Here is a 54,540-nt window from a genome sequence, read left to right as displayed (position 1 = left end):
CACCGTGGCGCTCTCGCTGCTGGCGTACTCGATCGCCGGGAGCAACGCCTCGGCCGTGCTCGGCACCGCCCTGGCGATCAAGATGGTCGCCTACGTGACCATCGCACCGATCGCCGGAGCCCTCGCCGGGCGCATCCCCCGGCGCACCCTGATGGTCGGCACGGACCTCACCCGGGCGGGCGTCGCCCTCGCCCTGCCGTTCGTCGACCAGGTGTGGCAGATCTACGTCCTGATCTTCCTGCTCCAGGCCGCCTCCGCCGCCTTCACCCCGACCTTCCAGGCCACCGTCCCGGACGTGCTGCCCGCCGAACGCGACTACACCCAGGCGCTGTCGATGTCCCGGCTGGCCTACGACTTCGAGTCCCTGTTCAGCCCGGCCCTGGCCGCACTGCTGCTCTCGGTGGTCCCCTACAACTGGCTGTTCGTCGGCACGACGGCCGGCTTCCTCGCCTCCGCCGCCCTGGTCGTCTCGGCCGTCCTCCCCGCGGGGCCGCCGTCGGACTCCCGCCCGCGGGCCGACGACAGGCCCGCACCCGAGCCGGTCGTACGCCGCGGCGGCCTCTACCGCAGGGCCGCCTTCGGTACCCGGCTGTTCCGGGCCACCCCGCGGCTGCGGGCCCTGCTCGCGCTGGACCTCGCGGTCGCCGCCGCGGGGGCGATCGTCTTCGTCGACACCGTCAACGTCGTCCGCGACCACTTCCACCGCCCGGCCGGAGCCGTGTCGCTGGCCCTCGGCGCGTACGGCGTCGGCTCGATGCTCGCCGCGGTGCTGCTGCCCCGGCTGCTGGCCCGGGTCAGCGACCGGTCCGTCATGCTGCCCGCCGCCTTCGCCCTGCCCTGCGTGCTCGCCGCCGTCACCGCGATCACCGCCGCCCCGGCCGGCACCGGCAGCTGGTTCGCCCTGCTCGCCGCCTGGGCCCTGGTCGGCGCCGCCGGTTCCGCCGTCCTCACCCCCGGCGGCCGGGTCATCCGGCGCTCCGCCGCCGACCCCGACCTGCCCGCCGCCTTCGCCGCCCAGTTCTCGCTGTCGCACGGCTGCTGGCTGCTCACCTACCCGCTGGCCGGCTGGCTCGCCGCCGGCGCCGGCCTCCCGGCCACCGCCGCCGTCCTCGGCGCACTCGCCCTCGCCGCCGCCGTCACCGCCACCACCATCTGGCCCACCAGCGACCCGGACGCCCTCAGCCACCTCCACACCGACCTGCCCGCCGGCCATCCCCACCTCGCCGACGCCCGCCCCGCCGGCGGCGGCTCCTGGCAGCACGGCCACCACTACGTCATCGACCAGCACCACCCCACCTGGCCCCGCCACCGCCCGGCCCTCGGCTGACGCCGCCCCGGGGCCGCGCCGGGCCCCTCGCAGCCCCGGGGGGACTGAACTACCCCCTGGTCACCGGGATCCGGTGCTCGGCCAGCGCCGCGAGCAGCCGCTCCGGGTCGTCGGGGGTGATGACCGGCTTCACCCGCGCCCCGAGGTCGAGGACGAAGGCGACGCTCTTGTCCACCCGCCCCGGGTCGAGGTTGAAGTAGTGCACGAAGTCCCCGGACCCCCAGATCCGCCACCGCCCGCCGACCCTGCTCAGCGGCACCTGCTGAAGCCCGCGGATCCGCCCGTAGGGGATCCGCTTGGCGGAGGCCAGCGGGAAGTAGTACCGGCGAATCACGAGCTCACGTGCGGTGCACGTCACCAGACCGTCGTTGTACATGCGGGCCAGGCTAACCGCGGGCCCTGCCCGACGCCCGGCCATCGGACGTCCGTCCGGACAGGTCCCCCCGTACGCCGCAACGGGCGCCCGCCGCGCGCCCGGCGTGCCGTCCCGTCCGGTCCCTTCCCCCGGTCCCGTCCGGTTCCTTCCCCCGGTCCCGTCCCGTCCCTTCCCCCGGTCCCGTCCCGTCCCTTCCTCCGGTCCCGTCCCGTCCCTTCCTCCGGTCCCGTCCCGTCCGGCCCCCTCCCCTCCCGTCCGGTCAGCCACCGGCCCGCAGGTAGTGCCCCCAGTAGCCCTGCCAGGGCCCGTAGTGGTCGGCCAGCCGACGGAACTCCGCCTCGTCGACCGGGCGCCGGTAGACCCGTTGGAGGGCCCGGCCCATCTCCTTGTCCAGCTCGATCCGCTCCATCCGCCCGAGCCCGCGGATCAGCAGGAAGGAGGCCGACCAGTCACCGATCCCGGGCAGCGTCAGCAACTGTTCGCGCACCTCCTGGTACGGACCGGTGCGCAGGAAGTGCTCGTCCAGCCCGGCCCACAGCCGCACCGAGCGGTACAGGTGGCCCGCCTTGCGCGGGTTGCCGATCAGGGCGAGGAGCTCGCCCTCGTCGAACCGGGCCAGCTGTTCGACGTCCGGGAACGCCCACAGCCGCTCGGTACCCACGTCGATCCGGTTGCCGACCGCCTCGACCAGCGCCCGTTTCATCTCCCGGGCCACCGGCATCGGCGTGCGCTGGCACAGGATCGCCCAGCAGAGCAGCTCGAACGGCGAGGGGAACTTGACCTGGTGGTAGCCGTGCAGCCGCTCCACCACCCGGGCGAAGGGCTCGTCCTGCCCGGCCAGCCGGTAGAACTCGGTCAGGTCGTCGGACAGCCCCAGGTAGCAGTCGAGGCGCTCGGTGACGGCCCGCAGCACCTCCTCGCCGACCGGCCGCTCCGCGGCGACGCGGCCGACCAGCCCGGGCGCCCCCGGTGCGGCGGTGAGCCGCACGCCCACGGTCGCCCCCGCCTCCCGGACGGCCAGGGTGAGCGCGGCCTGCGCGGTGCCCTGCTGCCCGGCCATCGCCGGGAAGGAGCCGATGAACCCGAGCGAGGCGCGGAAGTCGAACGGCTCCCGGGCGGGCAGCCGGATGTCCGTCAGGTACAGGCGCGGTGTCTCCGTGGTCATCACTCGGTCCCCCTCACGGTCGCGCCGGACAGCGCGTCCAGCACGGCGAGCACCTCGCCGCGCGGCACGGGCGCGAAGAACCCGGCATCGGCCTCCTCCACCGCGTACATCGCCCGCTCCCGCAGCGCCTCCCCGGCCTCCGTCACCCGCACCCTCTTCGCCCGGCTGTCCGCCGGATCCGGCACCCGCTCCACCAGCCCCTTCGCCTCCAGCGTGCGCAGTACCTGGCTGGTCATCATCGGGTCCGTCCCGGAGTGCTCCGCCAGCCGCCGCTGGGTCGGCGCCCCCTCCTCCGCCCCGAGCCACCACGCCCCGGCCAGCAGCACGAACTGCACGTGCGTCAGCTCGTACGGCCTGAGCGCGGCCGCCAGCGACCGCTGCCACGCCAAGGTCACCCGCCACAACAGGAACCCCGGACTCTGCCCCGGACTCGCCGCCCGCTCGAACCCGGCCGCCGACACGGACTCCCTCACGAGCCACCCCCGCCCTCCGATTTACTATGCGCATTTACTATATCGGCGGCAAGGCCCCTCGGCACCTCCGTTTCCGGCCCTCGGCCGGCCGGGCAGGGCTTCCGGGGCAGGGTGGCCGAACGGGAGAACCGCTCGGGCCCGGTCCGCACCGCGCGCCGGGCCCGAGCGGTGCTACGCGAGCCGGGCGGGGCGGCCGGGCGGCCGACGGTGGCCGGCGGAGCCCTGGTCATCGCGGCCGGCGGCGGCCCGGGTGTCACCGACGGTGTGGGCGGGGCGGCCGCGGCGGTCGCGGCCCGCGAACGAGCCGCGGCGCGGCCGCTCGACGACGGGGTCCGGGATCACGGTGGGGATGCCGCTGGGCACGCGGGCGCCGGTGATGCGGGCCAGGTCCTCGTCACCGGCGGTCACCCTGATGGCGACGGGTGTGATGCCGGCCGTCGTCATCATGCGGGCCGTCGCACGGCGCTGGTTGGGCAGCACCAGCGTGACGACGGTGCCGGACTCCCCGGCCCTGGCGGTGCGCCCGCCCCGGTGGAGGTAGTCCTTGTGGTCGACCGGCGGGTCCACGTTGACGACCAGGTCGAGCCCGTCGACGTGGATGCCGCGGGCGGCGACGTTGGTCGCGATCAAGGCGGTCACCTCGCCGGTGCGGAACTGCTCCATGGTGCGGGTGCGCTGCGGCTGGGACTTGCCGCCGTGCAGGGCCGCGGCCTTCACACCGTTCGCGAGCAGGTCCTCCACCAGGCGGTCCGCGCCGTGCTTCGTGTCGACGAACATGATCACCCTGCCGTCGCGGGAGGCGATGTGGGCGACCGTGGCGCCCTTGTCGAAGCTCTGCACATGCAGTACGTGATGCTCCATGGCGCCGACCGCTGCCGTGGACGGGTCCACCGAATGGGTGACCGGGTCCTTGAGGAAGCGTCGCACCAGGAGGTCGACGTTGCGGTCCAGGGTGGCGGAGAACAGCATGGTCTGGCCGCCCTCGGCGACCTGGTCGAGCAGCTCGGTGACCTGCGGCAGGAAGCCCATGTCGGCCATCTGGTCCGCCTCGTCGAGCACCGTGACGCCGACCCGCTCCAGCCGGCAGTCACCACGCTGCACCAGGTCCTTCAGCCGGCCCGGCGTGGCCACCACGACCTCCGCCCCGCGGTTCAGCAGCCATGCCTGACGGCTCATCGACGTCCCACCCACCACGGTCGCCATCCGCAGGCGCACGGCGCGGGCGTAGGGGGTGAGTGCCTCGGTGACCTGCTGCGCGAGTTCGCGGGTGGGGACCAGCACCACGGCCAGCGGGCAGCGCGGCTCCGCCCTCCGCCCGGCGGTGCGGGCCAGCACGGCGAGGCCGAACGCGATGGTCTTGCCGGAGCCTGTCCGGCCCCGCCCGAGGAGATCGCGGCCCGCCAGCGAGTTCGGCAGCGTTGCGGCCTGGATCGGGAACGGCTCCGTGACGCCCTGGCCGGTCAGCGCCGACAGCAGCGCCTTCGGCAGGTCCAGCTCGTCGAAGGACCCGACGGCCGGCAGTGCCGGGGTGGTGCTCACCGGCATCGCGAACTCCCCCCGCACCGAGGCGCCTTGAGAGGCACCGCGCCGGGAGGAGGGACGGCCTTCGGCAGGCCGGTCGCCGTACGAGGAGCCGCCACCGGAGCGGAAGCCGGTCGCGGAGCGGGAGTCGGCGTCGTGGTGAGCGGAGCGACTGGAGCGGACCATGCGGAAGACCTTCCTCGGAGCGGCACGTCGCGAGGAAGGCTCCGTGGCACGGGGCGCCGGGCGGAGACCGCGAGGAAACGGGCCGGAAGTGTGACGGGCGGAGCGTGGACGGTGAAATCGTTCGGCACGTCACCCGCGGTCGGCGCTCTCCGCGGCGGGGCGGGAGCGGAGAACCGGGAACCGTGAGCTGTCACGGCAGGGCGCCGATCCGGACGCGGCGCCGGGCGTCTCGCGTGGGGATGGCCGCCGGTGGCGGGGCCAGGGGGCCTGAACGGCCGGAGGGAGGTGCCGTGGCGCGATGACCGAGGGGCCCGCACCGGGCACTTGTGCGCGGTGCGGGCCCCTCGGTGCCGGACAGGACCTCGGCAGGTCCCACGGCAGAAGAACTACAGCGGGCGAATGTTCTCGGCCTGCGGGCCCTTCTGGCCCTGCGTGACGTCGAACTCGACCTTCTGGCCCTCAAGCAGCTCACGGAAGCCGTTGGCGTTGATGTTCGAGTAGTGGGCGAAGACGTCCGGGCCGCCACCCTCCTGCTCGATGAAGCCGAAGCCCTTTTCCGAGTTGAACCACTTCACAGTGCCATTAGCCATCAAAAATCTCCTTCAAGGGACTGTCCGAAACACGCACGGCGCGGGCTTCGAGTCACCGCATGGAGCGCCCGCCGGAAAAAGCCGGAGAACAGAAAGTGCGCCTGCGATACATCAGCAGGCGCACACAAAGTTCATGGGAACCACTACTGCAACTATCACGACTGTAGCAGGCCGCGGCCCTCCGCGGCGGGATGTTCCACCCCGAGTCTGCCGGAGCAGGCGGCCGGCCGAACCGGCGCCGTCGTCGACCCCCGGCCTCAGCGTGCGCGGCCGCGCGGCTTCAGCGGCACCGCGGGGAGTGCCGGGGCGGGGAGGCGGGGGCCCGCGTAGCCGTGGACCTCGCCGAAGCGGTCGCCCGTCGTCCAGGCGGCGCGGGCCTCGGCGATCTCCTCGGTGGTGCGGCCGATGAAGTTCCACCACATGTCACGCCTCTTCTAGCTTCTCCCAGGTCAGAGGCCTGGGGGATCACCTGCGGTCAGCAAAGTGCAAGCACGGGACGGGAGAGAACACCGACCGCGGCCGCTCGCCATCACACTCCCGGCACCGCGCGATGGATGGCGGTGATCGTCGCCGCAGTGTCGAAGCCGAGCACCGGATCGGGCCGACCGGAGAGCAGGCTGGCGTAGAGCGGACGGTAGTGGGCGATCTTCCGTGCGGTCCGGCCGTCGTTGCCGAAGGAACCCAGCAAGTCGCCCTGCCGTGCGGCGAATCCGGTCATGGCAGTGTGGTCGATCCAGACTTCCACGCCGGAGCGGCCGAACACCAAGCTGCTCTCCTTGCTGCTGGAACCGGTCAGCCAGCTACTGCGCAGCCGGGCTGTTCCCACCTCCCCATGAGACCGGAAGTCCACAGTGCACCAGGCACTTGCACCGCCGTCCGTCTGCCGGGCGGACGTGAGTTCGGTGAGGTCGACGAACCGGGTGAGCATGCTGAGCTGGTTCACCCCTGAATCCGTCCAGCTGGAGACGTACGAAGCGAAGGCTTCAGGCCCCCGCAGGACGTAGGGGTCGTAAAAGGCCGAAGTCACGGCTGTGATCGGCCCCCAGCCCGAGTTCACGCCGATCAGCTGCGACGCCCAGTCGACCTCAGGGGAGAAGGCAAAGTGATGGGCAGTGAACACGCGGCCCCGTACATCGACCTTGCCGTCCAACTCGCACAGCTCCATGAGGGAGGCGAGGTCGTGTACGAGCGGCTTCTCCACGAGCACCCGCGCCGTGGAACGGAGAAGGGCCAGGACCGCCAGCTCGGCGTGGGTCTCCGTCGGTGTTGCGAGGACCACCAGGTCCGGCTGGTGCGCGTCGAGCGCCTGGGCGAGCCTGCTGTAGTGGGGCGGTCTGGAACCCCGGAACTCCACCGGTCCGACCGGCCGTGAGTCGACCGTGAACTCCATGACCACGTCGTCTCGTTCGGCCAGGACGGCAAGGTGGGTCTCGGCGATGATGCCGACCCCGACCAGACCGACACGTACCGGCTCGACATGTGCAGGACCGGTCATGAGCTCTCTTCCTCCTGTCCGGCCTCGGGTCCAGTGCCTTCGCGCCTCATCGTCGCGTGGCCACCTCCGCCCACCGGCCCAACGCCACGGCCGCGCCGTCGATCCATTCGACCCGCGGATCGTGCTCCGTGGCCTGCGGAACGCCCTCGATCCAGCTGGTCACGATCGGAACCCAGTAGGTGTTGCCGCCCGACCTGCGGGTTCGCGCGTCGAGCTCGGCCCGCGTGCGGCGGACGCCGTCGTGGTCGCCCCCGAGGACACCGGTCAGGATCTGGGCCACATCGGCCAGGTTGTGGCCGCCGCGGTAGCCGATGCCGTCCGCCAACCGACGGGTTCCGCCAACCGCCTCCACGGCGGCCCCGGCGTCGCCCGCCACCGCGTGCGCGACCGCCTCGGCGGAGCGGATCTTGACCAGCTCCACCGGGTTGGGCACCAGATCGAGCAGGTCCCTCGCGCGGGTCGCCGCATCCGCCACCGCATCGACTTCGCCGGCCCAGCAGGCGGTCTGCGCCAGGTTCGCCAGTGCCTTCGCCTCCGCAGCGGCGAGGCCCTCGCGCCGGGCCAGGTCGATCGCCTCCGCGTACGCGGCCCTCGCCTCGTCGAAACGGGCGTTGACCCGCCAGACGTGTCCGATCAGCCTCAACCGCTCGCCCTCGTCCTCCGGTCCCCGGCTGCGCTGCTTCCGGAGCGAATCCAGCGCCGCGCCGAAACGTCCGTTGAGGTAGTCGTAGTCGCAGAGCCAGTACCTGGCCACCGCGTCGAACTCACCGCCCAGCAGCGCCCGGTAGATCTCCGCCGCCTTGGTGTAGTCACCGTGGTTGCGCAGTGCGTGGGCAAGGTGGATCTGCACCAGCTGCGCCGTCGGACTACCCTGCGGCAGGCCCTCCCCGACCCCGTGGAGCAACCCGACCGCCTCGGCGGCGTGACCGGTCCGACGCAGTTGGACACCCCGCACGGCGGCGAGGACCGCCCGGTACTCCGGCGTCCCCGCCCGTTCGGCGGGAAGTACAGCGCCCAGTTCGGACCACTGTCCGGCCTCGACCAGGCGCTGCGTTGCCCGGGCGATCCAGTCCGCGAAGACGCCGTGTTCTGCTGAGAGTTTGAGCCCCGACTCCAGGACCTGGGCAATGGTCACCCGGTCGGCGGACGATCCGAGCCGTTCGCCCAGCCAGGCGAGCAACCGAGCCGCGACCTCGCTGCGGTCGCGGTCGGACCAACCGTCCGGCAGGCTGCGGTCCGCCTCGCGAATGGCGTGGCGCAGCGCCGCGTGCAGCGCGTACGGCAGGGCATAGGCGTCGTCGTGCGTCAGGAACGGCCGGCGAAGGAATCGGGCCACGCTGCCGTCGGAGACGTTGGGCTGTCCGGCCCGAAGGAGATCAGCACCGACCCGGTCGGTGAGCGCCGCTGTACGGACGAGGTCGCGCTCCTCCCGGGGCAGGTCCCGGATCGACCGGGTGGCCACTGCCGTGAACGTGCCACCGAAGTCGGCCGCCGACGGCTGCCCTCCGCGGGCGAGCAGCGCCACGAAGTGGGACACCGACAGGTCCAGGTACAGTGGCAGGCCCTGGCCGCCCGCGATGATGCGTCGGCGGACTTCGACAGGCATCACGGGCTCGCCGTCCCGGGTGAGTGCATCGCTGAGGTAGCTGTCGGCGTCGGAATCCGAGAGGTAGCCGACGAGGTGCTGGCGGGGTTCGACCGTGTCGTTGCTGAAGTGCAGGTTCGGCCAGCACTCGGGCCGGTGAAGTCCAGTTCGCCGCCTGCGCCCGAGTCGGCCCAGTCGATCCGGTTGCGGCCGGTGATCACGAACAGCACGTTGGGCATCAGGTAGACGCAACGCTGGACCAGTCGCTCCACCATGCGGTCGGCGCCACCGTTGAGCACCTCGAAGGTGTCGAGGAACACGCACACCGTGGGCCGCCGGTCCGACCGGCCCCGGTGGGAAATACGGTCCAGGTCCCAGGCCAGCAGGTACGGGAAGTACGACAGCGTCTCGTAGTCGGCGTCGGCCTCGATCAGTTCGGCGAACAGCTCGCAGTCCGCCAGCAGCCGTCCTTCGCGCACCCGGTCCCGGACGGCACGGTACGTGGCCAGGGCCGCGCGGTGCGCCAGCCCGGTCAGCCCGCCGAGACCCGCGGGGTCGATCTCCCGCACGGTCTCCGCGATCTGCTCGCCCAGACCGATGCTGCGGGAGGCCCTACGGAGGGCCGGTGAGGCGTCGAGGAAGTCCTGGAGGGCCTCCCCGGGGTGGGCGCGGGCCCAGTACGAGGCGAGCGCCAGGTCGAAGGCCGGCCAGCGACTGCCCAACTGCCCCAACCCGGCGCGCAGACGCAGCAGCAAGCCCTCCAGGTCCCGGGCGCCGTCCTCGGAGAGGTCCACCCGGACGGCGACGACGTCGCCCCGTGCCTCGGCCGCAGCCCCGGCGAGCAGTTGGCGCTCCAGCTCGTGCGACAGCGTCGTCTTCCCTATACCGCCGACCCCGTAGAGCGTCAGGACATTGCGGCGCCCCTGCGCCCGGTCCACGACCGGCGAGACATCGGCCTCGTCCAGGGTTCGGCTCAGCCCCTCGACCGACCGGTTGAAGGCAGCCACCTCGTTGACCCGGTCGGTGAAGACCTGTTGTGCCGTGACAGTGGACGACAGCCCGCTCATGAACGCGGCCCGCAGGTTCACCCGTGCCATCTCGTCCCCTCTCCGCGCCTCCCCGACGACGTCCTGTCCGCGATGCGGGGATGCATATCTGAGATCGTGTCAGCTCTCGACAACGTGCCACAAGTCGCCCCGGCAGGACAGGAACGCCCAGTTGCGCATGCCTCGTCCTCACGGCAGCCAGCGGGCTGCCTGCTCCCGGGTGACCCGCGCGGCGTCGACGTGCCAGAGCTTGTTCGGCCCGTCCCACTGGGCCTTGAGGAGCGACTTGGCCTCGTCCTTCTCCCCGAAAGGGACCACGAGGTAGAGCCGTCCGTTGACGGTGTCACCGGGCCTGATGCCCGCCGCACCGGTCGCGCCGAGCGGAGTGGGCGCGGACGAAGCCGGATCTCAACGGTGGTGAGGAGACCCTGGCCGGTTTCCGGTCCGTCCTCAACGGTGCCGCTCCGCGGCTGCACCCCTACGCCGACTGGAATGCGGAGCGGGTGGGCATCGCCGAGCACATCGCGGCCTGGAGCGCCCGCCCTGACGAACGGATCCCCCTCGAACAGATCGCCGTCTGCGTCCCCACCAACCAAATGGCGGGAGAGGTCGCCTACACCCTGGCGCAGCACGGAATTGCCGCTGTGGAGATCGGCCCCGACGGCCCTAGGAACGGCAGCGGTGTCCACATCGGCACTATGTTCAGGTTCAAGGGCCTGGAGTACCAGCGGATGATCATCGCCGGCGTCCGCGACGGGTTGGTGCCGCGCGACAACGTGAACCGCCTCAAGGGGACGGACCTCGCCAGGTACCGTCGGGAGATGCAGCGTGCCCGCTCGCTGCTCTTCGTCGCGGTGACCCGTGCCAGGGACAGCGTCGACATCTTCTGGCACGGCGAGCCGAGTCCCTTCCTGAAGCCCGTTCTCACCTCCTGAGCCGCCTCACGACGCCGGGCGTCCTCGGCATCCAGGGAGCGCTTCTTCCTGCCGGCTGTCCAGTCGGCCAGGTTCATACGCTCCTCCGGCTGCCGGCCGGGAACCGGCAGCCGGAGGAGGCGGCCAGGTGACTAGAGGATCGGCTCGCAGCCGATCGCCTTACCTCCGGCCTTGAGGAACTGCCGTACCAGATCGTCGTTGTCGGGGAACAGGGCAGGTCCTTCGTAGCCGCCGCTGAGACTGAAGAAGACGTCCTTGCCCTGGCAGGTGACGACGAGCGTTCCGCCGGCGACCCAACGGGCCCGCCCGGGCCCGGCCGGGTCCTTGCCGTCCTTCACGGTCAGGGCGGTGATCCGCGGATCGGTCGTGATCGCGAAGCGCTTCGACCAGCCGTCCGGCGTCGGGCCGTTGCCGACGGTGCAGGACCAGATCGGGGCGGACCCGGTGGTGACCTGCTGCCGGTTGCCCGACGGCGCCTCGGGGTTCCTTGCCGGTGCGAACCCGGGCAGGCCGCAGAGGTTGGCCCAGTCCGGTCCCGTCTCGGCCCCCTTCGCCGACAACCCCTTCGGAACCGGCAGTACCCGGTCCCCGCACGAGCGCGCCCTGGCCACCCCGTTGGCGAAGGCCACGGCCAGGCCGGCCCTGACCTCGTCCTTCCCCTCCTCGTTGGTGCGTACTTCGGCACGCACACCCTTCTGGCACCCGGCGGGGAGCACGGCCCACGCGGCGTCAGGAGTCACCGAGCCGGCCGAGTCTCCGGAGAACAGCCGGGCGTCCGACGCAGCCAGGGTACCCGGGCCGTCCTTGGAGTTCAGCACGACGGTGAACTGCACTGTCTTCTCGGAGGTATCGAACAGGCCGGAGCTGACCTTGACGGAACAGCTGTTCCCGGCGGAGTCCTCCGTCGGCGAGTAACCCCTCTTGTCCTCGGAGATCCTCCCTGGCCCCAGCAGATCGTGCACCTGGTCTGCCGTGACAGTCCCATCGCACACGCTGTCCGGCCCCCCGAGGTTCGTCAGCCGGTACAGCGCGAAGCCCGCTCCCCCGACCGGGACGAGGGAGAACGCCAACAGCACCGCCGCCAGCCGCATCCGCAGCCGCCGCGTGGTGAACCCGCGCCGATTCAGTGCCTCACCGACCTTTTCGGCTGACCCGACGTCGTCGGGAGACCCGCTCCTAGATTCAGTCCCCACTGTGCTCACGACCTGCCGAAGACGGTGCGGTAGGTGTTGTCGATCCCGACGTTGTATGCGATACCCGCAGTCGCCTGCAGTTGCTGGGGCACGCCGCCGTCGATGTCCAGTGTCTTGCCGTCGTATCCGGACATGACCATCTTGTAGTTGATCATCGCATCCAGCTGCTGCCGTCCCGCCGAGAAGTGGGAACTCAGATTGTCCTTGAGCCCGGTGTCGATCTTCGACTTGACGCCGTCCGCGTACGCGGCGGTCCCGATGTCGACGTAGCGCTGCGCGACGTCACCCACTCCCGGAATCAGGTTCGCCGGTGTACCGAGCAGGTGGTAGTTCATCTTCGCCTGCCAGTCCGCGGTCGACTTCTCGGCGTCCGCGTGGTCGACGGCGGCGTCGGCGTACACCGCGTCGAGTGCACCGAGGGTCACGGCGGAGTTGTGGGTGAGGGCCTCCAGCTGGGGCTTCGCATGGCCCGTCGCATCGGGCATCATGGCATCCCGGTCCAGACCCTCCAGGCGGCGGGCGATCTCCTGGGTCTCCGCATGCTGGATGACTGCGAAGGACGCCGGGTCCTCGGCGGAGCCCCGGATGAGACGCAGGAGTTGGTCCTGCGTGACGGTGAGACCGCTGGGTTCGGAAGGCCCGTGCAGCGGCTTGCCGAGGATCTCGTGCATGTCCGCCGCGTAGTCGGCGATCATGTCGGCCATCGGCCGGCGAAGTCCGGCCGGAAGGGACGTCTTGTCACCCTGACCACTGCCGGCGAAGGACTTCATCGTCTCGTCCATGATCTGCGACATGACCTTGTCGTGTGGGCGGACGACCGGTTGGTCGCTGTGTGGGTCCCGACCGGTCGTGGCCGCCTCCAGCGCGTAGCCGAAGGCCGTGCGGGAGGGCGTGAAGTCGGCGACGGCGTTCTGCTCGCTGCCCTGGGCCGGCCACTTCCGGTCATGCAGCAGGTAGTCCAGGTTCTTGCCCTTCCCGGGGTCGAAGAAGTCCTTCGACGCCTCGGGGTTGTGGCTGAACGCGTTCATCAGACCGCCCATCGGGTCGGACTGGTTGGCCCCGCCGTTCCACTTCGGGCCCCAGAGGTCTTCACCCTTGGTCTTGCTGGTGCGCTCGAAGTCGACCAGGTCATTGCCGACCTTGAGCAGGAACGCCTTGTCGTAGTTCCCCCCCGCTCCCATCAGCGAGGTGAGCGCCGGGTAGTTGTCGTTCCAGCCCGCCGCCGAACCGCCCGGACGGTGGGCGGCCGCGAGCAGGCGGTCCTCCCAGTCCTTGCCCATGCCGCCGTCGCGGGTGGCCGTGGCGAGGGCCGTCGACAGGCTGCCGTAGACGTCCTGGTAGCCCTTGGCGTTGTGGTTGCCGTGAGCGAGGTCACCGTAGATCTTCGAGTACTCCAGCAGGGCGTCCGGGCCGGTCTTGCCGCCGTAGTTGAGACCGTTGATGAGGGTGGTCGCGAAGTCCTTGTTGCCCGCGTTGGCGGCCATGATGTCCTGCAACTGCTTCAGCTCCGGATCGCTGAGGCTGCCGCCCTTGGACATCAAGTCCTTGGCCCGGTTGGCATCGGCGACCGGGCCGCCCCCGTACGGGGTGGGGTTGAAAGACGTGGTGCTGGTGCCGATGTCGCCCTGGAGCGCGGTGGTGGCTCGCTGGTCCGCTGCCGCGGCCTTCTCGACAGCCTTCGTCAGGCGGGACGCATAGGCATCGGCCTTGGCCTGCAGCCCCTGCGCCAGCTTGCCGCTGTCGGGATCGTTCCTCGCCTCCTTCGGCAGGCTCCAGTTGACGGTGCCGTCGGCGGAGACGGTCATGCCGTCGGCCTGCGCGTCGTGGATCGCCGTGTCGAGGTCGCGGCGGGCGGCGGCGAAGTCCTCGGCGGCGGCCTTCATGATCGCGGCGAGGGCCGTGGCGACGGCAGAGGCCTGCTTGAAGTCGCCGTCGATGCCCTGCAACACCTTGGTCGCGTCGTCGGCGGCCGCACCCTTCCAACCGGCCCGCTGTGCGGTACCGGTGAGGTCCTTGGCGACCCGACCGTCCAGGGATGTGAGGGCCTTGGCGACGCCGGACCATGCCTCGGCGGCATCGTTGATCGCGGCGAAGTCGGCCTCGTGCAGTTCCTTGAAGGACACCATCTGTCTGCTTCCCCCTGTTACCGGCCCGCGCGGAGATCGGCCGCTGTCCTGGCTTCGTTGGTGTGATAGGTCTGCTGGGTCTGGTCGAGATTCCCGGCGGCGTTGTCGAGCCGGTTGTGCAGGGCCTGGCATTGCTGCATCCACCGCTCGGTGCTGCCGGTGAGGGCGCCGCCGAAGGAGAACCCGCGGATCTTGGTCGACGCGGTGCTCGCGTACTCCGTGAGGCTGTGCGCGCCAGGGCCGGCCTTGCCGTTGGCGCTGTCGAGGTCGGTGGCGATCTGCCGGGCTATCCCGGCCGAGGCTGCGAGCTCATGTGGCGTGTCGAGCTGGGTGGTCACCGGCCCGGACGAGGGCGGGTTTCCGGTGCCTGCCAGGACGAGCCTGGCGTGCGGCGACGTCTCGGCTGTGTTCGGCATCGGATCCGGCGCCGGCGCGACCGGCCCCGTAGTGAAGTACGGGCTACCACCCATGTGTGTGCGACTCCTCCCCATGTGGCAAAGGGGCGCTCCCCTCTGCGGCGTTATGACCGTACAGGTTGCCCTGTCAGTACACCGACGCACCCTCTGTGATGCCGGTAGCGCGGGGTGTGCACGGTGTCCGGGGGCGGACGGGGAGGGACAGACGGGTTGTACGGGCCGGTGGGTGGCACGAACACTCCGGCAGGCGCGGCTGCCCGGGGTCGGGCTGCCGACTCACGGCGCCAACTCCGCGCCTCAGCGTGCGCGGCCGCGCGGCTTCAGCGGCACCGCGGGGAGTGCCGGGGCGGGGAGGCGGGGGCCCGCGTAGCCGTGGACCTCGCCGAAGCGGTCGCCCGTCGTCCAGGCGGCGCGGGCCTCGGCGATCTCCTCGGTGGTGCGGCCGATGAAGTTCCACCACATGACGATCTTCTCCTCGAAGGGCTCGCCGCCGAGGAGCAGGACGGCGGCCTCGGAGCGGGCGAGGAGGGGGATTTCGCGGCGGCCGCAGCCGAGGTAGAGCATCGAACCGGGTTCGACCGGGACGCCGTCGACGTCGATCCGGCCGGTCATGGCGAGGACGGCGTACTCGAACTCGGGGACCAGCGGGAGGGCGAGGTTCGTGCCCTCGGCGAGGGCGAGGTCGGCGCCGACCAGCGGGGTGTGGGTGGTGCCGGGCGAGGTGGCGGTGTCCAGGGTGCCGAGGATGACGGTGGCGCGCAGGCCGCGGGCGGTGACCACGGGCAGGTCGGGGTGGTGCTCGAAGGCCGGGTCGGTGTGCCGGTGGGCGTCCGGGAGGGCGACCCAGAGCTGGGCGCCGTGCAGGGAGCGGGCATGCGGGCGGGGGGACTCCTCGGAGTGGGAGATCGCCCGGCCCGAGGTCATCAGCCCCAGTTCGTACGGCCGGACGGTCTGGAGGCTGCCGAGGCTGTCACGGTGCAGCACCTCGCCCTGGTGGAGCCAGCTGACCGTCTGCAGGCCCATGTGGGGGTGCGGCGGGACCTGCATGCCCGGCCCGTCGGCGATGTCGTCCGGGCCGTAGTGGTCCACGAAGCACCAGGCCCCGACCATCCGGCGGCCCAGGCCGGGGAGCAGTCGACGCACCACCGTGCTTTCACCGAGCGGCACTTGACGTCCCGTCAGCAGATCCTTCGCCGGGCCGCCGCTGGCCTCGCGGCCGCAGCTGGTCGGGGTGGGCCTGAGGTCGAGGTTGCTCATCGCGGTTCCACCACCGTACGCAGGGGCCGGGCCGGGCGGGGCCCGGAGGGCGTCGTCACCGATCATCCGCCACGGTGCGGCGTTCCTCCACCCGTGCCCGGCCATCCGGCCGCAGCCCGACGCGCGGGGCCCCGAGGGGCCCTCGGTGTGCGCCTCAGTGCTCGCAGGCCCACCAGGCCTCTGCCGACGCCTTGTCGGCGAGCTCGCGCAGGTCGCGGACGGCCTGGGCCGGGTCCTCGGCGCCGTACACGGCCGAACCGGCCACGAACACGTCCGCGCCGGCCTCGGCGCAGCGCTCGATGGTGCTCGCGGAGACGCCGCCGTCGACCTGCAGCCAGAGCTCCAGGTCGTGCTTGGCGATCAGCTCCCTGGTGCGGCGGATCTTCGGCAGCATGATGTCCAGGAAGGCCTGGCCGCCGAAGCCGGGCTCGACCGTCATGATCAGCAGCATGTCGAGCTCGGGCAGCAGGTCCTCGTAGGGCTCGATCGGGGTGCCCGGCTTGAGCGCCATCGACGCGCGGGCGCCCTTGGCCCGGATCTCGCGGGCCAGTCGGACGGGCGCGGCGGCGGCCTCGACGTGGAAGGTGATGGAGCCGGCCCCGGCCTCGACGTACTGCGGGGCCCAGCGGTCCGGGTCCTCGATCATCAGGTGGCAGTCGAGCGGGATGTCGGTGGCGCGGGCCAGCGACTCGACCACCGGGATGCCCAGGGTCAGGTTCGGCACGAAGTGGTTGTCCATGACGTCCACGTGCAGCCAGTCGGAACCCCGGACGGCCTCGGCCTCGTCGGCGAGCCGGGCGAAGTCCGCGGACAGGATGCTGGGGTTGATCTGGGCCATGACCGACTACCTTCGTACGAGGGCTTGCGAGGGCTGGGCGCCCGGGGGCGGGCACCTCGTCCCATCATCTCGCGCCGCACCACCGCCGGTCGCACCCGGCGAGCTCCGCGTGACCGTGATCACACCCCGGCCGGGGTTGCCGGGGCCTGCGCCGTGGCCATCAGCAGGTGAGCGGCCCGCACTGCCCGTCGGGCCGTCCCCGCCCGGCCGCCCGGCCGCCCGACCGGCCGCCGGCTGCCGACTGCCCCGAGGAGGGTCTCCCGCATGTCCGTTCCCGGCCCCGACGCGTCCGATCCCGGCACCGTCCACCCGGTCCACCCCGTCCACCCCGTCCACCCCGCCCCTCCCGTCCACCCCGCCCGAGCGCTGTGGCGGCTCTTCGAGCCGGTGTACGCGGTCACCTTCCTCCAGCCCGAGAGCCGGGCGGCCTTCGAGGCGGCCGGGCTGGACGGCGGCTGGCGCGGCTACTTCGCCGGGCGCGCGGCCCCGCTGGGCGCGGTGGACGCCCCACAGGTGATCGCCGCGTTCTTCAGCTTCGCCCCCGCACTGGTCGGGAGCGCCCTGCCGCAGGCGTGGACGCGGGCCAGCCCCGAGCGGGTCCTGGCCGCCCGGACCGAGGGCTCGGCGGCCGCGCTGGCCCGGCTGCTGGCGCCGGTGGAGCCGGGGCTGGTCGCGTCGGCGGCGGCCGCGCTGGAGGGGGCGGTGGCCAGGCTGGACTGCGCCGGACGGGTGCTGGCCGCCGCCAACGCCGCGCTCCCCCGGCCCGCGGACGCGCACGGGCGGCTGTGGCAGGCCGCGTCCGTGCTGCGCGAGCACCGCGGGGACGGCCACGTGGCCGCGCTGGTCGCGGCCGGACTGGACGGCTGCGAGGCGCCGGTGCTGCACTGCGCGCTGGACGCCGACCGGGAAGTGCTCCAGCCGATGCGAGGGTGGACGGATGAGGAGTGGGAGGGCGCCGCGGCGCGGCTGGTCGAGCGGGGCTGGCTGACGGCGCGGGGCGCGGTGACCGAGCTCGGCCGGAGCCGGCACCGGTCGGTCGAGGCCGCCACCGACCTGGCCGCGGGCCGCGTCTGGGAGGGGCTGCCGGACGGCGAACTCGACCGCCTGGCGGCCACCCTGAGGCCGATCGCGGCGATCTGCCGCGATCGGATGCCGGTCAACCCGCTCGCGATGCCGCCGGTGGACCACTGACGCCCGGCAGCGTGTGACCTCCGCCACACCGCACCGAGGATTACCGGGGCCTCCTCCGTGGTCATCAGCACGTGAACGGCCCGCGCGCCCGCCCGGGTGGCCCCGGTACCCCGCCGCCCGCGCGACCGTCGTGTGCCGTGCCGACCAGTCGAGCTCCCCGCGCCCGCCCGGAGCCCCGTCCGAGGAAGGTCTCCCAATGGCCGATCTCGTCCATCCCGCCCGCGCGCTCTGGTGGCTCTTCGAGCCGGTGCACGCCGTCACCTACTTCCAGCCCGAGTGTCGCGGCGCCTTCGAGGAGGCCGGGCTGCGCGGCTTCTGGCGCGGCTACTTCGGCGGCCGCTCCGCCCCGCTGGGCGCGGTGGACGCCCCTCCGGTGATCGCCGCCTTCTTCAACTTCGCCCCGGCGATGGTCGAACGCGCCCTGCCGGCGATCTGGTCGCTGGCCGGCCCGGAGGAGGCGCTGGCCGCCCGCGGCAAGGGGGCCGGCGCGGCGCTGGCCCGGCTGCTGGAGCACGTGGACCGGGAGCAGGTCGAGCAGGCGGTCGAGACGCTGGAGCAGGCCACCGCCCGGCTGGACTGCGCCGGCCGGGTGCTCGCCGCCGCCAACGCCGCGCTCCCGGCGCCGACCGGACTGTACGAGCGGCTCTGGCGTGCCGCCACCGTGATGCGCGAACACCGCGGGGACGGCCACGTGGCCGCGCTGGTGGCCGCCGGGCTGGACGGCTGCGAGGCGCTGGTGATCCGCTGCGCGATGGACATGCGGCGCGAGCAGCTCCAGCCGGTGCGCGGCTGGACGGACGCGGAGTGGGACGCGGCCGCGGGACGCCTGCTCGAACGCGGCTGGCTGACGGCGGCCGGCACGGTGACCGAGCTCGGGCGGATCCGCCACCAGTCCCTGGAGGCGGCCACCGACCTGGCCGCGGCCCGGGTCTGGGAGGACTACCCGCGGGCCGAACTCGACCGGCTGGCCGCCGCGTTGAAGCCGATCTCGGCGCTGTGCCGCAGCAGCCTGCCGTTCTACCCGGCGGGGCTGCCGGACAACACCTGACCGCCGCTCCGGCGAGCCGGGCCGCCGTTCGGCGCCGCTCCGGCCGGTCGCGCTAGCTCTCGACGCCGGGCGGCGGGCCCAGCACGATCCCCCGCCCGGCGTAGAACGGCCCGAACGAGCGCCACGGAACGCGCGCGAAGGCCTGCGACTCCCCCGGGAAGCCCGAGGGGTTGTGGATCAGCAGCGCCGTCTCCGTGACGCCGACCGCCAGCACCAGGTGCCCGCCCCGCCGGACCGGCTCCGGCCCGTTCGGCTCCCGGATCGACGGGTGCACCGACAGCATCACCAGCCGGCCGTCCGCCACCTCGGCCGCCACCTCCGCGGGCGCCAACTCCGCGGCGCGGGCGGCGAGCCCCCAGCGCCGCCGGACGTACTCCGCGAACGGCGTGTGGACCAGCCCGCGCAGGCTCTCACCGTCCCGGACGTACGCGCCGGCCGCCACGCACTCGCCCGCCAGTGCCATCGCCGTCGGGGTCACGCCCCACCAGTGCTCCAGCGCCATCCGCAGGCAGGCCACCCCGCACAGGCGCCAGGACCACCATGCGTACTCCTCCGGGGTGGCCGCCCCCGACTGGCCCCAGCGCGGGTCCCGGGCCGCGTCCAGCCGCCCGTCCACGATGTCCCGCACCAGCTCCGCGGACTCCCACTGCGCCCGGTACGGCACCTCGTGCACCACCCGCGCCGGCCGCGCGGCGCCGCCCTGATCGACCATCCCCCGACGCTCCCACACCGGGGGCCGTCCGGTGCCTCACGACACTCCTGGGGCGTCCGCCCGGGCGTCGGCCCCGTCCCCCGCACTCCCCGCCGCGCCCGCGGTCTCCCCTGCGCCCGGGCCCTTCCCCGGGCCCTTCCCCGAGCCCTTCCCCGACTCCGCCTCCGCCTCCGCCTCCGCCCCCGAGCGGAAGGCCAGCCGCTGGGCGGCGTGCCGGCCCCGTTCCTCCACCGGCACCTGCCCGGTCGCACCGGCCAGCCCGAAGGCCGGCATGTCGAAGTAGATCGACTCGTAGCCGCCCTCGGGGACGATGTACGTCTCGTGCCAGAGCCCGACGTGCCCCCGGGTCCGGCCCTCCCGCACCTTCCGGTTGGCGATGCCCCAGACGGTGTGGTGGAACCCGTCCGGTGCGGTGGAGTAGCGGTACAGCGCCTCCTTCGACTCCCAGTACTGGACGACGTAGTAGGTACGCGGCGAGGCGGTGAGCAGGATGCGCCCGCGCAGGCCGCGTTCGGGGCTGCGGCGCAGCTCGCGCAGCATCCGGAACATCGCGAACATCACCGGGCCCCAGTGGTGGACGGCCCAGAAGCGGTTGACCCGCATGCCGATCAGCAGCACCACGGTGTCGCCGGTGGCGGCGGCGGTGGTGTAGCCCCGCCGTGGCCTGGCGAACATCGAGTGGACGAACGTGTTCCCCTTGGACATTCCCGGCCTCCCCGGCACCGACCCGCACCCCCATGTAATCGGCGATTACATCAAGGCCCGGCAGGGCGGTCAAGGCTCGCCGCAGCCACAATTCGACTGGTGCTCAAGCCCGTTGGCGATCCCCCGGCGGAAGGTGTCCAGCACCTGGAGGGCCAGCTGCTCCGCCCGGTCGGCGGGCAGGTAACCGTCCACGATCATCTGCGCCAGCCCGTAGACCAGCGCCTGCCCGGCCAGCAGTACCTGCCCCGGCTCACCGGGCCCCAGCCGCCCCGCCCGCTGGTCCGCCAGGATCAGTTCGGTGAACGCCCGGTCCATGCAGTCCAGTTGTTCCCGCAGCTCCGGATCCCGGGCGGCCGTGAACACCCGCGAGCGCACCAGCTCGTACCGCCGCGGATGGCGCAGCGCGTACCGGACGAACCCCAGCCCCAGCGCCCGCATCGCCGACCCGCCGACCGCCTCCGCGGCCGCCACCTCCGCCTCCTGCCAGTGGTAGAAGTCCGTCAGCACCCGGTCCGCCACGGCCGTCAACAACGCCTGCCGGTCGGCGAAGTGTCGGAACGGTGCCCCCGCCGACACCCCCGCCCGGCGCGCCACCTCCCGCACGCTCACCTTCTCCTGGCCCTGCTCGTCCAGCACCTCGAACGCCGCCGCCACCAGCGCCTCCGGCAACGCCCCGTGGTGGTACGCCCCCCGCTCCCCGATCCGCTCCGTCATGCCTGCCTTGCTACCACAACGCCCCGGCCCGCCGGGGAAGGCCCGCTCGGCCCCGGTCCGGTGGCCGGGGCCGAAGGGTGGTGGGCCTACCAGGCGTAGTCCTCCGGGGCGGGACGGTGGCCCGGGAAGAGTTCGTCGAGGCGGTCCAGGGTCTTCCGGTCGAGTGTGAGGTCGAGCGCCCGGAGGGCGGCGTCGAGGTGGGCGGGGGTGCGGGGGCCGATGATGGGGGCGGTGACGGCCGGGCGGGAGAGCAGCCAGGCGAGGGCGAGGTCGGCGGGGTCGGTGCCGAGTTCGGCGGCGAAGTCCTCGTAGGCCTGGAGGCGTTCGCGGTGCTTCTCCAGCAGTTCGCCCGCGTAGCCCAGGGCGCCGCGCACCCGGGTGCCCTCGCGTTCCTTGCGCAGGACGCCGCCGAGCAGGCCGCTGCGCAGCGGGGACCACGGCAGCAGGCCGAGGCCGTAGTGCTGGAGGGCGGGGATCACCTCCAGTTCGACGGCGCGGTCGAGGAGGTTGTAGAGGGACTGCTCGCTGACCAGGCCGAGGAAGTGCCGGGAGCGGGCGGACTCCTGGGCCTGGGCGATGTGCCAGCCGGCGAAGTTGCTGGATCCCACGTAGATGATCTTGCCCTGGGCGACCAGGACCTCCATCGCCTGCCAGATCTCCTCCCAGGGGGTGTCCCGGTCGATGTGGTGCATCTGGTACAGGTCGATGTGGTCGGTCTGCAGCCGCCGCAGGCTGGCCTCGACGGCCTTGCGGACGGCGAGCGCGGAGAGCCGCCCCTCGTTGGGCCAGTCGCTCATCTCGGCGTAGGCCTTGGTGGCGAGCACGGTCCGCTCGCGGCGGCCACCGCCCCGGGCGAACCACCGGCCGATGATCTCCTCGGTGCGGCCCTTGAGCCTGCCCTCGGGGTCGCGGCCGTAGGAGTTGGCAGTGTCGAAGAAGTTGATGCCGCGCTCGTGGGCGGTGTCCATGAGCCGGTGGGCCTCGTCCTCCTCGGTGTGGGGGCCGAAGTTCATGGTGCCGAGGCAGAGGCGGGAGACGGTCAGGCCGGTGCGGCCGAGGTGGGTGTACTCCATGGCGCCCCACCTAAAGCCACACCGGCCACCGTGTCCAGCACATTCGCCGGACCGGCCGGGTCACCGCCCGTGGGTGGCGAACTTCCGTACGGCCAGCGGCCCGCAGAGCAGGAGCAGCGCGGCGCTCCACAGCAGCGTGGCCAGGACGGCGTGCTGCATCGGCCAGGCGGTGCCGGGCGCGGCCGGGTTGCCGAAGAGCTCGCGGGCGGCCTCGACCGCCGAGCTGATCGGGTTCCAGTCGGCGACCGTCCGCAGCCAGCCGGGCATCCCGCCGGTGGGCACGTACGCGTTGGTCACCATCGCCAACGGGAAGACCACCACGGAGAGTTGACCGGCAGCCTCCTCCTTGCCGACGGCCAGGCCGAGCAGGGTGCCGACCCAGGTCATCACGAACCGGAAGAGCAGCAGCAGCGCGAACGCCTCCAGCGCGTCGGCCGCGCCGTGCCGGGCACGCCAGCCGGCGGCCAGCCCGACCAGGGCCAGCAGCCCCAGCACGACGAGGCTGACCAGCAGGTCGGCGAGGGTCTGCCCGAGCAGCAGTCCGGTGCGGGAGACCGGCATCGAGCGCAGCCGGTCGGTGACCCCGCGGCCGACGTCGCGGGCGGCGCCGACCATGGTCGGCATGATGCCGTTGGTGGCGACCATCGCGAACAGGCCGGGCATCAGGAACTCCCGGTAGTCCCCGCCGCCGGGCACCTGGATGGCGCTGCCGAAGACGTACCCGAAGACCACCACCATGATCACCGGCACGCCCAGGGAGGCGGCCAGCAGGCCGGGCGAGTGGCGGTAGTTGAGCAGGACGCGGAGCATCGAGGTACCGGTGTCGGAGACCAGCCGGACCCCGGCCGACGGACGCGGAGCGGTGTGGAGGACGGCGGACATCAGGCAGCCCTCCCCGGAGCGGCGGACTCACCGGTGAGCGCGAGGAACACGTCGTCGAGCGAGGGCGCCCGGACGGCGACGTCCTCGGCGACGACGCCGACGGCGTCCAACTCCCTTACCAGCGAGGGGAGCAGGATGTTCGACCCGGGCCGGGTGAGCACCGTGACCGCCCGTTCGGCCACGTCCACCTGGGCGTCGCCGCCGGACAGGCTCGACAACACCACGGCGGCCGCGCCGAGTTGGCCCGGATCGGACAGGGTCACGGAGACCTGGCTGCCGATCGCGGCCTTGAGCCGGGCCGGCGGGCCGGTGGCGATCGCGGCGCCGTGGTCGATCACCACGATGTCGTCGGCGAGGCGGTCGGCCTCCTCCAGGTACTGGGTGGTGAGCAGCACCGTGGTGCCACCGTCGGCCAACTCCTTGACGGTGTCCCAGATCTCCTGGCGGCTGCGCGGGTCGAGCCCGGTGGTGGGCTCGTCCAGGAAGAGCACCGGCGGACTGGTGACCAGGCTGGCGATCAGGTCCAGGCGCCGGCGCATGCCGCCGGAGTAGGTGCGGACCAGCCGGTCACCGGCCTCGGCGAGGCCGAAGCGGGTCAGCAGTTCGTCGGCGCGCGCCCGGGCCCGGCGGGCGCCGAGGCGGTGCAGCCGGCCGAACAGGTGGAGGTTGTCGCGGCCGGTGATGCCCTCGTCCAGCGCGGCGTGCTGCCCGGCGAGGCCGATCGCCCGGCGGACCTCCTCGGCGTCGCGGACGGCGTCGTGCCCGGCGACCCGGACGGTGCCCCGGTCGGGGGCGACCAGGGTGGCGAGAACGCGGACGGCGGTGGTCTTGCCGGCGCCGTTCGGGCCGAGCAGGCCGCAGACGGTGCCGGCCTGGACGGTCAGGTCGAGGCCGCGCAGGGCCTCGGTGGTCCCGAATCGTTTCTCCACGCCCGCCATCTCGACGGCGGGCCGGGTGGTACCGGACATGGCTCTGCCCCTTCTCTAGGTACAGCGTACGTAGAAGTGCGTGCGGGCGCCATCGTACTACGTACGCCGTACGTATCTAAGATGGGTGAGCGAGGTGATCTCCCAGTGCCGTCCAGCAACACCCCCAGCAGTCCAGCGGGCCCCACGGAGCCCGAGAGCGCGGAGCCGCCCGGCAAACCGGCGCCGCCCGAGGCCCCCGAACTGATCTGGCTGCGCCCCGAGCGCACCGGGCGCGGCCCCCGGCCGGCCCACAGCCGCGACTCGATCGCCGCGGCCGCCATCGCCATCGCCGACGCCGAGGGCCTGGAAGCCGTCTCGATGCGGCGGGTCGCGGCCGCGCTCGGCGCGGGCACCATGTCGCTCTACAACTACGTGCCGAAGAAGGAGCACCTGCTCGACCTGATGCTCGACGCCGCCTGCGCCGAGTACCGGCTACCGCCCGGGCCGAGCGGCGACGTACGGGCGGACCTCGCGCGCCTCGGGCACGAGCAGCTCACCATCTTCCGCCGCCACCCGTGGCTGCCCGCCCTGGTCGTCGCGCGCCCGGGCATCGGTCCCAACGCGCTGCGCTACACCGACCACTTCCTCGCCGTCACCGCCCCCACCGGCCTGCCCGGCGGCGCGCGGATGGAGGCGATGGCGATGTTCAACGGCTTCATCTGCCAGTTCGCCCAGTACGAGCAGACGGCGGCCGCGGGCGCCAAGTGGCAGGCGGAGCTTGTCGGTTACCTCACCCGGGCGGCGATGAGCGGCGACTACCCCAACCTGGCCCAGGCCTTCGCCACCTCGGGGCCGCCCGCCGACCCGGACCGGGCCTTCGACCGCTCCCTGGACCGGGTCATCCTCGCCGTGCTGGCGCCCACGACCGAGCGTTAGTTCAGGACGTCACACGGCAGCACCCCGGCCGCCCGGCCGTCCACCAGCACGAGCACGGCCGGGTGCCCGCCCGTCAGCGCCGCGCGCGCCTCGGCGACGGGCTGCCCGACTCCCACCCCCGGCAGGGCCGGCCCGAGCAGCGGGCGCACCGGGTCGTCCGGCTTGGCAGCGCCCTCGGCCAGCGCCGCCGCCAGCACCTCCCGGGACACCGAACCGACCACCTCGGAGGCGGCCACCCCGTACGGGCGCGCCGTCCGCGGCAGTACGGCCGGGGCGATCCCGCCCGGCGCGGACCGCAGCAGCTCCAGCGCCTCGCCGACGGTCGCGTCGGCGGCCACCGACACCAGCGGGCCGGCGGCCTCCAGCAACGGCCGCAGGCCCTCCGCGCCTTCCTCCAGGAAGCCCCACTCCCGCATCCACACGTCGCTGTGCACCTTGGACAGGTAGGAGCGCCCGGAGTCCGGCAGCAGCACCACGACCAGGTCCTCCGGCCCCAGCCGGCGCGCCACCCGCAGTGCCGCCGCCACCGCGGTGCCGGAAGACGGTCCGGCCAGGATGCCCTCCTCCCGGGCGAGCCGGCGGGCCGTCAGCAGCGACTCGCGGTCCGGGATCCGCTCGAAGGAGTCGACCACCTCCGAGCGGTAGGCCTGCGGCCAGCGATCCTCGACGGTCTCCGGGTGGAGGAAGTGGCCGATGCTCTCGACGAACCAGGGGCTGCCGTCCCCGCCGCCGTAGGAGGAGGACTCCGGGTCCGCGCCGACCACCGTCACCGCCCCGCCGGACACCTGCTTGAGGTACCCGCCGGTGCCGGTGACGGTGCCGCCGGTACCGACGCCCGCCACGAAGTGGGTCACCCGGCCGCCGGTCTGCTCCCAGACCTCCGGGCCGGTGGTCCGGACATGGGCGTCAGGATTGGCCAGGTTGTCGTACTGATTGGCCAGCCAGGCCCCGGGGATCTCCTCCGTCAGCCGCCGGACCACGTTGAACAGGTGTCGCGGGTCCTCCTGCGGCACCGAGGTCGTCGCGAGCACCACCTCGGCGCCGTACGCGCGCAGGATGTCCGCCTTCTCGGCCGAGGCCTTGTCCGACACCCCGGCGATCACCCGGTACCCGCGCTGCCGCCCGACGATGGCCAGCCCGATCCCGGTGTTCCCGGAGGTCGCCTCCACGATCGTCCCGCCCGGTGCCAGCAGCCCCTCCCGCTCGGCGGCGAGGATCATCGACAGCGCGGCGCGGTCCTTGACGCTGCCGCCGATGTTGAGGAACTCCGCCTTGGCGTAGATCGGCGCGGCGATCCCGGCGCCGAGCCGGGCGAGGCGGAACAGCGGCGTCCCGCCGATCGCGTCGAGTACGGATTCGTGCACCGCGGTCATATCAGCAGCTCCCTGCGTACGTATGTGTCTGACCGAGCCTGCCCAGACCAACCGGCCGCCAGACTCCCCCGGCGGGCGTGGACCGAAGACCCCCGCGCCCGCTGTCGAGGTTGCGGCGCGAGAAGGGGCGCGTGGCGATCCGTATGCGCCCCTCAGTTTGGGCGCACCCCAAGGTGCGCAACGGCACGGCTCGCGCCCGCCCCACCGTTGGAGCTGCGCACGGAGAGTGACCGATTTCTCAGATCAGCGGGCCGAAGAGCCCGCGCTCCCAGTACCCGAGCCAGGAGGCCGTGGCCGACGGAAGCACCTGCCCCTCGGTGGACTCGTCGTACGGGAGCACGGCGGTCGGCGCGAACCAGCCCTCGCCCGGAGAGATCCGGATGCGCAGGACGCTCAACTGCTTCCGCTCACCGAGGTAGAGGCGGAGGTCGTCGGTGTGCGGGCGGTGGATCTCGTAGCGGTCGCGCACCGAGCGGCAGATGGACGTGATGTCGCGGGTCGCGAGCAGGAGGTGGCGGTCGCCGGGGCCGAGGTTGACGCAGAGTCGGCGGCGCGCCAGGTCGCGTTCGGCGCAGGGCAGGTTCTGGTGGTCGTCGATGTGCAGGCCGGGGCGCGGGCCGTGCTCGGCCAAACGGTGGGTGACGGGCTCGCCCGGCGGGTCGTCGGTCACGGGGAGCCGGACGGGGTCGGGGTCGCCCAGGTCGCCGACCAGGGCGGCGAGCAGGTGGCGGCTGGTGACGGTGGCGGGAAGGCGGAAGAACTCGACCAGGCCGCTGTCCTTGGTGAAGATGCTCGGCGCGTACCGCGCGGGGATCTCCTCCGACAGCGGGGCCCAGTCACCGGCCGGGAGCACGGCCCCGTTCTCGTAGCCGGGCTCGTGGTAGAGGCGCCGGACACCGCCGATCTCACAGCGGGCCAGGAGGGCGGCCGGGTCGCGGAAGGCGATCGCGGCGGGGTGCAGGTCGGGCATGGGAGGAATCCCCTCGGATCAATCGTCGTCATCGGTGGGGCCGTTGTGGCGGCTGAAGCCGGTCATCAGGGCGGCGGCCAGGGTGCTCCACCAGACGACATCGGCGGTGGCCGGCTCGCGCGGGGGGACGAGACCCGAGGCGAACCAGGCGAATGCGAGGCCGGCGACGGTGATCGCAGCCGTGGGGGCGAGCTTGATGGGGATCAACTCCCGGGCGGGAAAAGGTCGTCGGCGGGTTCGAGCAGGACGCGGGCCCAGACTCGCTTTCCCGCGCCACGACGGGCGATGACGCCGAAGTCGAAGGCGAGTCGGCGGACGAGTTCGATGCCCCGGCCGCCCTCGCCGAACCGGCGCGGGCGGGGCCGGCCGACCCGGAGGTCACCGCGCGGGTCCCAGACTTCGAGGCGGCAGTCGCCGTCGAACTCCTGGAGAAAGACGCGGATTTCGCCGTTCCCCTGGCAGGCGTGCACGACGGCGTTGGTGACGAGCTCGGAGGCGATGAGTTCGAGGTCGTCGACGGGGTCGCCGGTCCAGCCCCAGGAGGTCAGCTGCTCGCGGATCAGGCGGCGGGCGGTACGGACCGAGGTCGAGTGCTCGGTGAGGGCGGTCTCCCAGGTTCGGAGGACCGGGTTACGCAAGGTGGACATGAGTCACCCCACACCTTCAGTGGCGTGTTCGTGCGGTCACGTTGAGTGTGGGGGATCAAAAATCGAATTTGCAACCCGAACGACGACAAGCAGAAAATAAATTAGTTGATCTTGAGGACCGGCTTGAGCCTCCGCAGCGCGAGCAGGGAGACTGAACGCGGACCATTGGGAGGGACGTGTTGAGCAAGGACCCGTCAGCGATCAGGCAGATCCGCCTCGGAGACGAGCTACGAGCGTGGCGAACGGAGAACAACAAGACGCTTGCCGAGGTGACCGCCGGCCTGAAGGGCTGGAACCCGGCTCGGCTCAGCAAGATCGAGCGCGCGCTGCTACCGGTGACCGCCGCCGAACTGGCCATATTCCTGGACCACTGCGGGGTCACGGGGCCGGAGAGAGCCGAGATCGAGGCCTTCGCCACTGACAGCCCTTCACGGCACTGGTGGCAGGATCACGAGTTCGCCGACACGATCAGCTCTGCGTTCGCCGAGTACCTGAGCCTGGAATCCGACGCGACTCAGATGCTCGACTACTACTTGGCAGCCTTCCCTGGCCTCTTGCAGACCGAGGACTACGCCCGCGAGATCATTGCCACTGGTCTCGACGGTCTCAGCGAAGACCAGACCGAGGCTGCTGCCGAGATCCGTATCCTGCGCCAACACCGCCTCACTCATGCCCCGCTTCTCCAGCTCGACGCCTACTTCGGCGAGGTCACCCTGCTGGTCGGCGGCGACGAAGAAGTCCTCGCTGGTCAGCTCCGGCACGTCATCAAGGTGGCCCAGTACCCGAACGTCACGGTTCGCATGGTTCCGCTGAGCGCCGGACGGCCTGGGATTCTGGCGTCTGGCCTGACACTTCTCCGGTTCCCAGGAGAGCCGGGTGAGGGCTTCTCATTCGTCGAAGCGGTCGGCGGTATGCTCCCGCGTAAATCGGGACGCGAGGTCCGGCGCGCCGAGCGCGCCTTCGCCCGACTGAAGCGGTGCGCCCTTTCACCGGACGCCACCCTTGCCGCCCTTGAACGCAAGTTGGAAGAGATCACGTGAGCGAGCAGCACGACCCCTACGACCACGACCCCACCGTCGCCGCCTGGGTCAAGTCCCCCTTCTCGGGCGAGTCCAATGGCAACTGCGTGATCGTCGCTCGCTTCGACAACGGTGACGTCTGGGTGGGCGACGACAAGGACCCCAACCGCCCCCACCTCGCCTTCGACCAGGCCGAATGGACCGCCTTCGTCCGGGCCATCGAAGCCCGCGACCCCCGCTTCACCGCCTGACCAACACCGCCACCACACCGGAGGGGGGGGGGGGGCCCGCCCCCCCCCCCCCCCGCGGCGCCCCCCCCCCCGGGTGGCCCCCCCCCCCCCCAAACCCCCGCCCCCCCCCCCCCCCCGCCCCGCGCCCCGCCCGGTGGATCACCACCGACCGAAGGAGCGGACATGACCACCCACCCCCGCGCCGTCGCCCTGGCCGCCGGTCTCGCCCTGCCCTACATCGCGCTGAAGTCCTACTGGGCGGCAGGCGGCCGGGCGGGGATGGCCGACGGCTTCGACATGGCGGACGAGTTCCGGCACAACGGCGCGCCCACCGCCCTCATCTGGCTGGAGCGGCACGGCATCGACTTCACCGCCGTCCTGGCCGTGACCGGCGTGGCGCTGGCCCTGTTCCTCGCCCACCGCCCGCCGGCCCGCCCCCTCCCCCGTCGCCTGCTGCTCACCCCCGCCCGGGCGGGCATTCTGCTGATCCCCTACGGCCTGCTCACCGCCCTGTTCGGGGCGCTCGGCAGCGGTTCCGACCCCGCCCCGTTGACCGGTTGGGTGGCCCCGGCCGGTGCGGCGGCCTTCGTCGGCATCGGCAGCGCCCTCGCGCTCGCCGCCTGGCCGCACCGCCGTGTCCCCGTGTCCGCCGTGTCCGCGGAACCGTGACGGCCGGTTAGCGTGCCGGCGCGACGCTGCGGCCGTCACACCGGCCCCACCTGTCCCGGACCAGCCAAAACCCTTCGTCAGGGCCGCCCGGACCCCGTACCGTGGTCCGGTCGATGATCTTGGCGGACGCCGTGCGCGGACGCCGTGCGAGCAGAACGGGGCAGCACCCATGCAGCAGTACCAGGGCTGGGCCGACGACCGCTACGGCGCCGTCGCGGACGCCTTCGCCGGCAACTTCGCCGACTTCCCCGAACTCGGCGCCGCCGTCACGGTGTTCGTCGACGGCCGCAAGGTGGTCGAGCTGTGGGGCGGCACCGCCGACCAGCGCACCGGCCGGGCCTGGACCCAGGACACCCTGGTGCCGGTGTTCTCCTGCGCCAAGGGCGCGGTCAGCATCAGCGCCCTGCTGCTCGCCCAGCGCGGCCTGCTCGACCTGGACGCCCCGATCGCCCGCTACTGGCCCGAGTTCGCCCGCAACGGCAAGCAGGCCGTCACCACCCGGATGATCCTCGGCCACCGGGCCGGTCTCCCGGCCCTGGACGCGGTGCTCTCCTTCGAGGAGATCGCCGCCTGGCAGCCGGTGGTCCGCGCGATCGAGGAGCAGCAGCCGCTCTGGGAGCCCGGGACGACCTACGAGTACCACGGCCATGTGCTCGGCTTCGCGGTCGGCGAGGTGATCCGCCGGATCACCGGCCTGACTCCGGGCGCGTTCCTGCGCAAGGAGATCGCCGAGCCGCTCGGCCTGCCGCTGTGGATCGGCCTGCCGGAGAGCGAACTCCCGCAGCTGGCCCGGCTGGTGGAGGCCGAGGGCCGCCGCCCGATGCCCGGGCCGGAGCACCTGCTCACCCGGATCGTCACCATGAACGGCGCCCTGGTCTTCCCCGGCCTGGACGTGCCGCACGGCTGGAACGACCCGGCCCTGCACGCGATCGAGCTGCCCGGCGCGGGCGCCGTCGCCTCCGCCACCGGACTGGCCGGCCTCTACGCGGCCGCGGCCACCGGCCTGGACGGCAGGCCCAGCCTGCTCTCGCACGACACCGTGACCGACGCGGTACGCGAACTCTCCGCCGGCCAGGGCTTCCTGGGCTTCGACATGGGCGCCCGCTGGGGTTCCGGCCTGCTGCTGGACTCCCCCCGGTTCCGCCCGCTGCTCGGCGCGCGCAGCTTCGGCAACGACGGCGCCGGGGGCCAGTTCGCCTTCGGGGACGACGAGTTCGGCGTCGGGTTCGCGTACGTGGGGAACCGGATGATCGGGCACGGCGACGCCCGCGCCAACCGGCTGATCGAGGCGGTGCGCGGGTGCCTGGGGTGACGGACCCGACGGACTTCCTGGCCCGGCTCACCGAGTTCTTCGCCACCGGCTCCCTCGGTGAACTGCGCTACGGCGCCGCCCTGCCGGAACTCGCCGCCCACTACGGCGATCCGTGGGACGGCGGCCGCATCCACCGCCAGAACCGCTGGCCGCACGCCTTCGGCTTCGGCGACGTGCTGACGGTGTTCTGCCGCTGCCGACAGCTCCGTTCGGTGTCCCTGCCGACCTGGCAGGGCGAACTCGAACTTCCCGCTCCGGACGGCGGGTTGAGGACGTACCGGACCAGGGTCGCCGAGTCCGAGCTGACCGCCGCGCTCCTCGCGGCCGGCTGCACCTGGCAGACGGTGACGTACGAGAACCTCCCCGGCCAACGGACCCTGGAGTTCTCGCCCGCCGAGGACGTCTGGGTGGCTCTGATCCTCACCGACCGCGAGGACAGGGACGATCCGCAGCTGGCGGACTGGATGCTGTACAAGGCGATGATGTGGGGCTACGACCACGTCGACTGCCCGGGGCCGGACCCGGCTCTGCCCGACGACGGCTGGGGGGCCGCCGAATCGTGAGGAGGCGGTGGGCCGTTCCGTCCCCTGTGCGGAACGGCCCACCACCTCCTCCGCATCACTTGAGCAGGAAGTCGTAGACCGCCTGCCGCCCGGCCGGGTCGGCCGCCCGGGTCTGCACGGAGTGCGCCGCGCCCGGGACGATCACGATCTGCGGGTCGTGGGTGAGCGCCGCCTGCTGGTACAGCCACTCGTACGGGGTGGAAAGGTCCCGGTCCCCGCCGAGCAGCAGCACCGGCACGTTGGGCAGCTTGCGGTGCGCCGGCGGCAGCGGCGGCACCTGCTCGCGCGGCCAGTCCTGGCAGACCAGCAGACTGCCCAGCCCGGTCGCGGTCGCCGCGTCGTACGGCCAGGTCTGCTCGGCGGTCAGGTCCTGCCGGGTGCGCTCCAGCGCGTCCGCCCGGCCCTCGACCGGAGTGTCCGAGGAGCCCCACGGGTAGCGCCCGTCGGCGCACAGGGTGGCGGCGTGCAGGCCCTGGCTGAGCGCCTCGGCCGGGGCCGCGTCGTCCTTGTGCACCTGGTCGATGAAGGCCTGGAGCTTCTCCGGGTGTCCGCCGGCGGCTTCGTGCAGGGCTTCCGGCACCCCGCCGTAGTTGGGGTCGGCGAACTCGTAGCTGGTGAGCGCGTCCAGGATCTGCGCCCCGTTGCCGTACGTGCGGACGGTCGCGGCCAGGTCCTCGGCCGGGTCGGTGGTGCAGCCGGTGGCCCGGCAGGCGGTGCGCAGCACCCGGGCGGTGGCGGGCAGTGCGACCAGGTCCATCGGGTCGTAACCACCCTGCGGCACCACGGAGTCGAGCACCAGCCGGGCCACGTGCGCGGGCCGGGCGAGGGCGTAGCGCTCGGCGACGAAGGTGCCGTACGAGACGCCGTCGAGGGTCAGCCGGTGGTCGCCGAGGGCCTGGCGCAGCAGGTCGATGTCGGCGACGGTGTCCGCGGTGCTGTAGAAGCGGGCGTTCGGGCCGAGCGCGGCGGCGCAGTCGGCGATCGACTGCTTGCGCGGCACGGCGAGGTCGGAGGAGCCCATGTCCTCCTGGAGGCCGGGGCACTGCAGGGCGCGCTCGCCGGTGCCGCGCTGGTCGTACATCACCAGCCGGTAGTCCTTCAGGAGCGGTTCGATCTTGCTCGCGATCCGGCGCATCAGCGGCACGCCGGGCTGACCGGGGCCGCCGGTGAGGAACAGCAGGTCGCCCTTGGGGGCGTCGGCGTTGCCGGTCATCGCCACGTCGAGCTGGAGGTTGCCGGGGGTGCGGCCGCTGTGGTCGAGCGGCACGGTGATGGTTCCGCAGGTGAATTCGGGCGCTCCCTGGCAGGGGGCCTGGCCGGTGATCCCGCCGCCCTGCCGGTGCGCGTCGGCCGTCCGGTCCGTCGCCGCGGCGGCGGGGGTGGCCAGGGTGGTGCCGGCGACCACCGCGACGGCGCCCAGCAGGGCGGCGATGCGGCCGCGCGTGCTCGTCATGTTCGTCCTTCCGCTCGCGCCGCGTCCGTGCTGACGCGGTCACGGGAATCAGCTTGGGCGGGGGCGACTTCGAACGCGAGCATTCGTGTCAGGATTCGACCAGGGTCGAAGGGTCACGGTCCGAAAGGCCGACAAAACCGACTCGTTCGAACGGTCCGGGAGGGGACGACGGCATGATCCGGCTCACCATCGATTCGGCCGGGCTCGCCCGCACCCGCTTCGCGGTGTCACCACTGCACGAGGCGGTCAACACCCTGATGGCCTCCGGGCTCAACTCCCGTACCGGCCCGTACGCCTGGGTGAGCCGCACCCGCCGGGTGCTGCGCCGGGAGAAGCTGGAGCTGCTGTCGGGGCTGGCGCTGGAGCAGGACGGCGGCTACATCCCCGACTTCCTCTCCCCCCACCCCACCGGCCCCGAGCCGACGGTGGCGGAGCAGTTGGAGGCCGTCCGCCGCACCGACCCGGACCGGGTCCGGGCGGAGCTGGAGACTGTCCGGCGCGGGATCGCCGCCGCCAACCTGGTGGGCCGTCCGGTGCCGGACGCGGTACTGCGCGGCCTGGAGCGCGGCCCGCGCCACTTCGCCGAGCGGATCGCCGACGAGCTCGGCCGGTACTGGGAGCTGGCGCTCGCGCCGTACTGGCCGGACGCCCGGGCGGTGCTGGACGCCGAGATCGACCAGCGGGGCCGCTTCCTCGCCCGGCACGGTTCCGGCGCGCTGTTCAACTCCCTCGCGCCACAGCTCTCCTGGTCGGACGGGCTGATCCGGCTGGAGAGCCGCTTCGAGGTGGCGCTGCCCGCCCGGATGGTTCTGCTGATGCCGACGCTGGTGAGCCGCCGGATCCACGTCATCCTGGATCCGGTCGACGGCTGCCACCGCCCGCCGACACTGATGTACCCGATCGCGCCGCCAGCGGCCGTCCCGCAGACGCCCGCTCCCGCGCTGGCCCAGCTGCTCGGACCGACCCGGGCGGACCTGCTGGCCGCACTGGTCGATCCGGCGACGACCGCCGCGCTGGCCGCCCGGCACTACCTGAGTGCGGGGACGGTCTCGTACCACCTGGGGGTGTTGCACCGCTCGGGCCTGGTGAGCCGGGTGCGCAACGGGCGGGAGGTGCTGTACCGGCGGACGCCGCGCGGGGAGGAGCTGCTGGCGGGTCGATAGGGGTGGCGTGGCGGCAGGCGCGTGCACCGGAGGATGCCCCCCGAACCGGCGCGTGCCCCCGTTCTCGCAACCCTCAGACTCGCCCCTCAGGCTCGGTTCACCTTAAGGCGCGCGGGAGGACCACCCGCACCCACTCCTCCGGCTGCGACAGGTGCGGAGCGTGACCGGCACCCCTGTACACGTGCCGCTCCGCCTTCGGCAGGGCCAGGTCGATCAGGTCCAGCACCGCACCGAACATCGGCACGCTGTCGTCGCTCTGGGTCAGCAGCGCGGGCTCGGTGAACCGGGTCAGCCCGGTGAGGTCGAGGTCCAGCGCGTCGGGGTCGCGGAGCTCGTCCAGGTAGGTGGGCGCGTTGCGGATGTAGGTGTGCCGGACCGGCGCCGGCAGCTGTTCCCAGGCGCCCGGGCCGAAGGCCAGGCTGTCCACGTACAGTTCGGCGGCCGCGGCGGACTCGGCCTGCTCCAGCAGCTCCCGGACGGCGGCGATCCGGTCGGCGAAAGCGGTGCCGACCGGCCGCAGGTCCGGGTCGGTGAGCAGGACGCCGCTGCCCGGAGGCTCGTGCACCGCGATGCCGCGCAGCAGGTCGGGCCGGGCAGCGGCGAGCCGGAGGGTGATCAGGCCGCCGTAGGAGTCCCCGTAGACGAAGGCCGGTGCGAGTCCGAGCCCCTGGATCAGACCGGCCAGGTCGGCCGCGTCCTCGTACACGGAACCCTGGGTGAGCAGGTCCTCACTGCGGCTGTGGCCCCGGCGGTCGTACGCGACGGCGGTGGTGGACTCGGCCAGGCCGGGCAGCACCCGGGCCCAGGAGTCCGCGTCGCTCCACGAACCGTGCACCAGGACGACACCGGGGCCCTCACCTCGGGCCTCGTAGTGCAGTGAGACCCCGTTCACCCTGATTTCGGCCATCACGAGCCTCCCGGCCTCGGCGGTGCTCCCCCACCAGCCTGACACACCCGCCTGGAACGCTCAGCCCGCGCCGTACGCCGCCCGCGGCGGCCCGCTCAGCTCATCCCCCGGACCGGCGGCTCGTCCCTGGTCCCGTCCTCCGCGACCACCGTGAACCGCTCCCGGCCCGCCACCGCGAGATCCACCGGATACAGCGAGGCCGTGTCGTTGACGTCCAGCTCGCGGCTGCGGCGGCCGGTCGCCGCGTCGACCCGGGTCAGCTTGTCGCGGGTCATCGCCCACACCGAGCCGCCGTCCACCAGCACGCCCGTCACCTGGTCGTCCAGGCCGGCCGTCCACTGCTTGCTGCCGTCCGCCAGGGAGTACGCGACCAGCCGTCCGGTGGCCGTGCGGCCCGGGTGGGTGCCGCCGCCGATGCTGACGTCGCCGGGCTTCTCGCCCGGGACGATGAACAGGTCGTCGACCACCACGCCGCCGAACAGCGGCCGGGCGGTGAACTCGTCGAAGGCGTGCACCCCGCCGAGCATCACGTCCAGGTCGTACTCGTCGCCGGAGACCGGGATCGCGGCGCGCTGCTTCCCGGCCCGGTCGTAGCTGAGCACCGCGTGGGTGCCGTGCTCGGCCTGGGCGTCGACCCAGACCGCGAGCGGGTCGACCGACACCACCATGAGGTTCTTGATCCCGCCCTCCACCGGCAGGTCGACCCGCGCCCGGCTCTTTCCGTCCACCGGTGCCAGCGACCGCAGGACCGCCGCGCCGTCACCGCACTGCGCGGCCGTCACCACGTCCTGCTCCCCGCCCGCTACCTCCAGCGGCGTGCACCCGGCGTCGGGCGCGCTGCGCCACAGCTCCCGGCCGTCCGTCAGGCGTACCGCCCGCCAGCCGTCGGTGCCCTGCAGCACGGCCTGGGTGCCCACCGCCGCGACGAGGTCCGAGTCCGCGGAGTCCCCGTCCCGGGCCGGGGCCTGCACGGTGTCGGTCCAACCCTCCTTGCCGTCGGCGAGGTCGAGCGCCGTCACCGCCGTGCAGGGCCTGCCGTGCGGCGAGTGGCCGACCAGTCCGACGCCACCCGCCCCGATCCCCCGGCTCATCGTGCACACGGAGTCCTCGCCCGGCGGCTTCCACTGCCAGGCCACCGACCCGCCGCCGCTGCGGTAGGCCACCACCTGGTCGGGGCGGACCCGCACCACCAGGCCCCCGCTGGTCCAGCTGCCGACCGCGCGGACGCTGGAGGGGTGGTCCAGCGGGGCCTTCCAGGAGTCGTTGAGGCCGTCGCCCGCGAAGCACAGGAAGATCCCCAGCCCCAGGACGGTACCGACGGCCGCCGCGGGGAGCCCGCGCCGTGGGTGGATCAGCGCCCAGACGAAGCCCGCGCCGCAGGGCAGCAGCCCGAGGATGCTGATGGCGCCCAGGTAGCCGAGGCTGTCGCCGCCGAACCCGTTCGCCGGCCCGAGCACCACCGCCATTCCCATGCTCGCGAACATGGCCCCCAGCACGCCGCCGGAGACCACCATCCAGGCTCCCCTGTTCCTGGCGAGCCTGGCGCGCCACTTCATCCGTGCCCGGACGACACTGTCCTCGGGCCGCTCGGCCATGCCGGTCTCTCCCCTGCGAAGCGTCGCCCCCGCAGTAGGGCGACGATCATCGGATCGTCGCAGAGCAGAGCAAGATCCTAAACAAAGAGCAGGGAAAACCCCGCCGCACCCTGGACATGGGAGGCCTTGACCGGCCCGTTCATTAGGAATCGCGGCCCCGACCATCGGTCACCGATCGCGGTCCTGCCCGTTCGTCACGAATCCCGGCCCTGCCGGCCGCGCAGCCGGCGCGGGGCGACCGTACGGGCGAACAGCCCGTCCACGACCACCACCCGGGCCCCGCCGAGCGCGGCATCGACGTCGTCCGTGAGCCGACCGGCGTCCATCGATCGCGGATCGCCCACGTCCAGGCGCGGCACCCCGGCCTCGTCCGGCACCCACACGCCGCCCAGCTCGGGCTCGGCGTAGTAGTAGTCGTCGCCGTGCAGCACCCGCACCCGGCCGCCCGGTCCGGCGGCTGCGGCCAGGGCGGCGGCCAGTGTCGTCTTGCCCGCACCGGCGCCTCCGGTGAGCGTCAGCAGCATGTGCGCCCCCTCGCCTCCGCCGGTCAGCCGGTCGGAGTTCCGGCGGCCGGAGTTCCGGCGGCCGGAGTTCCGCCGGTCGCCGCTCCGCCCGCCCAGCCCTGCAGGCCCGGCAGCACCGCTTCGGCCACCCGGTAGAGGGTCGCGTCGTCGATCGACCCGGAGTCCTTGCGCCAGATGCTGACCTCGAAGGTGCCCCCGGTCCCGTCCGGGTTCTTCGCCACGGCGAGGCAGTGGGCGGCGGAGCCGGTGCCGGAGGTGGACTTCCCGCCGCCGAGCGGGATCGAGAACAACATCGTGGGTGACCGGTGGACCAGCGCCTGGTGGCCGAGCACGGGCGTGCGCGCGATCGTCGGGTCGCCGGGCGTGGCGAAGCCCTCCACGTCGACGTCCCCATGGTCGGCGAGCTCGACGTACAGCTCCCTGAACTGCACCTCCGCCGAACCGTAGTTCTCCTTGGTCAGGCCCGGTCCGAGGGCCGCCGACAGCCCGGGCTGTGCCACCAGCACCCGCTCCTCCGGCACCCCCACGAGCACCGGCAGGTCGGGCCGGTTGAGCGCGGCGCACAGCGTCGGGTACTTCGGCGAGTCCTTCTCCGTCGCGGCGGTGCACTTCGCCGGCTCGACGCCGTCGCGCTCCCTCTTGGCCAGGACCCAGAGCCCGGCGAACAGCACCCCCACCAGCGCGACCGCCGCCGCCACCTGGAGCCCCACCCGCGGCCCGGCTCCGCCACCGCCGGACTCGGCGACCGGCTCCGCACCCTCGGTGTTCCCGGACCCCTCGGTGATTCCGGACCCCTCGGTGATTCCGGGCCCCTCGGCGCCGGTCTCCACCGTTCCCCCACGATCATCAGTCACCGGCGGACCCTACCCCGGCCCGCGCCCCACCCGCAGCCCCATTTCCCGGGCATCCGAGGCCGGTTCCGACCTCCCGCCCCGATTCACCTCATGGCCGGTCAATTCGCGGCGACTGCCCGGTCCTTGCCGAACTCGACGTACTCGAACACCGCCCCGCCCGGGTGCCGGGCGGTGGCATTGCGCCCGGTCGGCACCTGGTTGGGGCCGTCCAGCAACTCTCCGCCCTGCTCCCGAAGCAGCTCCCCGAGGCCGTCCAGGTTCTCGACCAGCAGGGTGGCCTGCACCCGGCGGAAGGGTGCCAGCGTCTCCTCCGTGCCCGCCACGACCAGCAGGCCGCCGATCCGGGCGACCTCCACGCCGGCGTACGGGAAGCGCAACCCCGGCTCCTCACCGGTGAGTTCGCGCAGTGTGGGCAGGGCGGCGTCCAGGTCGTCCACGTACACCCGGGCCAGCGCCGTCAGCACCTTCATCGTTCCCATCGCCCCATCGCCCCATCGCCCCCTAGCCTCGATCGCCTCGATCGCTCGGCAATCAAGATCATTTCGACTTTCCCGAACTGTCGAAACGAGATACTAGACTGCCGCAGGGCCCCCCACCAGAGCCCGCCAGCGCCCGACCGAGGAACCCGATGCGGACCCTGCCCCAGCCCCACCCCGAGGACTTCGACCTCGCCGCCGTCCTGCACGCCCTCGGCGACCCGGTCCGCCTCGAACTCGTGCGCCGCCTCGCCAAGGAGGGCGAAACCACCTGCAGTCCCGAGGGCATCACCGTCCCGCGCTCGACCCTCTCGAACCACTGGCGGATCCTCCGCGAGGCGGGCGTCGTCGCCGTCCGCACCAGCGGCAAGGCCCGCCTGGTCACCCTCCGCCGGAACGACCTCGACGCCCGTCTCCCCGGCCTGCTCACCGCCGTCCTGGACGAGCTGTCCGCCGAGCGCAACGGGCGTCCAACTCCCCTGCCCACGGCGTAGGTTGACACGAGCCGGGCTACGGGCACGAGTCCCGGCACCGCCGAATCCCCCAAGGGCGCGGCCCGGTTCGCCGGCACCTGGCCGACGGACCACCTCCGCCTCCCAGGGTCATCGACCGGTCCGACCGGTCCGACCGGTCCGACCGGACAGCCGGGACACTGACCACCGCGCACTGGAACGCAGTCGTCCACCGGGACGTCGAACCCGCCCACGTGCTGGTCCAGTCCCGCGGAACCGTCGCGGTAGTCGATTTCCGCATCGCGCGCACCGGCGACGACGACGGCGTCCCCACCAACGTGATCGTCTCGGCACTCACGCCTGCCCGGCCCCGAACGCTTCGAAGGCCGCACCCTGGACACCCGCTCCGATCTCTACGCCTTCGGCCGCCGCCTGCTGCATGAGCTGATCACCGGCCAAGCGCGTTCCGTCGCAGGCCGTTCGAGCCGATCCTCCGGGACGGCGAAGTCCGGTCGGTCGGCCAGAGGACCAGCGTCCTCGACGCTGCCACCGAGGACGGCTCGTAGGTCCTGGTCCGCCGCCAGGAGGCGGACGAGCCGTATTGACATTGCCGCCGAGACGGGCATCTCCCGGGCCACCGCCCACAAGTGTGCGCGGCGCTGGCGGACCGAGGGCGAAACAGACCTGCTGCACCGCCCCAGCCGCCCGCGCACAACCCCGCACCGCACCGCGGCCGCCGTCGAGGCCCGGGTCTGCGAGCTACGGCGGCACCGCGAGCTCGGACCCGCGCGGATCGGCCCGATCCCTCGACATCCCGGCCTCGACGGTGCACCGGATCCTGACCAGGCACGGCCTGAACCGCCTGGCCTGGCTCGACCGGCCCACCGGCGAACCGATAGGCCGTTACGAGCGGCAACGCCCGGGCGAACTCGTTCACGTCGACATCAAGAAGCTCGGCAGCCTCCCCACCGGCGGCGACTGGCGCACGGTCGGCCGGGAGGCCGGCGACCGCAACCGCGCCCGCGCCCGCGCCCGTGACCGTGACCGCCACCACAACCGCAACCACACCCACCAAGCCACCACCACCACCGAATGACGCAGGAGCTGCAAGCCGGTGACCGGCTACAGCTAGGTCCACTCGGCCGTCGACGACCACTCCCGCCTGGCCTGCAGCGAGGTCCTCGCCACCGAGCGCCAGGACATCGCGGCCGCGTTCTGACAGCCGGCCCAGGTGTTCTCCGCCGACCACGGCATCACCGTCGAAGGCGGCTCGACGCGACTGGCCCAAAGCCGCGCGCGACGATGGTGCAACTGGTGCCGGTGCATGCCGAATTGACATGCACCGCAGGTGACCGCCGCTGTACCACCGGGCGTGCGCTCGCCCGACCGGGTGAGCAGCGGCGCGCGACGGTACGTGCACGACGGGCGGCTCGTTCTGCTGTACGTGATCCCCGCACTCCCCACGGCTTCCGCACGCCCCGAGCACAACACTGCCCCGAGGCCGCCGTGGCGGTGATCGGCCGGGCGACGGCGGGGGTGGTCTCGCTCGCCATCCTGCTGGTCCCGGCGGCCGTCACCCCCGGCGAGCCGCGGGCGCCCCGGGTCGGGACGGGGTGGTGGGAGGTCTCCGCGAGCGCCGCCAACGTCCGGGTCGACCACTCCGGCGGCGACACCGCGATCGGTCTGGCGCAGTCCGGGGACCGGGTCGAGGTCGTGGACACCTGGACCTCGCCGCTCGGCTCCCGGTGGGCGAAGGTCCTGGTCACCCGTACCGGGGTCACCGGTTGGGTCCTGTGGACGCTCCTGACGCACCGTGAGCCGCACCCGGAACCGTAGAATCCGCCTGTCCACCCCAGGCACCACCGTCCCCAGGAAGGACCGGCGTGTTCCGAGCGCAGCGTCCGCGCACCGCACAACTCACCCCGTGGGAGGGCGACGGCCCGGTCTCCGGCGTCGCCCTGCTGCTGCCCGGCGGTTTCATCCGAAGCCGGCGCGGGCCGCTGCGGATCGCCGAACTCGGCCTGCAGGGCCTCACCACCGAGCTCACCGACCGCGGACGCCCGCACGGCCTCGCGGTGCACCTGCTGCGCTACCGCTACAGCGGCTGGAACGGCGCCGACGCCGACACCGCCGTCGACACCCGCTGGGCGCTCGACGAACTCGAACGCCGTTACCCCGGCGCACCGGTGGTCCTCATCGGCAACTCGCTCGGCGGGCGGGCCGCGTTCTGGTGCTCGGGACACCCGAACGTCGCCGGGGTCGCCGGGATCGCCCCCTGGCTGCCCAGCGGCGACCGGGTCGAACAGCTCGCCGGGCGCCGGGTGCTGATCGTGCACGGCACGGCCGACCGCAGCGCGGCGAGCGCCGCCCAGTCCCTGGAGTACGCGCTGCGCGCCCGGCAGGTCACGCCAGAGCTCGCCCGGTACGAGGTGCCCGGCGGCAGCCACTACCTGGTCCGGCAGAGCGCCGCCGTCAACGCGCTGACCACGGATTTCACGCTCGCCACGCTGGGCGCCGGGACGGCGCCCCTGGCAACGGGCGCGGTCTGCACGCGCCTCCCGGCCCGGGCGTAGCGCCCTAAGGTGACGGCGGGGGGGCGGAACGGAGGCCCGTCCCGCCCCCGGCCCCGCCGGGGTCACTCCACCGGCACCGCGCCCACCAGGGCGATCTCCGGCTGCTCACCGTCCGCCAGCAGGAAGTACCCGAGGAAGGTCGCGCCCTCCGGCCCGGCGTCGAAGCGCACCGGCACACCGACCGGCTCGTGGAACACCTCACCGGCCGTCAGCACGGTCTCCGGGCGGCCCTCGACCTGGAAGTGCACCGACCCGGCGACCACGCTGCCCAGCACCGGCCCGTTGTGCACGTGCCACCCGGCGGCGAACCCGGGCGGCATGGTGATCCTCCGCACCTCGACCCGGGAGGTCGGCTTCACCGGCAACACCGGCTCGTCCAAAAGCACTTCACGCCCGACGGGCAACTGATCAGGTGTCACGTTCACGGTCTCCATGGCGGCCCATTCTGCCCGGCGCGGCTCACCCACGCGTTTCCGGGAACCGACCCTGCCGATCGGCAGGGCCACCCCGCGAACCCGGTGATCGCTCTATGCCGATCGGCACATGTGCGGAGGGGGTGCCTGCGATCAGTCTTGGAGTCACCGAGACGACGGCCTCCGGGGCCGCCGCAGAAGGGAGTCTCCACCGTGTTCCGCATCGCCCACACCGCCCGCGCCGCCCGTACAGCCCGTACCAGCCGCACCAGCCGTGGTACCCGCACCGCCGCGGCCGCCGTCCTCGCGACCCTCGCCCTCACGGCAACCACCGCCGCCGCCCCGGCCGGCGCGACCTCCTCCGGTGCGGCCACCGGGTCCATCGGCTCGACCGCGACCACCGCGACCGCCCGGGTCAGCGGATCCGCCCGGATCCACTACGCCCTCAGTCCCGACGACGAGATCCGGTTCACCGTCAACGCCGAGAGCGCGCCCTACACCCACCCCGTCCCCGGCGTCCCCACGGGGCTTCCCACCGATGCCCGGGGCACCGTCCACTTCTCCCACCGGACAGGTTCCGGGGACTTCCGCCAGTCCGACGCCACGGTCGACTGCCTCTCCACCGGTGGGCCCGTGGCCACTCTGTCCGCCGTGATCACCAAGTCCGACGCCATGCCCGTCGGCCAGCGAATAGGCCTGAGCGTCTACGACGCCCACGGCCAGGGCAAGGACCGCCTGGGCTTCTCCTGGGGCGTGGGAAACATGGACCTCGACAAGGACGGCAATCCCTACCAGCCCGTCGTCGGCACCTGCATGGCGATAGCCCCCTTCGCTCCCGTCACCGCCGGTGGGTTCACCGTCCAGTCCGTCGAGCTGTCGTCCCCGCCGACCCCCTGAGCGAACCCGAAACCGGTCATCGGACCGGAACCCCACGAGGTGAACCGTGCTCCGCACCAACCAACGCGCCCGAGCTCGCAGCGGAACTGATTCGGCGTCATACCTGTGTTCTCCACAGCGGACCACTCCGCACCCGCCCGACCCGCCCATCTCGGAGACCACATGGCCATCGCCAAGCCCGCCGCCCTCGCCCTCGCCGGACTGCTCCTCGCGGCCGCATCCACCCCCGCCCTGGCCGCCGGCAGCGGCAGGCCGACCAGCGGCCCCGACAAGGCCGCCCTGGGCGCCGCCATAGCCTTCCGACCAGGCGACCCCACCGCGGGCGTCATCGCCCGGGTGACGGTCGACGGCCAGACCTGGCGAGGGTCCGACGACGACCCGGTCAGCGGGCAGCCGGTAGCGCCGAACGCCGCCTTCCGGATCGGCAGCATCAACAAGACCTTCGTGGCTGCCGTGCTGCTGCAACTCGCCGCCGAGCAGCGGGTCGATCTGGACGGGACCGTCCAGCAGTACCTGCCGGGCGTCCTGCCCGACGGCAGCGGCGGCAGCCCGGCCTACCAGTCGATCACCGTCCGCCAACTCCTCGACCACACCAGCGGACTGCCGCCGGTGGTGGAAGGTCCGGGGACCGTCTCCAACAGCGAGATGATCGCCCAGCGATTCGGCGTCGAGACCTTCGAGGAGGTCGTCCAGCGCACTCTTCGCCCCACCGGCAGCAGTCCGGACTCCTGGCCCAGGCCGGTCTTCGCACCCGGTACCGAGCAGCAGTACAACAACTTCAACTACCGTCTCGCCGGCCTGCTGATCGAACGCGTCACCGGCCACTCCCTCAAGCAGGAGGTGACAGCCCGCATCCTCGGGCCGCTCCACCTCCGGCACACCGAACTGACCGACGGCGCACCGAAGATGCCCGAACCGCACCTGACCGGCTACTTCCCCGACGACTTCGACACCCCGACCGACGTCTCCGAACAGGGCGGCAACCCCGAGTCGATGGTCTCCACCCCGGCCGACCTGGACCGGTTCCTGCGCGCCCTGCTCGACGGTGAACTCCTTCCCCCGCAGCAGCTGCACGACCTGCTCACCCTCCCGCGCGACACCTCAGGACAGCTGCTGCCCTACCACGGCTCCGGCGACTGCCAGTTGGGGCCCAACAAGGGCAAGGCCTGCTACAGCGTCGGACTGCTGGCCATCCCGCTGCAGGACGGCACGACGCTCTGGGGCAAGACCGGGCACGACCTCGGCTACTCCGACGGAATCTTCGCCACTGCGGACGGGCGCAAGCGCCTGGTCTACTCCGTCGGCGTCGGCGCCGGAGCTCCGGCCCCAGCCCTCCGCCTGGCCGCGGCCACCTTCGGGCCCTTCGCCCGCTGAGGCCGGCCCCTCACCCCGCTCGCCCGGCGTCCGACGCCCGGCGCCCGGCGCCCGGCGCCCGGCCGTCGAGCCAGGGCGGGTCTTTCGGATCACGGCCGCCCGGCGTGACCCGAAAGACCCGCCCCACCCCCGTCCACCGGGCGCGTCCCGTCCGCGAAATCGCATTGGCGGTCCACCATCCCTCCTGCCTATCGTCTGAGCATGACCACCCGAACCTTCCGCATCATGGTGCGCGGCGTCTTCGACGGCCTCAACGACGAGCAGCGCGCGGAACTCCTCGCGGCCGCACCCGAACACGAGGTACTGCGCGCCGCCTTCACCCGCGAGGGCCACCTCAGCTACGACCTCAACGCCCGCGCCGCGTTCACCTTCCGCTTCCTCGACGAGGGCGAGGCGGAAGAGGACATCCTGGAGGCCACCGAGCGGGCCGAGCGGACCGCGCAGTCCTGGCTGGCCGACCGTGGCTACGGCTACAAGAACCTCCGCTCCCAGGCCCAGGACCTCTCCCAGGCGCCCCTCGGCAAGCGGCAGCGCCGCGCCGCCAACGGCTCCGCCACCAACTGACCGACCCCCTCCCCCCGCCACCTCCTTGACGGCTCCGCCCGTGCATATACTTGAGCAGTCAAGGAGGTGGCAATGACAATCCCGGCGAACAGCCCCACGAGCGACTCCCGCCCCGACCCGCTCGACACCGCCCTACGCCTGGTCCGAGCCCAGACGGCCGTGGTCAAGCGCTTCGACGCGGCCCTCGGCGGCCTGCACGGCGTGAGCCTCTCCGACTTCACCCTGCTGCTGCACCTCTCCCAGGCCCCCGGAGGCCGGATGCGCCGGGTCGACCTCGCCGAGGCCCTCGGCCTCACCGCCTCCGGCGTCACCCGAGGCCTCGCCCCGCTGGAGCGGATCGGCCTGGTGACCCGCGAGGCCGCCGCCCGCGATGCCCGGGTCGCCTACGCCGCCCTCACCCCGACCGGTCGCGACCGACTGGCCGAGATGCTGCACACCGCCCGGCAGGTCGCCGCCGACCACTTCGCCCCCGAGCAGTGGAGCAACGAGGACCTCACCCAGCTGTCCGCCCTGCTCACCCGCCTCGGCGGCACCGCCCCCGAACACCGCCACATCCCGAGGCCGTGACCGCACCCCCACCCAACTCCTCGCCCCGTCCCACCCCTAGGCTGAACCCGCACCAGCGCACCACCGCACCACCGGCACCCCCAGCATCATCCGCACCACGGCCACACCCCGCGAAGGCAGCACCATGACCCGTACCCCCGGCCCGACGCCCGCCGCGCCGCGTCGCCGGGAGCCCGCCCTCGCTGACGTCCCACACGCGCACTGGCAGCAGACCTGCCGCGCCAACCCGGGCCTGTACGGCGAGCAGCCGTCCGGCCCCGCGCGCTACCCCGCTCGGGCCTTCGCCACCAGCGACGCCACCGCCTTCGCCACCGCCGGCACCGACGCCGACGCCACCGCCGACGAGCTGCTCGAACTCGGCACCGGCAACGCCCGCTACGGCGTCGGCACCGGCCACGGGGACGACATCCGCGCCCACCCCTTCGAGGAGGGCGAACTGCCCCGCCGCCTCCGGCGCATCACCCAGGAGACTCCCCGATGACCACCCCCGACAGCACAACCCCTGGCAGCACCGCTCCCGAGCGCACCGCCCCCGACCTCGCCGTCGACGGCACCGGCCTGCTCTGCGTCCAACTCCTGCTCCGCCTGCGCGCGCAGATAGCCCACCTCCCGGCCGGCGCGGTGGTCCACATCCACACCACCGACCCCGCCGCCCCGCTCGACCTGCCCGCCTGGTGCCACCTGACCGGCCACGAGTACCTCGGCCCGGTCCCCTCCCCGGCTCCGGACCGCGAGGTCTACGCCCTGCGCCTCACGTCCGCCCCCGTCCGGACCCGCCCCGGCCGCCCGTGGCACCCCGCCCCCGCCGAGAGCACCCCCGAAAGCACGCCCGAGGGCACCCCCGAACGCACCGGCTGACCGAGCCCGCCCGCCCGGGAATCCCCGCGCGTCCGCCACCTCCCCCAATGGTTTCCCCGGAGGCCCGCCGTCTGCTCACCGGGCACAACCTCACCGTGCTCGGCCACCGTCCGCTGCAGGAAGCCTGGCAAGCCGGCCGGGGACGGGGCACGCCGGGCTCCCTGCGGCCACCGGGTGTGCCACGATGAGGAGAAAGCGTAACGGCCGGACTCCACAGGGAGGTTGACCACCATGGATCCGATCCTCAGTTGCCGCTGGCGCGATCAGGACGGCGCGTGGGAACTGACCGTCCGCCACAACGGTTCCGACTGGGAGCTGCTCGCCGCCGCACCGCTCTGGTCGGAGTCGCTCCCCTTCGCCGGCCCGGACGAGGTCCGCAGGCTGGCCCAGGCCCTGCTCGACCTGCCCTCCGACCCCGAGCCGTACGAGTGCGAATGGGAGCTCTCCCGGACGGAGTTCGCCCGCACCGAGAAGGAGCGCACCCACTTCGCGACCTTCGCCGTCGGGCTGGACCCCACCGACGACCACCGCCCGTACCTGGCCTACCAGTCGTACCACCACCTGGGCCAGGCCACCGGGCTCGGCCTGGAGGTGATCTGCGAGGACCCTCCGGTCGACCAGCTCCGCGCCCAGGCCCACGCCTTCCTCACCAACTGCCCCGGCCCGCCGCCCTTCTGGCCGTAGACGCCCGACAGCAGGCCGCTGAGCCGCCTCAGCCCACGGCCCTCACCGCCCACTCCAGCACCTCGGCCGAACTCTCCGGTGCCGCCCAGCCGTTGACCACCGCAAGCAGCGCGAGGTACCGCTCCCGCCGGGGGTCCGCCATGGCCCTCAGCCGCCCCGCCAACCGACCGCGCAGCGCCGCCCCGTCCACCCCGACCCGGGCCCCGGCCCCGTCCACCCCGACCCCGGCCACCCCGACCCCGGCCACCCCGGCCCCGGCCACCCCGGCCCCGGCCACCCCGGCCCCGGCCGCACCCAGCAGCCGGGCGTACCGCTCCAGCAGCACATCGCCCACCCGTGCCGCCTCCGCCGATTCCGGCGCCACCCCGGACGCAACCGCCGGACCGGCCAACTCCCGCACCAGTACGGCCAGTCCGGGCCGGGGAACGGAGCTCGCGCCGGCCGCTTCCCCGGCCTCGTCCTCCGCCAGACCCCGGAGCAACTCACGGAAGCCGGTGTCCTCGGCCAGAAGCGCCAACTCCACCCAGGCCTCGACCTGTTCGGCCGACGGCTCCTCCGGCAGCTCCGGCGTCAGCGACCGGGCCACCCCTCCGAACCGACCGCCCCCTCCCAAGCGGGCGCCTCCGAACCGACCGCCCCCTCCCAAGCGGGCGCCTCCGAACCGACCGCCCCCGGGAGCATCCGAGCCGAACACCTCCGCCAGGAACTCCCCGATCAGGCGCCCCCGTTCGTCCTCCGTCAAGCGGGCCAGTCGGTGCACGAGCGTCAGCTCCTCTGCGGTAGCCCCACGCGCGGCCACCGTCCGCAGCACCGCCTGCCGCAGCCGCAGCACCCGGATCCGGACGTCCAGCGCCGCGGCGTGCGCCGCCGCGACCTCGGACAGCCCGCTTTCGCGCTCCAGCACCTGCCGGACCTCGGGCAGTCCGAAGCCGAGCTCGCGCAGGGTGCGCACCAGTTCCAGGCGTGCGACGGCGTCCACGCCGTACTGCCGGTGGCCGGCCGGGTTGCGGTCGGCCGGCGACACGATCCCCTGGTCCGAGTAGAACCGGACGGTCTTCACCGTCAGCCCGGTCCGCCGGGCCAGCTCACCGATGGTGAGGAGCGGACCGGTCGTGGGGAACGCATCGCCGTTCATGCCCACCACCCTGCCGCCTCCCCCTACGGGAGGCGCAAGCCCGTCCTCAGGCGGTGCGCCGCAGCAGCGCCAGGTACATCGCGTCCGTCCTGTGCAGGTGCGGCCACAGCTGCACGTCCGGGCCGTCCCCGAGCGCGGGCACGCCGGGCAGCAGCGGCCGCGCGTCGATCCACTCGACCCGGCCGCCCTCACCGCGCAGCACGTCGTCGACGACCGCCCGGGTCTCGGCGAGGTGCGGCGAGCAGGTCGCGTAGCCGACCACCCCGCCGACCCGGGTGGCCTCGATCGCCGAACGCAGCAGGTCCCGCTGGAGCGGCCCGAAGGCGGCGACATCGGCCGGCCGGCGCCGCCAGCGCGCCTCCGGACGGCGCCGCAGCGCGCCCAGACCGGAGCACGGCACGTCCACCAGCACCCGGTCGAAGCCCCCGGAGCGCCAGGCCGGGCGCGTCCCGTCGGCCGCGATCACCGTGTAAGGGCCGGGGTTGCCCTCCAGCGCCCGCGCCACCAGCCGGGCCCGGTGCGGCTGCTTCTCGCTCGCGACCAGCCCCGCGCCGCGCTCGGCGGCCAGCGCGCCGAGCAGCGCGGCCTTGCCGCCCGGTCCGGCGCAGCCGTCCAGCCAGAGCCGGTCCGGGCCCTCCAGCGGCGCCGCGGCCAGGGCCAGCGCGACCAGCTGGCTGCCCTCGTCCTGCACGCCCGCCCGGTTCTCCCGTACCGCGGTCAGCGCGCCCGGGTCGCCGCCCTCGGCGAGCCGCAGCGCGAACGGGGACCAGCGCCCGGGCGCGGCCTCCGGCAGGGCGTCGGCCAGTTCGCCGACGGTGGCCCGGCCGGGCCGGGCGACCAGGGTGACCTCGGGCCGCTCGTTGTCGGCCCGCAGCAGCTCCTCCATCGCGGTGCGCCCCGAGGCGTCCGGCTGCCAGCGGCCGAGCGAGTCCCAGAGTGCGGAGACCACCCAGCGCGGGTGGGAGTGCACGACGGCCAGGTGGTCCTCGGCGTCCTTGTCGTACGGCGGGGCGACCTGCTCGATCCAGCCGTCCAGGTCGTGGGCGCTGATCCGGCGCAGCACGGCGTTGACGAACTTGGCCTTGCCGTCGCCGAGCACCACCCGGGCCAGCTCGACGGTCGCCGAGACGGCCGCGTGGCTGGGGATGCGGGTGGTGAGCAGCTGGTGGGCGCCGAGCGAGAGGACGTCCAGCACCGGCGGGTCGACCTTGCTCAGCGGCCGGTCGATGCAGGCCGCGATGATCGCGTCGTACGTGCCCTGCAGGCGCAGGGTGCCGTAGACGAGCTCGGTGGCGAGGGCGGCGTCGCGCCGGTCCATGCCCTTCTGCTCGGCCTCGCGCAGCAGGGACGGCAGGATCAGGTTGGCGTACGCGTCCCGCTCGTCGACGGCGCGGAGGGCGCGGAACGCCACGATCCGCGCCGGGTCCTTCTTCGGCCGCCGGTGCGGACGCGGCGCACGCTTGCCGCCGGACGCGCCGGAGTTACCGGACGCGCCGGAGTTGCCACGGGTACTGGGGGTGCTCACAAGTGCCTCAAAGTGCTGCGATGGTTATCAGAAGATCTCGAACGAACAGTAACGCCAAATCCGACGGTCAGCCCCATGGGGCAGTCCCGGACCTCCGCCCGGCGGCGCTCACGCCCCGAAGCGCTCCCCCGCCTCCAGCCGCGCCCCACGTGCCCAGTCGGCCGCCCGCATCTCCTTCTTCCCCTGCGGACGCACCTCGCCCAGCTCGATGTCGTGGCTCCCGGTGCCGACCCGCACACTGTTCTTGCCGACCATCGCCACCTCGCCCGGTGCCAGCTCGGCGGTGTCCGGCAGCAGCTTGACCGGCCCGGTGACCTTCAGCCGCTCGCCCCGGAACTCCGTCCACGCGCCCGGTGCCGGCGCGCAGCCGCGCACCACCCGGTCGATCCGCAGCGCCGGGTGGTTCCACTCGATCCGCGCGTCCTCGACGCTGATCTTCGGCGCGAGGGTGACGCCCTCGGCCGGCTGCGGCACGGCGTGCAGCGAGCCGTCCTCGATGCCGTCCATGGTGGCCACGAGCAGCCGGGCGCCCGAGAGCGAGAGCCGGGTGAGCAGTTCGCCGCTGGTGTCGCTCGGGCGGATCTCCTCGGTGATCACGCCGTAGACCGGGCCGGAGTCCAGGCCCTGCTCGATCAGGAAGGTGGACGCGCCGGTGACCTCGTCGCCGGCCAGCACCGAGTGCTGGACCGGGGCCGCGCCGCGCCAGGCGGGCAGCAGCGAGAAGTGCAGGTTGACCCAGCCGTGCACCGGGATCTCCAGGGTGCCGGGGCGCAGCAGCGCGCCGTAGGCGACCACCGGGCAGCAGTCGGGGGCGAGTTCGGTGAGCCGGGCGACGAAGTCGGGGTCGCTGGGCTTCGCCGGCTTGAGGACCTCGATCCCGGCCTCCTCGGCGCGCTGGGCGACGGGGCTGGCGACCAGCTTGCGCCCGCGCCCGGCGGGGGCGTCGGGGCGGGTGACCACCGCGACCACCTCGTGCCGGTCGGAGGCGATCAGCGCGTCCAGGGCGGGAACGGCGACCTCGGGGGTGCCGGCGAAGACGAGACGCATCAAGTGCCTTTCTGCAAACGAATCTGCAAACAACTCCGCGAACGAATCCGCGAACGAAGAACGGAGGAGCGGAGAACGGGGAAACGAGGACCGGAGGACGAACTCAGCGCGCCGAGCCGAAGGTGCTGTGCGGCGATATCTTGACGACCGGCGCCGGACCGGCCCCCCAGTCGCTCTCCCGGATCGCCTTCAGCGCGGCCTTGCGCTGCTCCCCGTCGAGCCGGTCGATGAAGATGATGCCGTCCAGGTGGTCGGTCTCGTGCTGGATGCACCGGGCGAGCAGCTGGGTGCCCTCCACCGTGACCGGATCGCCGTACATGTTGAAGCCCTTGGCCACCACGCCGTAGGCGCGCCTGGTGTCGTACCGGAGCCCGGGCAGCGAGAGGCAGCCCTCCGGGCCCTCCTGCTCGTCCTCGCTGAGCGAGAGGTCCGGGTTGATCAGGTGCCCGGTGACGCCGTCCACGTGGTACGTGAACACCCTTAGCGAAACGCCGAGTTGGGGCGCGGCGAGGCCGGCGCCGGGGGCGTCCAGCATGGTGTCGGTGAGATCGCTGACCAGGTTGCGCAGTTCCTTGTCGAAGGTGGTCACCGGCTGGGCGGTGGCCCGAAGGACGGGGTCTCCGAAGAGACGGATCGGCTGGATCGCCACGGGGTACGGGCTCCTGTCCGCGAGGGCACTGGCTTTCGGGCAACGGCTGGTTCCCCGCAAGTCTATGCAACTCCCCCGGGCGCTCCGACGGGTCGTCCCCACACGCCCGCACCGCCTCCCCGCACCGCCTCCCCGTGACGGCGGCACCCCCTCCCCGCACCGCCTCCCCGTGACGGCGGCACCCCCTCCCCGCACCGCCTCCCCGCGACGACGGCACCGCCCTCCACGGCAGCGGCACCCGCTTCTGGCATATCCCGAGTCGCCGGGCCGCGTTACCCCGGCCCCCGCTTCGGCGTTGGTCAAGAGAGATTGACCGGGGCCGGGCGCACGGGACACCGAGCCCCGGCCGAGCTGAACCGTACGGAAGGTGGCACGTAGGCCATGGCCGAGCAGATCAACCACGACGCCCGTGCGCGGGCGAGCCTGCACCTGCTGGTGCGGGACATCGAGCGGGTGAGGCGCCAGGTCGACGCGCTGCGGACGCTCACCGCCCAGTTGGGCAACGTGTACCGACCGCGCCGCCCGAGCACCTCGGCCGGCTTCGTGGTGTACGGCCGGGCGCCCGCGCCGACCGTGCGCCTGGCCCAGGAGCTGCGGGAGAGCGTGGAGACCCTGGTGGCGGCGGCGGTCGAGTTCGACCGCGCGCTGGGCTTCTCCTGGGACTCGGTGGGCTCCGCCCTCGGGGTCACCAAGCAGGCCGTGCACCGCCGTTACGGCATGCGCCGCCCGACCAGCGAACTCCTGGCCGCCAGCGGCGCCGTCCCGGGCCCCAGCCGCCCGGACCGCTCCGAGGAGATCCCCGCCCCCGCCGAACGCGGCGGCCTGGCCGCCACCGTACCCGCCGCCCGCCAGGGCGGCCTGGACCGCGCCGCCCTGGAGCGCAACTCCCTCGACCGCACCCCGATCGACCGCAGCACCATCGACCGAACCCCGATCGACCGAACCGGCATCGACCACGGCACCGTCGACCGAACCGCCCTCGACCGCCCGCAGCCGGACCGCACCAACATCCCCCTCCGCGGCTGACCGACCCCGCCACGACCGGGCCGTCCCGGGGGCGGGGTGGCCCACTCACCCCGCCCCCGGCGACCTCACCCGATGTCCGTCGGATCCACCCGCACCCGCACCGCCTCCGGCGTCCGCAGCGCGATCCGCGCGATCTGCGCCGCCTTGAGCGCCGCCGCCAGCGCGGCCCCCTGACCGGGCGCCACCCGCAGCAGCGCCCGCTCCTGTTCCTCCCCCCGCAGCGCGGGCACCGGCACCGGCCCGAGCACGTCCGCACCCTCCGGCAGCCGGATCAGGTTCAGCAGATCGGCGACGGCCGCCGGGCTGCCGCTCACCGAGGCCATCCGCGACACCGGCGGGAAGTGCAGCTGCGCCCGCTCGTCGCGTTCCAGTCCGGCGTGCCCCAACGGGTCCCAGCGCACCAGCGCCTGCACCGGCCGGGCCGACGGCTCGGCGACCACCACCACCGTCCCGCCCTCCCCGGACGGCCGGGCGAGTGCGGCCGCCGCCAGCCAGAGCCGCAGCGTCTCCTCCCCGGCCCGCAGGTCGGGCCGGCTGAGCAGTGCCCAGCCGTCCAGCAGCAGTACGGCCCCGTACCCACCGCCGCCCTCGACCACCGGCTCGGCGCCGGGGGTGGAGATCACCAGCGAGGGCTCGTCCGGCACAGTGTCCAGAACCGCGTCCCGTCCCGAGGTCCGCACCGGGATCCGCGGGAAGGCCTTGCCGAGTTCCTCCGCCGTGCGCCGGGCGCCGACCACCTGCGCCCGCAGCCGGAAGGAGCCGCACTCGGGGCAGTGCCAGTCGTTCTCCGCCTCACCGCACCAGCCGCACCGCAGCGAGGCGTCCGCCGAGGGCGCCTCCAGCGGCCCCTCGCAGCGTCGGCAGCGGGCCGGGGTGCGACAGCGCCCGCAGGCCAGCCGGGGTACGTAGCCGCGCCGGGGCACCTGGATGAGCACCGGGTGCCCGGCCGCCAGCGACTCCCTGGCGGCCTCCCAGGCCACCGAGGGCAGCCGGGCGGCCTGGGCGGCGGCGTCCCGGTGCTGGTCCTGGTCGGTGACGGTGCGCACCCTGGGGGCGACCTGCCGGACGGTCTCCCGGTCGGCGACCAGCGGCCGCGCCCAGCCGGTGCTGACCAGTTGCGCGCCCTCCACCGTCACCGCGTGCCCGCCGAGCAGCACCGCCGCGCCCTCCTCGGCGGCGCGCAGCAGCGCGACCTCCCGAACGTGCGGGTGCGGGGCGCGCGGGTCGCTGTGGCTGCTGTCGCCGTCGGACCAGACCACGACCAGCCCGAGGTCGCGCACCGGAGCGAACATGGTGGCCCTGGTCCCGATGGCGGCGTGCACCGAGCCGCGGCTGACCGCGAGCCAGCGCCGGTAGCGCTCGCGCGGGCCGAGCTCGGCCTCCAGCGCCACGTGCATGCCCGGTCCGAGCAGTTCGGTCAGCGCCTGGTCGACCCGGGCCACCGACCGCCGGTCGGGCAGCACGACCAGCGCGCCGCGCCCGCCCGCGAGCGTCGCCGCGACGGCCCGGGCGATCTCGTACGGCCAGCCGGGCCCGGGCAGCGCCGCCCACACCGCGCGCGGCGAGCCGCCGCCCGCCAGGGCGGTGAGGAAGTCGGGTCCGGCCGGGTAGCGCTGCCACCCGCCGGGCGCCGGGGGCTGGGGGCGCGGCAGCGGTGGCGGCGAGGGCTCGGCCTCGGCCTTGGCGTGCCGGGGCGGGACGGCCAGTTGCAGCACGTCGGCCAGGGTCCCGGCGTACCGGTCGGCGACGGTGCGGCACAGCCGCAGCAGCTGCGGGGAGAGCACCGGCTCGGGCGAGAGCACCTGGGCGAGCGGGGCGAGCGGGCCCGCGAAGTCGCTCTTCTCCAGCCGGGCGACGATGAATCCGTCGTGCAGTTCCCCGCCCTCGCGCTGGCCCTTGACCACCCGCGCCCCGAAGCGCACCCGCACCCGCGCCCCGGGCCGGGCCTCCTCGGCCATGGCGGCCGGCACCTCGTAGTCGAAGAACTTGTCGATGGTGAGCACGCCCTTGTCCACCACGACCCGGGCGACCGGCAGGTGCTCCGCCCGCTTGGCACCCTTCCACGTCCGGGGTTTGGCCCGCTTGACCGTCTCCCGGATGAACGCCAGCTGCTCCGGCTCGGCGGCCCCGTTCTCCCCTGTGCTGCTCATCGCTCCCAAGTACTACCAGGTCAAACCGACACCGCGCACAAAGCGGAGCGGGGGGGCCCCCCCCCCCCCCGCGGGGGGGGGGGGGCCCCCCCCCCCGGGGGGGGGGGGCCCCCGGCGCCCCGCCCGGCCCCCGCCGCGGGGGATCCGGGCCGCGCCCCCCCCCCCCCCCACAA

The 54,540-nt window shown here is 73.3% G+C and carries 56 protein-coding genes and 4 pseudogenes (1 of these 60 cut by a window edge); 23 read left to right on the top strand and 37 right to left on the bottom strand.

Annotated elements, in window-relative coordinates; genetic code table 11:
• On the top strand, positions 1-1,327 hold the 3' portion of the coding sequence (locus ACIRVF_RS13810; protein WP_402816485.1) for an MFS transporter. It extends 80 nt beyond the left edge of the window; the window shows 1,327 of its 1,407 coding nt (coding positions 81-1,407); the start codon falls outside the window, past its left edge; the stop codon is at positions 1,325-1,327.
• A 49-nt stretch (positions 1,328-1,376) separates the two neighbouring features.
• On the opposite strand, the gene ACIRVF_RS13805 is transcribed toward ACIRVF_RS13810, so the two are convergent.
• The 10 genes and pseudogenes from ACIRVF_RS13805 to ACIRVF_RS13760 all read right to left on the bottom strand — a co-directional run bounded on the left by ACIRVF_RS13805 (position 1,377) and on the right by ACIRVF_RS13760 (position 10,082).
• Positions 1,377-1,703, bottom strand: coding sequence for a hypothetical protein (locus ACIRVF_RS13805; RefSeq protein WP_402816484.1), 327 nt, complete (start codon positions 1,701-1,703; stop codon positions 1,377-1,379).
• Positions 1,704-1,962: 259 nt separating this feature from the next.
• A complete protein-coding gene (locus ACIRVF_RS13800) occupies positions 1,963-2,868 on the bottom strand; it encodes a DNA-3-methyladenine glycosylase family protein (protein WP_402816483.1) in 906 nt (301 codons plus the stop codon).
• A complete protein-coding gene (locus tag ACIRVF_RS13795) occupies positions 2,868-3,263 on the bottom strand; it encodes a MarR family winged helix-turn-helix transcriptional regulator (protein WP_402816482.1) in 396 nt (131 codons plus the stop codon). Before ACIRVF_RS13795 ends, ACIRVF_RS13800 begins: the two co-directional genes overlap by 1 nt.
• A gap of 249 nt (positions 3,264-3,512) precedes the next feature.
• The gene (locus ACIRVF_RS13790; protein ID WP_402816481.1) at positions 3,513-5,048 is read right to left on the bottom strand and encodes a DEAD/DEAH box helicase; all 1,536 of its coding nucleotides are present in this window, start codon (positions 5,046-5,048) and stop codon (positions 3,513-3,515) included.
• A gap of 386 nt (positions 5,049-5,434) precedes the next feature.
• Positions 5,435-5,638: a cold-shock protein gene (locus ACIRVF_RS13785; RefSeq protein ID WP_045694210.1), complete on the bottom strand. Its 204-nt coding sequence runs from the start codon at positions 5,636-5,638 to the stop codon at positions 5,435-5,437.
• A 257-nt stretch (positions 5,639-5,895) separates the two neighbouring features.
• Positions 5,896-6,060 (bottom strand): annotated as a pseudogene (locus ACIRVF_RS13780) (pirin family protein); the annotation flags it as partial.
• A 107-nt stretch (positions 6,061-6,167) separates the two neighbouring features.
• A complete protein-coding gene (locus ACIRVF_RS13775; protein ID WP_402816480.1) occupies positions 6,168-7,133 on the bottom strand; it encodes a Gfo/Idh/MocA family protein in 966 nt (321 codons plus the stop codon).
• Between the two features lie 46 nt (positions 7,134-7,179).
• Entirely contained in the window at positions 7,180-8,739 is a 1,560-nt protein-coding gene (locus tag ACIRVF_RS13770; protein WP_402816479.1) for a tetratricopeptide repeat protein, read from the bottom strand.
• A complete protein-coding gene (locus ACIRVF_RS13765; RefSeq protein ID WP_402816478.1) occupies positions 8,739-9,815 on the bottom strand; it encodes a hypothetical protein in 1,077 nt (358 codons plus the stop codon). Before ACIRVF_RS13765 ends, ACIRVF_RS13770 begins: the two co-directional genes overlap by 1 nt.
• Before the next feature lie 138 nt (positions 9,816-9,953).
• Positions 9,954-10,082 carry a DUF5710 domain-containing protein gene (locus ACIRVF_RS13760; protein WP_402816477.1) on the bottom strand — a complete coding sequence of 43 codons (129 nt, stop codon included), beginning with the start codon at positions 10,080-10,082 and terminating at the stop codon, positions 9,954-9,956.
• 86 nt (positions 10,083-10,168) lie between these two features.
• Between ACIRVF_RS13760 and ACIRVF_RS13755 the strand changes: the two are divergent.
• Positions 10,169-10,699 (top strand): annotated as a pseudogene (locus tag ACIRVF_RS13755) (3'-5' exonuclease); the annotation flags it as partial.
• Between the two features lie 131 nt (positions 10,700-10,830).
• Here the strand turns inward: ACIRVF_RS13755 and ACIRVF_RS13750 are convergent.
• From ACIRVF_RS13750 to rpe, 5 genes are all read right to left on the bottom strand, one after another.
• Positions 10,831-11,661 (bottom strand): hypothetical protein, encoded by an 831-nt coding sequence (locus tag ACIRVF_RS13750; protein ID WP_402816476.1) that lies wholly within the window; start codon positions 11,659-11,661, stop codon positions 10,831-10,833.
• A gap of 236 nt (positions 11,662-11,897) precedes the next feature.
• A complete protein-coding gene (locus ACIRVF_RS13745) occupies positions 11,898-14,018 on the bottom strand; it encodes a hypothetical protein (protein ID WP_402816475.1) in 2,121 nt (706 codons plus the stop codon).
• 17 nt (positions 14,019-14,035) lie between these two features.
• A complete protein-coding gene (locus tag ACIRVF_RS13740; protein WP_402816474.1) occupies positions 14,036-14,356 on the bottom strand; it encodes a hypothetical protein in 321 nt (106 codons plus the stop codon).
• A gap of 375 nt (positions 14,357-14,731) precedes the next feature.
• The gene (locus tag ACIRVF_RS13735) at positions 14,732-15,691 is read right to left on the bottom strand and encodes a pirin family protein (RefSeq protein WP_402816473.1); all 960 of its coding nucleotides are present in this window, start codon (positions 15,689-15,691) and stop codon (positions 14,732-14,734) included.
• Between the two features lie 154 nt (positions 15,692-15,845).
• On the bottom strand, positions 15,846-16,529 hold the full coding sequence (gene rpe / locus ACIRVF_RS13730; protein ID WP_402816472.1) for a ribulose-phosphate 3-epimerase: 684 nt from the start codon (positions 16,527-16,529) through the stop codon (positions 15,846-15,848).
• Between the two features lie 264 nt (positions 16,530-16,793).
• Between rpe and ACIRVF_RS13725 the strand changes: the two genes are divergently transcribed.
• Together ACIRVF_RS13725 and ACIRVF_RS13720 are read left to right on the top strand one after the other, a co-directional pair.
• A complete protein-coding gene (locus tag ACIRVF_RS13725; protein WP_402816471.1) occupies positions 16,794-17,720 on the top strand; it encodes a hypothetical protein in 927 nt (308 codons plus the stop codon).
• A gap of 196 nt (positions 17,721-17,916) precedes the next feature.
• Positions 17,917-18,768, top strand: coding sequence for a hypothetical protein (locus ACIRVF_RS13720; RefSeq protein ID WP_402816470.1), 852 nt, complete (start codon positions 17,917-17,919; stop codon positions 18,766-18,768).
• Between the two features lie 52 nt (positions 18,769-18,820).
• On the opposite strand, the gene ACIRVF_RS13715 is transcribed toward ACIRVF_RS13720, so the two are convergent.
• From ACIRVF_RS13715 to ACIRVF_RS13690, 6 genes and pseudogenes are all read right to left on the bottom strand, one after another.
• Positions 18,821-19,480, bottom strand: a complete 660-nt coding sequence (locus tag ACIRVF_RS13715) for a C39 family peptidase (protein ID WP_402816469.1) — start codon at positions 19,478-19,480, stop codon at positions 18,821-18,823.
• Between the two features lie 168 nt (positions 19,481-19,648).
• Positions 19,649-20,155: pseudogene (locus ACIRVF_RS13710) on the bottom strand (DUF4188 domain-containing protein); the annotation flags it as partial.
• A 99-nt stretch (positions 20,156-20,254) separates the two neighbouring features.
• Entirely contained in the window at positions 20,255-20,899 is a 645-nt protein-coding gene (locus tag ACIRVF_RS13705) for a TetR/AcrR family transcriptional regulator (protein ID WP_402816468.1), read from the bottom strand.
• Positions 20,900-20,985: 86 nt separating this feature from the next.
• A complete protein-coding gene (locus ACIRVF_RS13700) occupies positions 20,986-21,972 on the bottom strand; it encodes an aldo/keto reductase (protein WP_402816467.1) in 987 nt (328 codons plus the stop codon).
• Between the two features lie 60 nt (positions 21,973-22,032).
• Entirely contained in the window at positions 22,033-22,854 is an 822-nt protein-coding gene (locus ACIRVF_RS13695; RefSeq protein ID WP_402816466.1) for an ABC transporter permease, read from the bottom strand.
• Positions 22,854-23,822 carry an ATP-binding cassette domain-containing protein gene (locus tag ACIRVF_RS13690; protein WP_402816465.1) on the bottom strand — a complete coding sequence of 323 codons (969 nt, stop codon included), beginning with the start codon at positions 23,820-23,822 and terminating at the stop codon, positions 22,854-22,856. Before ACIRVF_RS13690 ends, ACIRVF_RS13695 begins: the two co-directional genes overlap by 1 nt.
• A 105-nt stretch (positions 23,823-23,927) precedes the next feature.
• Here ACIRVF_RS13690 and ACIRVF_RS13685 point away from each other — a divergent pair, with 105 nt between their 5' ends.
• The gene (locus ACIRVF_RS13685; RefSeq protein WP_402816464.1) at positions 23,928-24,698 is read left to right on the top strand and encodes a TetR/AcrR family transcriptional regulator; all 771 of its coding nucleotides are present in this window, start codon (positions 23,928-23,930) and stop codon (positions 24,696-24,698) included.
• Here ACIRVF_RS13685 and ACIRVF_RS13680 read toward each other — a convergent pair.
• From ACIRVF_RS13680 to ACIRVF_RS13665, 4 genes are all read right to left on the bottom strand, one after another.
• A complete protein-coding gene (locus tag ACIRVF_RS13680; protein ID WP_402816463.1) occupies positions 24,695-26,071 on the bottom strand; it encodes a pyridoxal-phosphate dependent enzyme in 1,377 nt (458 codons plus the stop codon). The two genes, ACIRVF_RS13685 and ACIRVF_RS13680, sit on opposite strands and share 4 nt — an antisense overlap.
• Before the next feature lie 238 nt (positions 26,072-26,309).
• Positions 26,310-27,041, bottom strand: coding sequence for a hypothetical protein (locus ACIRVF_RS13675; protein ID WP_402816462.1), 732 nt, complete (start codon positions 27,039-27,041; stop codon positions 26,310-26,312).
• Between the two features lie 18 nt (positions 27,042-27,059).
• Positions 27,060-27,248: a hypothetical protein gene (locus ACIRVF_RS13670; RefSeq protein WP_402816461.1), complete on the bottom strand. Its 189-nt coding sequence runs from the start codon at positions 27,246-27,248 to the stop codon at positions 27,060-27,062.
• Positions 27,245-27,688, bottom strand: a complete 444-nt coding sequence (locus tag ACIRVF_RS13665; protein WP_402816460.1) for an ATP-binding protein — start codon at positions 27,686-27,688, stop codon at positions 27,245-27,247. Before ACIRVF_RS13665 ends, ACIRVF_RS13670 begins: the two co-directional genes overlap by 4 nt.
• A 179-nt stretch (positions 27,689-27,867) precedes the next feature.
• Between ACIRVF_RS13665 and ACIRVF_RS13660 the strand changes: the two genes are divergently transcribed.
• The 5 genes from ACIRVF_RS13660 to ACIRVF_RS13640 all read left to right on the top strand — a co-directional run bounded on the left by ACIRVF_RS13660 (position 27,868) and on the right by ACIRVF_RS13640 (position 31,481).
• The gene (locus tag ACIRVF_RS13660) at positions 27,868-28,728 is read left to right on the top strand and encodes a helix-turn-helix domain-containing protein (RefSeq protein WP_402816459.1); all 861 of its coding nucleotides are present in this window, start codon (positions 27,868-27,870) and stop codon (positions 28,726-28,728) included.
• The gene (locus tag ACIRVF_RS13655) at positions 28,725-28,958 is read left to right on the top strand and encodes a DUF397 domain-containing protein (RefSeq protein WP_402816458.1); all 234 of its coding nucleotides are present in this window, start codon (positions 28,725-28,727) and stop codon (positions 28,956-28,958) included. Before ACIRVF_RS13660 ends, ACIRVF_RS13655 begins: the two co-directional genes overlap by 4 nt.
• Positions 28,959-29,120: 162 nt before the next feature.
• Positions 29,121-29,606, top strand: a complete 486-nt coding sequence (locus ACIRVF_RS13650; protein WP_402816457.1) for a hypothetical protein — start codon at positions 29,121-29,123, stop codon at positions 29,604-29,606.
• A 169-nt stretch (positions 29,607-29,775) separates the two neighbouring features.
• Positions 29,776-30,918: a serine hydrolase domain-containing protein gene (locus tag ACIRVF_RS13645; RefSeq protein WP_402816456.1), complete on the top strand. Its 1,143-nt coding sequence runs from the start codon at positions 29,776-29,778 to the stop codon at positions 30,916-30,918.
• Positions 30,915-31,481, top strand: coding sequence for a hypothetical protein (locus tag ACIRVF_RS13640; protein WP_402816455.1), 567 nt, complete (start codon positions 30,915-30,917; stop codon positions 31,479-31,481). Before ACIRVF_RS13645 ends, ACIRVF_RS13640 begins: the two co-directional genes overlap by 4 nt.
• A 55-nt stretch (positions 31,482-31,536) precedes the next feature.
• Here the strand turns inward: ACIRVF_RS13640 and ACIRVF_RS13635 are convergent, their stop codons facing one another.
• Positions 31,537-32,934 (bottom strand): alpha/beta fold hydrolase, encoded by a 1,398-nt coding sequence (locus tag ACIRVF_RS13635; protein WP_402816454.1) that lies wholly within the window; start codon positions 32,932-32,934, stop codon positions 31,537-31,539.
• Positions 32,935-33,107: 173 nt separating this feature from the next.
• Here ACIRVF_RS13635 and ACIRVF_RS13630 point away from each other — a divergent pair, with 173 nt between their 5' ends.
• Entirely contained in the window at positions 33,108-34,097 is a 990-nt protein-coding gene (locus ACIRVF_RS13630) for a helix-turn-helix domain-containing protein (protein WP_402816453.1), read from the top strand.
• A gap of 97 nt (positions 34,098-34,194) precedes the next feature.
• Here ACIRVF_RS13630 and ACIRVF_RS13625 read toward each other — a convergent pair whose 3' ends face one another.
• The 5 genes from ACIRVF_RS13625 to ACIRVF_RS13605 form a co-directional block, all read right to left on the bottom strand.
• Positions 34,195-35,004 carry an alpha/beta fold hydrolase gene (locus ACIRVF_RS13625; RefSeq protein WP_402816452.1) on the bottom strand — a complete coding sequence of 270 codons (810 nt, stop codon included), beginning with the start codon at positions 35,002-35,004 and terminating at the stop codon, positions 34,195-34,197.
• Positions 35,005-35,099: 95 nt separating this feature from the next.
• The gene (locus tag ACIRVF_RS13620) at positions 35,100-36,599 is read right to left on the bottom strand and encodes a PQQ-binding-like beta-propeller repeat protein (RefSeq protein ID WP_402816451.1); all 1,500 of its coding nucleotides are present in this window, start codon (positions 36,597-36,599) and stop codon (positions 35,100-35,102) included.
• Positions 36,600-36,793: 194 nt separating this feature from the next.
• Positions 36,794-37,123, bottom strand: coding sequence for a hypothetical protein (locus ACIRVF_RS13615; protein WP_402816450.1), 330 nt, complete (start codon positions 37,121-37,123; stop codon positions 36,794-36,796).
• Between the two features lie 23 nt (positions 37,124-37,146).
• A complete protein-coding gene (locus tag ACIRVF_RS13610) occupies positions 37,147-37,977 on the bottom strand; it encodes a DUF6215 domain-containing protein (protein WP_402816449.1) in 831 nt (276 codons plus the stop codon).
• A 98-nt stretch (positions 37,978-38,075) separates the two neighbouring features.
• Positions 38,076-38,456 carry a VOC family protein gene (locus tag ACIRVF_RS13605; protein WP_402816448.1) on the bottom strand — a complete coding sequence of 127 codons (381 nt, stop codon included), beginning with the start codon at positions 38,454-38,456 and terminating at the stop codon, positions 38,076-38,078.
• A 149-nt stretch (positions 38,457-38,605) separates the two neighbouring features.
• Here ACIRVF_RS13605 and ACIRVF_RS13600 point away from each other — a divergent pair, with 149 nt between their 5' ends.
• From ACIRVF_RS13600 to ACIRVF_RS13585, 4 genes and pseudogenes are all read left to right on the top strand, one after another.
• Positions 38,606-38,947 carry an ArsR/SmtB family transcription factor gene (locus tag ACIRVF_RS13600; RefSeq protein ID WP_402816447.1) on the top strand — a complete coding sequence of 114 codons (342 nt, stop codon included), beginning with the start codon at positions 38,606-38,608 and terminating at the stop codon, positions 38,945-38,947.
• Positions 38,948-39,511: 564 nt separating this feature from the next.
• Positions 39,512-40,121, top strand: a pseudogene (locus ACIRVF_RS13595) (helix-turn-helix domain-containing protein); the annotation flags it as partial.
• Positions 40,122-40,411: 290 nt separating this feature from the next.
• A complete protein-coding gene (locus ACIRVF_RS13590; protein ID WP_402816446.1) occupies positions 40,412-40,741 on the top strand; it encodes an SH3 domain-containing protein in 330 nt (109 codons plus the stop codon).
• Positions 40,742-40,788: 47 nt separating this feature from the next.
• Complete coding sequence (locus ACIRVF_RS13585) at positions 40,789-41,478, top strand: alpha/beta hydrolase (RefSeq protein ID WP_402816445.1); 690 nt, start codon at positions 40,789-40,791, stop codon at positions 41,476-41,478.
• A 62-nt stretch (positions 41,479-41,540) separates the two neighbouring features.
• Here the strand turns inward: ACIRVF_RS13585 and ACIRVF_RS13580 are convergent, their stop codons facing one another.
• Entirely contained in the window at positions 41,541-41,837 is a 297-nt protein-coding gene (locus tag ACIRVF_RS13580) for a cupin domain-containing protein (protein ID WP_402816444.1), read from the bottom strand.
• A 267-nt stretch (positions 41,838-42,104) separates the two neighbouring features.
• Between ACIRVF_RS13580 and ACIRVF_RS13575 the strand changes: the two genes are divergently transcribed.
• The 7 genes from ACIRVF_RS13575 (at position 42,105) to ACIRVF_RS13545 (ending at position 46,835) form a co-directional block, all read left to right on the top strand.
• The gene (locus ACIRVF_RS13575) at positions 42,105-42,788 is read left to right on the top strand and encodes a hypothetical protein (RefSeq protein WP_402816443.1); all 684 of its coding nucleotides are present in this window, start codon (positions 42,105-42,107) and stop codon (positions 42,786-42,788) included.
• Between the two features lie 162 nt (positions 42,789-42,950).
• Positions 42,951-44,162, top strand: coding sequence for a serine hydrolase domain-containing protein (locus ACIRVF_RS13570; protein ID WP_402816442.1), 1,212 nt, complete (start codon positions 42,951-42,953; stop codon positions 44,160-44,162).
• Positions 44,163-44,363: 201 nt separating this feature from the next.
• The gene (locus tag ACIRVF_RS13565; protein ID WP_402816441.1) at positions 44,364-44,726 is read left to right on the top strand and encodes a DUF6204 family protein; all 363 of its coding nucleotides are present in this window, start codon (positions 44,364-44,366) and stop codon (positions 44,724-44,726) included.
• A gap of 72 nt (positions 44,727-44,798) precedes the next feature.
• Positions 44,799-45,293: a MarR family winged helix-turn-helix transcriptional regulator gene (locus ACIRVF_RS13560; protein ID WP_402816440.1), complete on the top strand. Its 495-nt coding sequence runs from the start codon at positions 44,799-44,801 to the stop codon at positions 45,291-45,293.
• Between the two features lie 124 nt (positions 45,294-45,417).
• Positions 45,418-45,774 (top strand): hypothetical protein, encoded by a 357-nt coding sequence (locus tag ACIRVF_RS13555; protein WP_402816439.1) that lies wholly within the window; start codon positions 45,418-45,420, stop codon positions 45,772-45,774.
• A complete protein-coding gene (locus ACIRVF_RS13550; protein ID WP_402816438.1) occupies positions 45,771-46,151 on the top strand; it encodes a sulfurtransferase TusA family protein in 381 nt (126 codons plus the stop codon). The genes ACIRVF_RS13555 and ACIRVF_RS13550 overlap by 4 nt, the downstream gene beginning before the upstream one ends.
• 231 nt (positions 46,152-46,382) lie before the next feature.
• Positions 46,383-46,835 (top strand): hypothetical protein, encoded by a 453-nt coding sequence (locus ACIRVF_RS13545; protein ID WP_402816437.1) that lies wholly within the window; start codon positions 46,383-46,385, stop codon positions 46,833-46,835.
• 28 nt (positions 46,836-46,863) lie between these two features.
• On the opposite strand, the gene ACIRVF_RS13540 is transcribed toward ACIRVF_RS13545, so the two are convergent.
• The 4 genes from ACIRVF_RS13540 to def all read right to left on the bottom strand — a co-directional run bounded on the left by ACIRVF_RS13540 (position 46,864) and on the right by def (position 51,191).
• Positions 46,864-47,970, bottom strand: coding sequence for a MerR family transcriptional regulator (locus ACIRVF_RS13540; RefSeq protein ID WP_402816436.1), 1,107 nt, complete (start codon positions 47,968-47,970; stop codon positions 46,864-46,866).
• A 46-nt stretch (positions 47,971-48,016) separates the two neighbouring features.
• A complete protein-coding gene (locus ACIRVF_RS13535) occupies positions 48,017-49,495 on the bottom strand; it encodes an RsmB/NOP family class I SAM-dependent RNA methyltransferase (protein WP_402816435.1) in 1,479 nt (492 codons plus the stop codon).
• 108 nt (positions 49,496-49,603) lie between these two features.
• The gene (gene fmt / locus ACIRVF_RS13530; RefSeq protein ID WP_402816434.1) at positions 49,604-50,542 is read right to left on the bottom strand and encodes a methionyl-tRNA formyltransferase; all 939 of its coding nucleotides are present in this window, start codon (positions 50,540-50,542) and stop codon (positions 49,604-49,606) included.
• A gap of 103 nt (positions 50,543-50,645) precedes the next feature.
• Complete coding sequence (def, locus tag ACIRVF_RS13525; RefSeq protein ID WP_402816433.1) at positions 50,646-51,191, bottom strand: peptide deformylase; 546 nt, start codon at positions 51,189-51,191, stop codon at positions 50,646-50,648.
• A 381-nt stretch (positions 51,192-51,572) separates the two neighbouring features.
• On the opposite strand from def, the gene ACIRVF_RS13520 reads away from it, so the two are divergent.
• Positions 51,573-52,217, top strand: a complete 645-nt coding sequence (locus ACIRVF_RS13520; protein WP_402816432.1) for a hypothetical protein — start codon at positions 51,573-51,575, stop codon at positions 52,215-52,217.
• A 65-nt stretch (positions 52,218-52,282) separates the two neighbouring features.
• On the opposite strand, the gene ACIRVF_RS13515 is transcribed toward ACIRVF_RS13520, so the two are convergent.
• Complete coding sequence (locus tag ACIRVF_RS13515; protein WP_402816431.1) at positions 52,283-54,367, bottom strand: primosomal protein N'; 2,085 nt, start codon at positions 54,365-54,367, stop codon at positions 52,283-52,285.
• Positions 54,368-54,540 lie beyond the last annotated feature (173 nt).

The sequence above is a fragment of the Kitasatospora sp. NPDC101157 genome, from assembly GCF_044768255.1.
Classification (GTDB): Bacteria; Actinomycetota; Actinomycetes; order Streptomycetales; family Streptomycetaceae; genus Kitasatospora.
The sequence above is the reverse complement of the archived record's forward strand: the minus strand, read 5'-3'. Positions and strand labels throughout refer to the sequence as shown.

Excerpts from the sequence above, each read along its gene's own strand:
- ACIRVF_RS13805 (WP_402816484.1), bottom strand. The coding sequence starts at position 1,703 with ATGTACAACGACGGTCTGGTGACGTGCACCGCACGTGAGCTCGTGATT.
- ACIRVF_RS13800 (WP_402816483.1), bottom strand. The coding sequence starts at position 2,868 with ATGACCACGGAGACACCGCGCCTGTACCTGACGGACATCCGGCTGCCC.
- ACIRVF_RS13790 (WP_402816481.1), bottom strand. The coding sequence starts at position 5,048 with ATGGTCCGCTCCAGTCGCTCCGCTCACCACGACGCCGACTCCCGCTCC.
- ACIRVF_RS13785 (WP_045694210.1), bottom strand. The coding sequence starts at position 5,638 with ATGGCTAATGGCACTGTGAAGTGGTTCAACTCGGAAAAGGGCTTCGGC.
- ACIRVF_RS13775 (WP_402816480.1), bottom strand. The coding sequence starts at position 7,133 with ATGACCGGTCCTGCACATGTCGAGCCGGTACGTGTCGGTCTGGTCGGG.
- ACIRVF_RS13770 (WP_402816479.1), bottom strand. The coding sequence starts at position 8,739 with ATGCCTGTCGAAGTCCGCCGACGCATCATCGCGGGCGGCCAGGGCCTG.
- ACIRVF_RS13765 (WP_402816478.1), bottom strand. The coding sequence starts at position 9,815 with ATGGCACGGGTGAACCTGCGGGCCGCGTTCATGAGCGGGCTGTCGTCC.
- ACIRVF_RS13745 (WP_402816475.1), bottom strand. The coding sequence starts at position 14,018 with ATGGTGTCCTTCAAGGAACTGCACGAGGCCGACTTCGCCGCGATCAAC.
- ACIRVF_RS13735 (WP_402816473.1), bottom strand. The coding sequence starts at position 15,691 with ATGAGCAACCTCGACCTCAGGCCCACCCCGACCAGCTGCGGCCGCGAG.
- rpe (WP_402816472.1), bottom strand. The coding sequence starts at position 16,529 with ATGGCCCAGATCAACCCCAGCATCCTGTCCGCGGACTTCGCCCGGCTC.
- ACIRVF_RS13725 (WP_402816471.1), top strand. The coding sequence starts at position 16,794 with ATGTCCGTTCCCGGCCCCGACGCGTCCGATCCCGGCACCGTCCACCCG.
- ACIRVF_RS13720 (WP_402816470.1), top strand. The coding sequence starts at position 17,917 with ATGGCCGATCTCGTCCATCCCGCCCGCGCGCTCTGGTGGCTCTTCGAG.
- ACIRVF_RS13715 (WP_402816469.1), bottom strand. The coding sequence starts at position 19,480 with ATGGTCGATCAGGGCGGCGCCGCGCGGCCGGCGCGGGTGGTGCACGAG.
- ACIRVF_RS13705 (WP_402816468.1), bottom strand. The coding sequence starts at position 20,899 with ATGACGGAGCGGATCGGGGAGCGGGGGGCGTACCACCACGGGGCGTTG.
- ACIRVF_RS13700 (WP_402816467.1), bottom strand. The coding sequence starts at position 21,972 with ATGGAGTACACCCACCTCGGCCGCACCGGCCTGACCGTCTCCCGCCTC.
- ACIRVF_RS13695 (WP_402816466.1), bottom strand. The coding sequence starts at position 22,854 with ATGTCCGCCGTCCTCCACACCGCTCCGCGTCCGTCGGCCGGGGTCCGG.
- ACIRVF_RS13690 (WP_402816465.1), bottom strand. The coding sequence starts at position 23,822 with ATGTCCGGTACCACCCGGCCCGCCGTCGAGATGGCGGGCGTGGAGAAA.
- ACIRVF_RS13680 (WP_402816463.1), bottom strand. The coding sequence starts at position 26,071 with ATGACCGCGGTGCACGAATCCGTACTCGACGCGATCGGCGGGACGCCG.
- ACIRVF_RS13675 (WP_402816462.1), bottom strand. The coding sequence starts at position 27,041 with ATGCCCGACCTGCACCCCGCCGCGATCGCCTTCCGCGACCCGGCCGCC.
- ACIRVF_RS13665 (WP_402816460.1), bottom strand. The coding sequence starts at position 27,688 with ATGTCCACCTTGCGTAACCCGGTCCTCCGAACCTGGGAGACCGCCCTC.
- ACIRVF_RS13650 (WP_402816457.1), top strand. The coding sequence starts at position 29,121 with ATGACCACCCACCCCCGCGCCGTCGCCCTGGCCGCCGGTCTCGCCCTG.
- ACIRVF_RS13645 (WP_402816456.1), top strand. The coding sequence starts at position 29,776 with ATGCAGCAGTACCAGGGCTGGGCCGACGACCGCTACGGCGCCGTCGCG.
- ACIRVF_RS13635 (WP_402816454.1), bottom strand. The coding sequence starts at position 32,934 with ATGACGAGCACGCGCGGCCGCATCGCCGCCCTGCTGGGCGCCGTCGCG.
- ACIRVF_RS13630 (WP_402816453.1), top strand. The coding sequence starts at position 33,108 with ATGATCCGGCTCACCATCGATTCGGCCGGGCTCGCCCGCACCCGCTTC.
- ACIRVF_RS13625 (WP_402816452.1), bottom strand. The coding sequence starts at position 35,004 with ATGGCCGAAATCAGGGTGAACGGGGTCTCACTGCACTACGAGGCCCGA.
- ACIRVF_RS13620 (WP_402816451.1), bottom strand. The coding sequence starts at position 36,599 with ATGGCCGAGCGGCCCGAGGACAGTGTCGTCCGGGCACGGATGAAGTGG.
- ACIRVF_RS13615 (WP_402816450.1), bottom strand. The coding sequence starts at position 37,123 with ATGCTGCTGACGCTCACCGGAGGCGCCGGTGCGGGCAAGACGACACTG.
- ACIRVF_RS13605 (WP_402816448.1), bottom strand. The coding sequence starts at position 38,456 with ATGGGAACGATGAAGGTGCTGACGGCGCTGGCCCGGGTGTACGTGGAC.
- ACIRVF_RS13600 (WP_402816447.1), top strand. The coding sequence starts at position 38,606 with ATGCGGACCCTGCCCCAGCCCCACCCCGAGGACTTCGACCTCGCCGCC.
- ACIRVF_RS13570 (WP_402816442.1), top strand. The coding sequence starts at position 42,951 with ATGGCCATCGCCAAGCCCGCCGCCCTCGCCCTCGCCGGACTGCTCCTC.
- ACIRVF_RS13565 (WP_402816441.1), top strand. The coding sequence starts at position 44,364 with ATGACCACCCGAACCTTCCGCATCATGGTGCGCGGCGTCTTCGACGGC.
- ACIRVF_RS13560 (WP_402816440.1), top strand. The coding sequence starts at position 44,799 with ATGACAATCCCGGCGAACAGCCCCACGAGCGACTCCCGCCCCGACCCG.
- ACIRVF_RS13555 (WP_402816439.1), top strand. The coding sequence starts at position 45,418 with ATGACCCGTACCCCCGGCCCGACGCCCGCCGCGCCGCGTCGCCGGGAG.
- ACIRVF_RS13550 (WP_402816438.1), top strand. The coding sequence starts at position 45,771 with ATGACCACCCCCGACAGCACAACCCCTGGCAGCACCGCTCCCGAGCGC.
- ACIRVF_RS13545 (WP_402816437.1), top strand. The coding sequence starts at position 46,383 with ATGGATCCGATCCTCAGTTGCCGCTGGCGCGATCAGGACGGCGCGTGG.
- ACIRVF_RS13540 (WP_402816436.1), bottom strand. The coding sequence starts at position 47,970 with ATGAACGGCGATGCGTTCCCCACGACCGGTCCGCTCCTCACCATCGGT.
- fmt (WP_402816434.1), bottom strand. The coding sequence starts at position 50,542 with ATGCGTCTCGTCTTCGCCGGCACCCCCGAGGTCGCCGTTCCCGCCCTG.
- ACIRVF_RS13520 (WP_402816432.1), top strand. The coding sequence starts at position 51,573 with ATGGCCGAGCAGATCAACCACGACGCCCGTGCGCGGGCGAGCCTGCAC.
- ACIRVF_RS13515 (WP_402816431.1), bottom strand. The coding sequence starts at position 54,367 with ATGAGCAGCACAGGGGAGAACGGGGCCGCCGAGCCGGAGCAGCTGGCG.